At 61.8% G+C, this 56,875-nt stretch carries 55 protein-coding genes and 3 pseudogenes; 21 read left to right on the top strand and 37 right to left on the bottom strand.

The genetic code is table 11. The features are described from left to right. Positions 1-70: 70 nt before the first annotated feature. From ASG57_RS22745 to ASG57_RS22720, 7 genes and pseudogenes are all read left to right on the top strand, one after another. Entirely contained in the window at positions 71-646 is a 576-nt protein-coding gene (locus tag ASG57_RS22745; RefSeq protein ID WP_230646699.1) for a MarR family winged helix-turn-helix transcriptional regulator, read from the top strand. A 455-nt stretch (positions 647-1,101) separates the two neighbouring features. Next, positions 1,102-1,230, top strand: a complete 129-nt coding sequence (locus ASG57_RS39710) for a hypothetical protein (RefSeq protein ID WP_283805288.1) — start codon at positions 1,102-1,104, stop codon at positions 1,228-1,230. 324 nt (positions 1,231-1,554) lie between these two features. Further along, positions 1,555-2,174 (top strand): annotated as a pseudogene (locus tag ASG57_RS22740) (transposase); the annotation flags it as partial. Positions 2,175-2,443: 269 nt separating this feature from the next. Continuing rightward, positions 2,444-3,889 (top strand): glycogen synthase GlgA, encoded by a 1,446-nt coding sequence (glgA, locus tag ASG57_RS22735; RefSeq protein ID WP_035698636.1) that lies wholly within the window; start codon positions 2,444-2,446, stop codon positions 3,887-3,889. Positions 3,890-3,924: 35 nt separating this feature from the next. Beyond that, positions 3,925-5,970 (top strand): copper resistance system multicopper oxidase, encoded by a 2,046-nt coding sequence (locus tag ASG57_RS22730; protein WP_063997017.1) that lies wholly within the window; start codon positions 3,925-3,927, stop codon positions 5,968-5,970. A 9-nt stretch (positions 5,971-5,979) separates the two neighbouring features. Continuing rightward, positions 5,980-6,765 (top strand): copper resistance protein B, encoded by a 786-nt coding sequence (locus tag ASG57_RS22725; RefSeq protein ID WP_057197564.1) that lies wholly within the window; start codon positions 5,980-5,982, stop codon positions 6,763-6,765. A 292-nt stretch (positions 6,766-7,057) separates the two neighbouring features. Further along, positions 7,058-8,239, top strand: coding sequence for an acyltransferase family protein (locus ASG57_RS22720; protein WP_024342048.1), 1,182 nt, complete (start codon positions 7,058-7,060; stop codon positions 8,237-8,239). 780 nt (positions 8,240-9,019) lie between these two features. On the opposite strand, the gene ASG57_RS22715 is transcribed toward ASG57_RS22720, so the two are convergent. From ASG57_RS22715 to ASG57_RS22680, 9 genes and pseudogenes are all read right to left on the bottom strand, one after another. Continuing rightward, on the bottom strand, positions 9,020-9,493 hold the full coding sequence (locus ASG57_RS22715) for a c-type cytochrome (protein WP_230646700.1): 474 nt from the start codon (positions 9,491-9,493) through the stop codon (positions 9,020-9,022). A 131-nt stretch (positions 9,494-9,624) separates the two neighbouring features. Then, positions 9,625-11,628, bottom strand: a complete 2,004-nt coding sequence (locus ASG57_RS39315; RefSeq protein WP_230646701.1) for a glycoside hydrolase family 15 protein — start codon at positions 11,626-11,628, stop codon at positions 9,625-9,627. 103 nt (positions 11,629-11,731) lie between these two features. After that, positions 11,732-12,010: pseudogene (locus ASG57_RS39705) on the bottom strand (glycoside hydrolase family 15 protein); the annotation flags it as partial. A 172-nt stretch (positions 12,011-12,182) separates the two neighbouring features. After that, the gene (locus ASG57_RS36975; RefSeq protein ID WP_230646702.1) at positions 12,183-12,773 is read right to left on the bottom strand and encodes an RNA polymerase sigma factor; all 591 of its coding nucleotides are present in this window, start codon (positions 12,771-12,773) and stop codon (positions 12,183-12,185) included. Between the two features lie 121 nt (positions 12,774-12,894). Further along, positions 12,895-13,200: a copper-binding protein gene (locus ASG57_RS22700; RefSeq protein WP_024342051.1), complete on the bottom strand. Its 306-nt coding sequence runs from the start codon at positions 13,198-13,200 to the stop codon at positions 12,895-12,897. A gap of 26 nt (positions 13,201-13,226) precedes the next feature. Next, complete coding sequence (locus ASG57_RS22695; protein ID WP_024342052.1) at positions 13,227-13,718, bottom strand: cupredoxin domain-containing protein; 492 nt, start codon at positions 13,716-13,718, stop codon at positions 13,227-13,229. A gap of 35 nt (positions 13,719-13,753) precedes the next feature. After that, on the bottom strand, positions 13,754-15,136 hold the full coding sequence (locus ASG57_RS22690; protein ID WP_024342053.1) for a multicopper oxidase family protein: 1,383 nt from the start codon (positions 15,134-15,136) through the stop codon (positions 13,754-13,756). 10 nt (positions 15,137-15,146) lie between these two features. Then, positions 15,147-16,595: a TolC family protein gene (locus tag ASG57_RS22685; protein WP_057197575.1), complete on the bottom strand. Its 1,449-nt coding sequence runs from the start codon at positions 16,593-16,595 to the stop codon at positions 15,147-15,149. 9 nt (positions 16,596-16,604) lie between these two features. Continuing rightward, positions 16,605-16,901, bottom strand: coding sequence for a hypothetical protein (locus ASG57_RS22680; RefSeq protein WP_024342055.1), 297 nt, complete (start codon positions 16,899-16,901; stop codon positions 16,605-16,607). Between the two features lie 238 nt (positions 16,902-17,139). On the opposite strand from ASG57_RS22680, the gene ASG57_RS22675 reads away from it, so the two are divergent. Next, positions 17,140-17,475 (top strand): hypothetical protein, encoded by a 336-nt coding sequence (locus ASG57_RS22675; RefSeq protein ID WP_057197562.1) that lies wholly within the window; start codon positions 17,140-17,142, stop codon positions 17,473-17,475. Positions 17,476-17,842: 367 nt separating this feature from the next. Here ASG57_RS22675 and ASG57_RS38025 read toward each other — a convergent pair whose 3' ends face one another. From ASG57_RS38025 to ASG57_RS22640, 6 genes are all read right to left on the bottom strand, one after another. Beyond that, on the bottom strand, positions 17,843-18,106 hold the full coding sequence (locus ASG57_RS38025; RefSeq protein ID WP_155248807.1) for a hypothetical protein: 264 nt from the start codon (positions 18,104-18,106) through the stop codon (positions 17,843-17,845). Positions 18,107-18,327: 221 nt separating this feature from the next. Next, positions 18,328-18,807 carry a DUF411 domain-containing protein gene (locus ASG57_RS22660; RefSeq protein WP_028146037.1) on the bottom strand — a complete coding sequence of 160 codons (480 nt, stop codon included), beginning with the start codon at positions 18,805-18,807 and terminating at the stop codon, positions 18,328-18,330. Positions 18,808-18,818: 11 nt separating this feature from the next. Then, entirely contained in the window at positions 18,819-19,595 is a 777-nt protein-coding gene (locus ASG57_RS22655) for a cytochrome c3 family protein (RefSeq protein WP_024343372.1), read from the bottom strand. Continuing rightward, positions 19,592-20,296, bottom strand: coding sequence for an iron reductase (locus ASG57_RS22650; RefSeq protein ID WP_024343373.1), 705 nt, complete (start codon positions 20,294-20,296; stop codon positions 19,592-19,594). Before ASG57_RS22650 ends, ASG57_RS22655 begins: the two co-directional genes overlap by 4 nt. A gap of 1 nt (position 20,297) precedes the next feature. After that, a complete protein-coding gene (locus ASG57_RS22645) occupies positions 20,298-22,361 on the bottom strand; it encodes a 2Fe-2S iron-sulfur cluster-binding protein (protein WP_082529027.1) in 2,064 nt (687 codons plus the stop codon). 25 nt (positions 22,362-22,386) lie between these two features. Then, positions 22,387-23,109 (bottom strand): Spy/CpxP family protein refolding chaperone, encoded by a 723-nt coding sequence (locus ASG57_RS22640; protein WP_057197557.1) that lies wholly within the window; start codon positions 23,107-23,109, stop codon positions 22,387-22,389. 223 nt (positions 23,110-23,332) lie between these two features. On the opposite strand from ASG57_RS22640, the gene ASG57_RS22635 reads away from it, so the two are divergent. Further along, positions 23,333-25,087 carry a DUF3141 domain-containing protein gene (locus ASG57_RS22635; protein WP_024343376.1) on the top strand — a complete coding sequence of 585 codons (1,755 nt, stop codon included), beginning with the start codon at positions 23,333-23,335 and terminating at the stop codon, positions 25,085-25,087. Between the two features lie 8 nt (positions 25,088-25,095). Here ASG57_RS22635 and ASG57_RS22630 read toward each other — a convergent pair whose 3' ends face one another. The 6 genes from ASG57_RS22630 to ASG57_RS22605 all read right to left on the bottom strand — a co-directional run bounded on the left by ASG57_RS22630 (position 25,096) and on the right by ASG57_RS22605 (position 29,052). Then, on the bottom strand, positions 25,096-25,509 hold the full coding sequence (locus ASG57_RS22630) for a DUF1622 domain-containing protein (protein ID WP_024343377.1): 414 nt from the start codon (positions 25,507-25,509) through the stop codon (positions 25,096-25,098). Positions 25,510-25,559: 50 nt separating this feature from the next. Then, on the bottom strand, positions 25,560-26,816 hold the full coding sequence (locus ASG57_RS22625; RefSeq protein WP_028146034.1) for an OpgC domain-containing protein: 1,257 nt from the start codon (positions 26,814-26,816) through the stop codon (positions 25,560-25,562). Positions 26,817-26,828: 12 nt separating this feature from the next. Continuing rightward, positions 26,829-27,482 carry a YqaA family protein gene (locus ASG57_RS22620; protein WP_162250072.1) on the bottom strand — a complete coding sequence of 218 codons (654 nt, stop codon included), beginning with the start codon at positions 27,480-27,482 and terminating at the stop codon, positions 26,829-26,831. A 303-nt stretch (positions 27,483-27,785) separates the two neighbouring features. Continuing rightward, complete coding sequence (locus tag ASG57_RS22615) at positions 27,786-28,127, bottom strand: hypothetical protein (protein ID WP_028146033.1); 342 nt, start codon at positions 28,125-28,127, stop codon at positions 27,786-27,788. Positions 28,128-28,508: 381 nt separating this feature from the next. Next, positions 28,509-28,703: a hypothetical protein gene (locus tag ASG57_RS22610; protein ID WP_156402779.1), complete on the bottom strand. Its 195-nt coding sequence runs from the start codon at positions 28,701-28,703 to the stop codon at positions 28,509-28,511. Between the two features lie 130 nt (positions 28,704-28,833). Continuing rightward, the gene (locus ASG57_RS22605; protein ID WP_024343382.1) at positions 28,834-29,052 is read right to left on the bottom strand and encodes a hypothetical protein; all 219 of its coding nucleotides are present in this window, start codon (positions 29,050-29,052) and stop codon (positions 28,834-28,836) included. A gap of 346 nt (positions 29,053-29,398) precedes the next feature. On the opposite strand from ASG57_RS22605, the gene ASG57_RS36970 reads away from it, so the two are divergent. After that, a complete protein-coding gene (locus ASG57_RS36970; RefSeq protein WP_061022322.1) occupies positions 29,399-29,650 on the top strand; it encodes a hypothetical protein in 252 nt (83 codons plus the stop codon). A gap of 47 nt (positions 29,651-29,697) precedes the next feature. Here ASG57_RS36970 and ASG57_RS40080 read toward each other — a convergent pair whose 3' ends face one another. Together ASG57_RS40080 and ASG57_RS22600 are read right to left on the bottom strand one after the other, a co-directional pair. Then, entirely contained in the window at positions 29,698-29,955 is a 258-nt protein-coding gene (locus ASG57_RS40080) for an MBL fold metallo-hydrolase RNA specificity domain-containing protein (RefSeq protein WP_502690810.1), read from the bottom strand. Further along, positions 29,952-30,923: an MBL fold metallo-hydrolase gene (locus ASG57_RS22600; RefSeq protein ID WP_502690809.1), complete on the bottom strand. Its 972-nt coding sequence runs from the start codon at positions 30,921-30,923 to the stop codon at positions 29,952-29,954. The genes ASG57_RS40080 and ASG57_RS22600 overlap by 4 nt, the downstream gene beginning before the upstream one ends. A 318-nt stretch (positions 30,924-31,241) precedes the next feature. Between ASG57_RS22600 and ASG57_RS22595 the strand changes: the two genes are divergently transcribed. Continuing rightward, the gene (locus tag ASG57_RS22595) at positions 31,242-32,078 is read left to right on the top strand and encodes an LOG family protein (protein ID WP_024343384.1); all 837 of its coding nucleotides are present in this window, start codon (positions 31,242-31,244) and stop codon (positions 32,076-32,078) included. 56 nt (positions 32,079-32,134) lie between these two features. On the opposite strand, the gene ASG57_RS39305 is transcribed toward ASG57_RS22595, so the two are convergent. From ASG57_RS39305 to ASG57_RS22540, 12 genes are all read right to left on the bottom strand, one after another. After that, positions 32,135-32,296 carry a hypothetical protein gene (locus tag ASG57_RS39305; protein ID WP_230646703.1) on the bottom strand — a complete coding sequence of 54 codons (162 nt, stop codon included), beginning with the start codon at positions 32,294-32,296 and terminating at the stop codon, positions 32,135-32,137. Continuing rightward, positions 32,296-32,622 (bottom strand): hypothetical protein, encoded by a 327-nt coding sequence (locus tag ASG57_RS22590; RefSeq protein WP_230646704.1) that lies wholly within the window; start codon positions 32,620-32,622, stop codon positions 32,296-32,298. Before ASG57_RS22590 ends, ASG57_RS39305 begins: the two co-directional genes overlap by 1 nt. 13 nt (positions 32,623-32,635) lie before the next feature. Continuing rightward, the gene (locus tag ASG57_RS22585; protein ID WP_029674795.1) at positions 32,636-33,313 is read right to left on the bottom strand and encodes a methyltransferase family protein; all 678 of its coding nucleotides are present in this window, start codon (positions 33,311-33,313) and stop codon (positions 32,636-32,638) included. Next, a complete protein-coding gene (locus tag ASG57_RS22580) occupies positions 33,313-33,567 on the bottom strand; it encodes a DUF2933 domain-containing protein (protein WP_024343386.1) in 255 nt (84 codons plus the stop codon). Before ASG57_RS22580 ends, ASG57_RS22585 begins: the two co-directional genes overlap by 1 nt. A 557-nt stretch (positions 33,568-34,124) precedes the next feature. After that, positions 34,125-34,766: an NrsF family protein gene (locus ASG57_RS22575; protein ID WP_057197554.1), complete on the bottom strand. Its 642-nt coding sequence runs from the start codon at positions 34,764-34,766 to the stop codon at positions 34,125-34,127. Continuing rightward, a complete protein-coding gene (locus ASG57_RS22570) occupies positions 34,763-35,320 on the bottom strand; it encodes a sigma-70 family RNA polymerase sigma factor (protein WP_057197552.1) in 558 nt (185 codons plus the stop codon). The genes ASG57_RS22575 and ASG57_RS22570 overlap by 4 nt, the downstream gene beginning before the upstream one ends. 48 nt (positions 35,321-35,368) lie before the next feature. Next, complete coding sequence (locus ASG57_RS22565) at positions 35,369-36,724, bottom strand: TolC family outer membrane protein (RefSeq protein WP_057197550.1); 1,356 nt, start codon at positions 36,722-36,724, stop codon at positions 35,369-35,371. Positions 36,725-36,850: 126 nt separating this feature from the next. Then, a complete protein-coding gene (locus ASG57_RS22560) occupies positions 36,851-40,051 on the bottom strand; it encodes an efflux RND transporter permease subunit (protein ID WP_082529026.1) in 3,201 nt (1,066 codons plus the stop codon). After that, entirely contained in the window at positions 40,048-41,481 is a 1,434-nt protein-coding gene (locus ASG57_RS22555) for an efflux RND transporter periplasmic adaptor subunit (RefSeq protein WP_057197572.1), read from the bottom strand. The genes ASG57_RS22560 and ASG57_RS22555 overlap by 4 nt, the downstream gene beginning before the upstream one ends. A 79-nt stretch (positions 41,482-41,560) precedes the next feature. Then, positions 41,561-41,956, bottom strand: coding sequence for a FixH family protein (locus ASG57_RS22550; protein ID WP_024343390.1), 396 nt, complete (start codon positions 41,954-41,956; stop codon positions 41,561-41,563). 104 nt (positions 41,957-42,060) lie between these two features. Then, on the bottom strand, positions 42,061-42,426 hold the full coding sequence (locus ASG57_RS22545) for a hypothetical protein (RefSeq protein WP_024343391.1): 366 nt from the start codon (positions 42,424-42,426) through the stop codon (positions 42,061-42,063). 128 nt (positions 42,427-42,554) lie between these two features. Further along, positions 42,555-42,830, bottom strand: coding sequence for a metal-sensitive transcriptional regulator (locus ASG57_RS22540; RefSeq protein WP_057197547.1), 276 nt, complete (start codon positions 42,828-42,830; stop codon positions 42,555-42,557). Positions 42,831-42,880: 50 nt separating this feature from the next. Between ASG57_RS22540 and ASG57_RS22535 the strand changes: the two are divergent. Then, positions 42,881-45,270: pseudogene (locus ASG57_RS22535) on the top strand (heavy metal translocating P-type ATPase); the annotation flags it as partial. A 636-nt stretch (positions 45,271-45,906) separates the two neighbouring features. Beyond that, a complete protein-coding gene (locus ASG57_RS22530) occupies positions 45,907-46,098 on the top strand; it encodes a hypothetical protein (RefSeq protein ID WP_024343395.1) in 192 nt (63 codons plus the stop codon). A 231-nt stretch (positions 46,099-46,329) separates the two neighbouring features. Here the strand turns inward: ASG57_RS22530 and ASG57_RS22525 are convergent, their stop codons facing one another. Next, complete coding sequence (locus ASG57_RS22525; protein WP_502690808.1) at positions 46,330-47,520, bottom strand: type II restriction enzyme NmeDI-related protein; 1,191 nt, start codon at positions 47,518-47,520, stop codon at positions 46,330-46,332. 184 nt (positions 47,521-47,704) lie between these two features. Here ASG57_RS22525 and ASG57_RS22520 point away from each other — a divergent pair, with 184 nt between their 5' ends. Beyond that, positions 47,705-49,570, top strand: coding sequence for a multicopper oxidase domain-containing protein (locus ASG57_RS22520; protein WP_057197545.1), 1,866 nt, complete (start codon positions 47,705-47,707; stop codon positions 49,568-49,570). A 236-nt stretch (positions 49,571-49,806) separates the two neighbouring features. Here the strand turns inward: ASG57_RS22520 and ASG57_RS22515 are convergent, their stop codons facing one another. Continuing rightward, on the bottom strand, positions 49,807-50,079 hold the full coding sequence (locus tag ASG57_RS22515) for a helix-turn-helix domain-containing protein (protein WP_080655021.1): 273 nt from the start codon (positions 50,077-50,079) through the stop codon (positions 49,807-49,809). Positions 50,080-50,201: 122 nt separating this feature from the next. On the opposite strand from ASG57_RS22515, the gene ASG57_RS22510 reads away from it, so the two are divergent. The 7 genes from ASG57_RS22510 (at position 50,202) to ASG57_RS38415 (ending at position 56,644) form a co-directional block, all read left to right on the top strand. Next, complete coding sequence (locus tag ASG57_RS22510) at positions 50,202-50,516, top strand: HNH endonuclease (protein ID WP_063828498.1); 315 nt, start codon at positions 50,202-50,204, stop codon at positions 50,514-50,516. Continuing rightward, a complete protein-coding gene (locus ASG57_RS22505; protein ID WP_024343399.1) occupies positions 50,516-51,091 on the top strand; it encodes a hypothetical protein in 576 nt (191 codons plus the stop codon). Before ASG57_RS22510 ends, ASG57_RS22505 begins: the two co-directional genes overlap by 1 nt. 212 nt (positions 51,092-51,303) lie before the next feature. Next, a complete protein-coding gene (locus ASG57_RS22500) occupies positions 51,304-51,753 on the top strand; it encodes a hypothetical protein (RefSeq protein WP_057197544.1) in 450 nt (149 codons plus the stop codon). Next, complete coding sequence (locus ASG57_RS22495; RefSeq protein WP_057197542.1) at positions 51,750-52,508, top strand: metallophosphoesterase; 759 nt, start codon at positions 51,750-51,752, stop codon at positions 52,506-52,508. Before ASG57_RS22500 ends, ASG57_RS22495 begins: the two co-directional genes overlap by 4 nt. Then, positions 52,505-54,844: an AAA family ATPase gene (locus ASG57_RS22490; RefSeq protein WP_057197540.1), complete on the top strand. Its 2,340-nt coding sequence runs from the start codon at positions 52,505-52,507 to the stop codon at positions 54,842-54,844. The genes ASG57_RS22495 and ASG57_RS22490 overlap by 4 nt, the downstream gene beginning before the upstream one ends. An 11-nt stretch (positions 54,845-54,855) precedes the next feature. Then, a complete protein-coding gene (locus ASG57_RS22485; protein WP_057197539.1) occupies positions 54,856-55,773 on the top strand; it encodes a 3'-5' exonuclease in 918 nt (305 codons plus the stop codon). A gap of 367 nt (positions 55,774-56,140) precedes the next feature. Further along, a complete protein-coding gene (locus ASG57_RS38415; RefSeq protein ID WP_057197537.1) occupies positions 56,141-56,644 on the top strand; it encodes a hypothetical protein in 504 nt (167 codons plus the stop codon). Positions 56,645-56,875: the final 231 nt, after the last annotated feature.

Genomic DNA, 56,875 nt, shown 5'->3' with positions numbered 1-56,875 from the left:
TTGACAGTGAAGGCGGAGATCGCTCGTCGTTTTCGAAGTCCGCCTGCTGCATCGTCGGAGGGCCGCTGGATTGGCCGGGTTGCGCTCGGGCGCACGTTGTGACGCGGCCAGGGATGATGGCGAATCCCCTTTCCAGCATGGCGGAAAGCCCAGCACCGTGCAAATGAAGGCGTCCGGCAAGAGGAAGCAGGACACCATTCAGCGCTTCGCCTGGGAGATCAATTCGATCAGCGTGCACCTGCAGGAAATCCATTATCTTTGGGCGAAGTCGCTCAGCATCAGCGTCCCGCAATGGAGGATGATTGCAGCCTTGTATGACCTCGACCGCGGTGCCGGGGTGCCAGTCAACGCAGTTTCCAAAATGCTGCATGTTGATCCGTCATTTGTCACGACCCAATCGAAACTGCTCGAGAAAAGGGGATTCGTGCAGCGAAAGCCTTCGCCAGAAGACCGTCGGATAGTGCGGATGTCGCTGACGGACATGACCCGCAAGCATTTAGCAACTTTGGCGCTTCGGCAGGAACGCCTGAACGAGTATATCTCCGCTGAATTCGGTGCGCGCAAGCTGGATGATCTGATCGACGACCTCGCCGCCCTTAAGAGGCGATTGGAAAGGGCCTGCGTGAAATTCGCCGCTGATCTTTAGATCCATCGGGCAACCGCCTGTGATGTGATTTCTAGGCGCGCGTGAGCGGCGGCGGCTTCGACGCACCGCTCAAAGCTCCTCCTCACCCAGGCCTGGTACCTTGGGCAAATCCCATGTGTGATCCAGATACAATGTCCCGGGGGCCTCGCCGAACACGCCGACGACACGCCAGCACCTCAGTCGTGACCTTCATTTGCCTCCTCGATGGAGATCACCCACCGTAGCATCGCGGCGCCGCCGGAATGATCATCAATGCAGACTTGGACGAACTCCCAACCAGCGCCGGGGCTCCTGTTCGGAGTACTGGGGTCGCTGGTGATACGGGTCCTACAGGCTGGAAACGCCCGTGCTTCTTGATGTCGATTTGGGGATGATCTCGCTTGGGCGCTCCCGTTCATGGCGGCTCCGGCTCGGCCGGGCTAACGTCCCGTATCCGGTTCAATTCCAGGCGGCGAATGACGGGGCTGACGGTGGCGGGTGACACCTCGACCTCGGCCGCGATCTGCTTCCTGGTGTGGCGCTGCCGGCGTAAGGCCTCGATGGCGATGCACGTGGCTGGCGGGGTTTGGCTCGGCGATGAATGAGGTCGCGACCCTCGGTCGAGCACCCATTCACACCTTCTGCGCCGAGCCGCTGGACCATTTGGCAACCGTTTTGGCCGTCATATTGAACAGCTAAGCCGCACTCGCCAGTCGTGGTCGAGTAGCTCAGCCATTCGGCTTTCGCCCTCACAGATCCGGGCAGGCGGCTTTCCCGCATCCGATTCTTCCTGAGGGTAACCCGCGACATGTCCGCGCCTGCGCCCAGTGCGAGTGATGCGTGGAGTTGGCAGCCGGAAGCGTTCCGTCAGGGTCTCGAACTCCGGCCAGCTCATGCGTCAGCTCTTCTGGCTGCGCCGTCTCAGACAACGCGATGGCCGGCGCGAGGTTCTCGGCACGGATATTGGTCCGAGACGTTCTGGACGGCGTTCCTACGCAAGCGCGGCCTGCGCTGCGTCAAGCTCGTCGTCTCTGACGCGCATGAAGGGATCAAGGCTACGGTCGCAAAGGTTCTCAAGGCCTCCTGTCAGCGCTGCCCCCTGCACTTATGCGCGACGCTCTGGCGCATGCCGGCAAGAGTGGGCGGCGCGTCGTCGCCGCCTTCATCGCCACCGCCTATACCCAGGACGACACCGACGCGGCACGGACGCAATGGCGGCGCATCGCCGATCAGCTGCGCCCCAAAGTGCCCAAGCTCGCGGTCTTCCTCGATGAGGCCGAGACCGACGCGCTGGGCTACATGAGCTTTCCCGCCGCGCATCGGGCCAAACTGTACTCGACCAATCCGCTCGAACGCCTCAACGGTCAGGTCAAGCGGCGAACCGAAGCGGTCGGCATCTCCCCAACGAAGACGCCATCACCCGCTTGGTCGGCGCCATCCTGCTCGAGCAGAACGACGAGTGGGCCGTTCAGCGCGGTCGCGACATGACGCAGGAAACCATCGCCCGTTGGGCGATGATCCCGCCGTCAGCTTCCCGGCAGTCGCCAGCCGACCGATCCGGCCAATGCCAGCGAATGCGGTGACCCGCGCTCAGCTACATCACGCCAAGGGACACGACCCGCTCGGTTTCTTCTTCCGAATCCACCTGCGAAGAAGACCTGAATGCTTGATGCATATCAAACGATCCATACCAAATTCTGTTCAGCATCGGGCGCGACCTGGAAGCGCTGGCGTTCAAAACGAAACGAGCTTGGCGTTGCACCCGTAATAATTTGACGAGGTAGACGTCTATGTATTGGGAGCATCTGCGGGGATCGCATGCGCGTCACAGTCAACAGTTCGCGAAAGCGGATTTTGTTCGTTAGTTCCGAGTTCGGCGACTATGCAAAAGTTGGGGGGCTCGGGGACGTTTCCGCCGCTCTACCACGTGCTCTCAAGCGATTTCACGACGTCAGGGTGCTCGTTCCTGGCTACAGCGAGCTGCTCCAAGCGGCTCCGCAGCTGCGGATCGTTGGACGACTTGACGCTTTCGCCGGCCTTCCTTACTGCGAAATCGGCCAGTTCGAGACGATCGATGGCCTGACGGTATATGCACTTGTCTGTCCCAGCCTCTACGAACGCGATGGAACGCCTTACTGCGATCCAAGTGGTGCAGATTGGAAAGACAACGACATCCGGTTCGGGCGCCTCGCGTCGGCGGCCGCCGAGATCGCTATTGGCGGCGCCGATCCGGGATGGCGTCCCGATCTCATCCATGTGAACGACTGGACCTCGGCGCTTGCGCCGGCCTACCTCGCTTGGCGCGGGTGCTCCATTCCAAGCATCTTGACGATCCATAATGCCGCCTATGCCGGCGTCTTCGATCGGGAACGACTGGGACCACTCGGCGTGCCGGAGAGCGCCTTTACGGTCGACGGCATGGAATTCTATGGCCGGGCGTCCTTTCTGAAGGCTGGGATTTCCTATTGCTCGCACGTGACGACCGTGAGCTCCACTTATGCGGACGAGATCACGAGACCAGAGTTCGGTTGCGGTCTCGACGGCGTTCTGAGGCTCAAAGCCGAGGACGGTCGGCTTACCGGCATCGTCAATGGGATCGACCGGAGCTGGGACCCCCGACGCGATCCGCACCTGGATAGACCTTTCGAAATCGGCGATTGGGGTAGCCGACAGGCGAACGCCAAGGCCCTGCGCAAGGCATTCGGTCTGGCCGTTTCTGAAGGACCGTTGTTCGCCGTCATCTCCCGGCTCGTTCATCAGAAGGGCGTCGATCTCACGATCCAGGCCACGGAGAGCATCGTCCGGCAGGGCGGACAGATCGTCGTCGCAGGTCGCGGAGATCCGGGTCTGGAATCCGAACTCGCGAAGCTTGCCGTGAAGTACCGCGGCAAGGTGGGCGTCAAAATCGGTTATGAAGACGGGCTGGCCCGCCGCATGTATGCCGGAAGCGATTTCCTACTGATGCCGTCGCGATTCGAGCCTTGCGGCCTCACGCAGATGTACGCGCAGCGCTTCGGGTCGCTTCCGATCGCCCATCAAACCGGAGGTTTGGCCGACACCATCCAGGACGGCGTGACCGGTTTTCTCTTTCAGGACGCGTCGTTGGCGCCGATGCTCAACGCGATCTATCGGTCCTTCGACGTGTTCAGCTCAGCCAGGCGACTCGGCGCCATGCGGCGGGCAGCCATGAAGCGACATTTCGGCTGGCAACGATCAGCGAAGAAATACACCGAAGTCTACGAGCATGCCGCGCGCAGCCACTGAAGGCCGTGGCTCGGGACGATAGCGAGGGGGATCGCATGAGACGGGAATTCCGGGATACGTTATTGCCGATCACGGTCGCCGTCTGGCTGGCGTGTTCGATTGCAGCTCCGGCCTACGCAGGTGCGTACGATCTCGTGCTCGAGCGGCATGCGGTCAACATCACGGGGCGCAACACCGAGGCACTTCTGATCAACGGACAGCTGCCTGGCCCCGTTCTCCGGTTCAGGGAAGGCGAGAGCGTGGTGATCAACGTGACCAACCGCCTCGACGAAAACGCCTCCATCCATTGGCACGGTTTGATCGTCCCGCCCGAGATGGACGGGGTGCCCGGTATCTCCCCAGGCTATGGCGACGGCATACCGCCGGGCCAGACCTTCACCTATCGTTTCAAGTTAAAGCAATCCGGCACCTACTGGTATCACAGTCATTCTTCCGGAGAGCAGGAGCAGTTGGGCATCTACGGTCCTATGATCGTCGAACCTCGCGACCACGAGCCGTTTAGGTACGACCGCGACTACATCATCATGCTGTCGGACTGGAGCGACGACGCGAAAAGCGTCATCAAGAACCTGAAGGCCGACAGCAGCTGGTACAATTTCAACAGGCGCACGCTGGTGAGCCTCTTCCAGGAGCTGAACAAGGCGCCTTCCGAGGAGGCTCGCCGGGCCATCATCAACGACCGTATCGCGTGGTCGCTGATGCGGATGGACCCTACCGACATCTCGGACGTGTCGGCCTATACCTTCCTGGTCAACGGCCGGACACCGGAGCAGAACTTCACCGCTCTCTTTAGACCGGGCGAGCGCATCCGTCTGCGCTTCATCAACGGATCCGCGATGACGTATTTCGACGTGCGGATTCCCGGACTGAAGATGAGGGTCGTTCAGGCCGACGGCAACAACGTTCAGCCGGTCGTGGTGGATGAATTCCGGATCGCCAACGCCGAAACCTACGACGTGATCGTGCAGCCCACCGAAGACCGGGCCTACACGATCGTCGGAGAGTCGCTCGACCGCACGGGCTTCGCTCGCACCACGCTCGCGACCAGACCCCGAATGGTCGGCGAACTGCCGCCCCATCGCCTACGGCCCCTCGTTTCGATGGCGGAGATGGGCATGAATCTCGGCCCGAAGGGCGGCGACCGCGGAACTCCGCATCCGGAGCGGGACATGCCGGGCCATGTCGCGCCCGAGGATCCTGTCGCAATGGCGATCGGGATGGGCGACACGAGCGGAATGTCGGGCGAGGGCAGCTCCAAGATGCCCGGAATGCAACACGGCGGTGGGACGAAGCAGCCGATGTCCGGAATGTCGATGACGCCGAAACAGTCGAAGCAGCCGCCGAAACCGACCCCACGCAGCAAGAGCCCGGGCATGCCCGGAGTGGACCACGGAAAGATGCCCGGCATGAGCGACGCTCTCCCCGAGAGGTCGGATTCATTTGCCCAAATGCAACAGGCGCCAGGCCATACCGCCATGCCTGGAATGGGTGGTGGCCGCCGGTCCGCTCCGATCGTGCAGCCCGAGCGCGTTCAGGAAGGACCGCAGGCGTACGTCCTCCAAGGGGGCGAAGACATGGAGAGCGTTCCGCTGGCGGGCGGACATGGAGCGCCCGACCCGCTCCTGAACGATACGGGAGCACCTGTAGGCACAAAAGTCCTTTCGTATCGCGATCTCAGGGCGCTCCGCCCTTATCCCTACAAGCCGTACGACCGCATCGTCGAGATGCGCCTGACGGGCAACATGCAAAGATACTTCTGGTCGATCAACGGCCGAAAGTTCAGCGAAGCGGAGCCGATCGTGCTGCGATACGGCGAACGCGTCCGATTCCGCATCATCAACGAGACGATGATGAATCACCCGATGCACATACACGGGACATGGTTGCTGCCCGACGTCGGCAACGGCGCTCGCAATCCCAAGAAGCATACCGTCAACGTCAAGCCCGGCAGCACCGTAGATGTGGACGTGCCGGCCGACGCCGAGGGTCCTTGGGCATTCCATTGCCACCAGCTCTATCACATGGAAACCGGCATGATGCGCAAGATCGAAGTCGTCAGACAGACGGCTTCGGTTCGATAGGAGGCGAACATGACAGGGACCTCTCGCCTTGCGAGGCTCGCGATTTGCATTCTTGCAAGCGTTTGCCTGGGTACCGCTCGAGGCCAGACTGCGCCGCCCTATGTCGAGGAAACGCAATGGTGGAATCTGCGCAGGCCAGGGCCAGGGAACTTCCCCGATCAGCAGGCCTTCAGCGCCCTGCGCTTCGACAAGCTCGAATGGGTCGGCCCTGAGATGAGCAGGAGCGCGCGCTGGGACATGGAGACTTTCGTCGGAACCGACTACGACAAACTGTTCTTCAAGTCGGAAGGCCTCTACGACGGAAAGACCAGGACCACCGAGGAAGGCCAACTGCAAGTGCTCTACTCGCGACTGATCAGCTATTACTTCGACGCTCAGTTCGGCGTCCGGCAGGACTTCTCGAAGAAGTCGCATCGAACCTATGCGGTGATCGGCATCGAAGGGCTCGCACCCGGCTTCATCGAAATCGACGCCGCCGCGTACGTCAGTCAGAAAGGGGAAGTTTCGGCCCAGGTGACGGCATTCCACGACCTGCTGATCACGAATCGGCTGATCCTGCAACCGCGCATCGACGTCAAGTTTCAGATGCAGTCGGTACCCGACCTGGAGCTCGGTGCCGGCCTCACCGATTTCGAGCTAGGTGCGCGTTTGCGCTACGAGTTCACGCGCAACTTTGCGCCCTATGTCGGTGTGAATTGGGATCGCAAGGTCGGCCAGACGGCGACCATCGCCAAGAATAACAGGGAGTCCGTATCTGCCGTATCCTTTGTCGCGGGTGCGCGGCTGTTTTGGTAGCATCGGTGAGCGCATCTTGTTCGACCACCCGATCGGCCCCCTATCGAGATCAGCAGTCGCAGCTCGATTCGGCAGAGCTTTGCACTCGATCGCGGCGAGGGCTTGTTTCGAAACCTTCAACGAAGAGCTCCGGTGGCGGACGCCGTGATGGATGGGCGTGCCGCAGCGCTCGCAAGCAATCGGAGCGGGCTGATTTGTTGAGCCACAGTTTGAGGAACGCCGAATTGGCCCTGGCGCCGCCCCACGGGACAGCGCGGGAACTTGTTGAGCATCATCGGTCGGCACCCAATAAATGACAACGATCTCGCAATCGGTCGTATCCGAGAATATCGAAGCCGCACCAAGCATCGCACGCAACGCCGCGGTCGACCGCGCGCGCACATTCTTGATGCTGGTCGTGCTCCTGCATCACGCCATTATTCCGTATACTTATTTCGGCCATACCGACCCCGAGGGGTGGATCGGCTTCGACATGATGGTGCTCGCCAATGACAGCTTCTTCATGGCGATGTTCTTCTTTCTATCGGGGCTGTTTGTCTGGCCCAGCCTGGCTCACAAGAAGCCGGGGGTCTTTTTGTGCGATCGTTTGCTCCGGCTAGGACTTCCCTTCGCAATCGCTACTCTCACCATCATTCCGCTCGCCTATTACGCGATCGAACTGCGGCAGTCGCCGAACACCAATCTTGCCGTGTTCTGGTGGAAGATGGTCACGGTGGGTCCGTGGCCGAGCGGACCCGTCTGGTTTGTCTGGGTTTTGTTGGCGCTAGATCTTACCGCCTTCCTTTTCTATCGATTCACGCCTCTCCTCCTCGATCCAATCAACCGGATCTCGCTAAGCAGCCACTCGCGGCCGGCCATATTCTTCCTGTTCCTGCTTCTCGCCACCGCGCTCCTGTACGTTCCGGCACGGGTCTATTTCGGCGCGGGTCGTTGGTTCGAGTTCGGCCCCTTTTCGCTACAGGCGAGCCGCGTACTGCTCTATCCGACGTACTTCTTCGTCGGCGCGGGCGTGGGTATGGCGAATTTCGATCGCGGCCTGCTCGGTACGGATGGACATCTAGCCAAAAGCCGCTGGCATTGGGTGGTCGTCGCCCTGCTTTCCTATTGCCTGCTGTGGATGCTGATTTACGTCAAGCGCGAGATGCTCGGCAATCCGGTATGGCTGCCGAACTGGTATGAAGCGAGCTACGGATTGTTCTTTGTCGCCTTCAGCGCGGCCACTATGCTTGCCATTCTCGGCTATTTTCTGAGGTTCAACCGATCTGGCTTCACCCTGCTCGATACTATCCGAACAGATGGCTACGGCATGTTTCTAGTGCACTATCCGATCGCGCTCTGGATTCAATACTGGCTGTATGATTTCGACGCACCCGCCTTTACCAAAGCGCTGATAACGTTCGTGCTCACCGTTCTGTTCAGCTGGGGCGCGGCGGCGGCATTGCGTGCTATCCCGGGCGCTGCGCGGGTACTGTAGCCATCCCGCTTTCGATGCCTGGCCGCCCTGGTCGGAAGGGACTTTGGCCCGAGCCTCGAAGCGCGGCGCCCCGCCGTGTCGCAATGTTAGCGTTTCTTCGTCGCCGTTGATCTCGATGGAAGAGCTTGCCCGGCGTTTCGCCGATCGATGAGGCTGGCGCTACACGAAGCGAGTTGCTCGGGTACGCGGTCGCTGTCATGCTGATTTCACCTATCCGGGCGCTAATCGCCTTTGGTGCCGCCTCACACTCGCAAGACCACGGTAGGTGGGGCGGCGATGCTGCAGCTTACGCGGTGGTTTAGACAGAACCGCATTGAAGGGCATTCTTGAATCCGTTCGGTGGGCGCCGATTGCCAGTCCCGAAAGTCATTGACAAACCGTTTTCTGACGACGCGCCCGCGCGACGAAATGGATCATCATGAGATCGATAAGCTCCTTGTCGATCGGACAGGCGAGCCGAAACATCGGCAGTGGGACGCAAGCGTCAAGAGCTGGTCAGTTCGAGGGAAATACCGCCCCTGGGGCCACGGATCCGGCGGGAAGGCCGGCGCTGCGCAAATTGCCCGCGTTTGCCTGAAAGGAAGAGGCTTGATGCCACCGGAGAGGTAGCGATGTCGAAGGTAAGGTGCGAGATTATACGCTCTCGCTCGGCAGGCTCGGCGCGGATTATCGCACAGGCGATCTCGAGCACGATAAATAAGGGCGGCGACCGTTCTCACGGACGCTTCGCCGCACAATTTGAATCGCCCGCGCGACGTTCCGCTTTTCCGATGGATATTCCTACATGCGACGCGGTTTATACCGGATGCCGTTTGCGATCTGGAGCTCTCGAACGTAGCGCACAATCGCCGCAACCTGATCCTCACGGGCCTGCGGTTGCGGCGGCATATTGCCGTAACGCCAGTGATGTTGCCTTACGCCAAACTTGGCCGCTGCAAAGAAGGCGTGATCGGCGTGGTGTCCCGGATTGTAGATGTCGTGAACGAGCGGAGGCCCGGTATCCGTGCCCGAGGCACGGATACCATGACAAATCGCACAATTCGCTTCGTACAGAACCTTGCCCGTCGCGGCCAACGACGACAGTTCCGGCTCAGCGACCTCCGCGGAGAGCGATCGCGGTGCGGGTCCAGAGGAGAATGTCATCCAGAACAGAGCCGCTGCCGCGAACACTGCCACAGCGCCCAGGAAGAATCGGCCGTAGCCGCCACCGGTCGGGTACTTGCTTTTGTTCGAGTCCGCCATGAACTTCTCCACCTACGGGTCCAGAAAATCGACGAGCCATCGGCTTGCAGCGCAATTCGTCGGCGATCGCCGGCGGCTGGCTCGCGATCATGAAACCGCGATGACCGGACGCGCCGGTGCCGTACCTGGCAGCTTACGCGCCGCTATGAGACTGGCTCGCGGGGCGCAGGCGGCTCGATCGCAACCGAGAAATTTCGTCCGATCCACTCTCCGGTATTCCATCGGATCGTGAATTCCAGCTGCTGCCCGGCCTTCAGCCCGGCCGTATCGAGCCTCGCCGCGAAGAAGCCGAGACCCGTGTCCTTGGCCGGCACTTCATCCACCAGGCGCCAGCCATCTATCCCGACGCGAATGGCCGCCTCGTCCCTCGATGCGACGACCAGTTCCGCCCCCTCGCGGATGCTTCCGATCTGGGCGTGCGGCCACCAGAATGCGCTGCGGGCGAGAGGTCGAATGCCCTGATACCGATTCCAGACCAAGTGCGGCCGGTCGAACGGCTGGCCTAGTGCGCGCGACATCAGGAGCTTGACGAACTCGGCATGCGCCCAGGCCAAGGGCATCGCCGAGCCGGTCGGTCGCCCCGGAGCAAGACGACGTTGGGGAATGGGGGCGGCATCCCAGACCTGCTCGGGAATCATGCCGCCGGGACTGGCGCACGACGCCATGGTACGCAGGAAAGGCAGAGCGTCGCGGCCGGCGGTCAATTCGATATGTCCCCGCTCACCGGTCAGCAACGGCCAGGGTCGTCCGCAACCGGTCCCGTCGTAGGGACCACCGTTCTCGTGTTCACCGTAGCCATCCTCGTTGTAACGTCGCCATACCGCTCCAGCCGGAGTTTCCACCTTCAACAGACGATCGATCACGGCAATCGTGGACTGGATCAGCGGGTCCCGCGGCCGGCGCAAGCCGAACCGGACCAACTGGAGAAAGTCGGTGCTGACCTGCTCTCGGGCGGCGAGTTGGAGACCATCGGCCCGATTGCGGATCGCGACGGGTTGGTCCATGGCAGCTTGGCCCGATCGTAGCACGCTGGGAGGCGCCGTTCGGATGTAATGGCTTGCAGCGCCGGCCCGGCGACCGATTTCCGTGGCTCGCGCGGAGGTCCACCGTTCGACGTTTTCGTTCCAGAAATCGGCGAGCTCCAGTGCCCAATCGGCCGCCTTCATGTTCAGAAAGGCGCTGCCGGAGACGAGGGCCGCGATGCAGACCGCAAGCGTGAACGGATTGATACCCGCGTTTTCCTCCCACCGGTCCTGGTCGGTGGCGGGCCCTTGACGCGCTACGAAGGCAAGGGCCCGGCCCACCATGTCCGCGACTTCGGTGCCCGCCAATGCGTTTCGTTCGGCAAGCGCGGCAGCCAGAAGTACCGGAAGGGCGGCCTCATCGAGCTGGACGCCGCGCCAGAACGAGCGCCCGTCCAGCCATTGGTTCTGATTCCAGTGTCCATCGGCGTTCTGCGTGGCGATCAGGTAACGAAGCGTGTCGCGCGCCTCGGCTTCGCCGCCGATCGCAAGCAATGCGGTGGCGCATTGGACGAGGTCCCGCGGCCACACCAGAAAGTAGCCGCCGCGCTCTTCCCCGCAGTCCCCCCACGGCACGCTGAGGCTCGCCACCATGGCTCCCGGGTAAGTCTTGTCCAGATGGCTGCGCAGCACGGCTTTCGACACCGCGAGCTGGTTGCGGAGATCGGCCGGCACGGCAAGCACGCAGTCGCAACGTTCGTCGCAGCACCGATGCCACCTCGCCCAATCGGACAATTGCCCGTCCAGCAGCCGATCGAATGGCTGCATCAGACTGGACAGCGCAAGCGTGGCGGCGGCTTCCACATTGCTGCCGAAGCCGAGCGCCAGCACGCAGCGTCTGCCGAGTTCGGCCATAAGAGCGACATTACCAGGTCCGGCCGACGGATATGACCACGTCATTGCGCCGTTGCGCGCAAAATCCTGCCAACCGTCGCTGAAGCCAACGTAACCGGCGCTCGCGCGCAGCACCGCATCCTTTTGGGCCTGATCGACGGCGACGAGTGCGAGGGAAAACGGCGCCCGATCGGCCCAAAGCACGGTTCGTTCGTTGTGCTTCGCGATGCCGGCTCGGTTGTTGTTTCCGCTCGCCCCGAGGTGCGGGGCAAGTAGGGCATATACCTGCATTTCCGGCGCGCTGCTCTCCAGCACGACCTCGACAAGCCAGCACGTCCCGGCGCGGATCGGGCGAGATCCTCAGGGTGAGACGATATCGGTCGTGCGGATGGACGATCTCATAGGCCGGCGTTCCGGATGCGAGCGACCGAAGCGAGTACTTGCCGCAGCGCTTCACCTCCGACCAGAAGCCTTTGCCGTCGGACACGACGAAACCGAGGTCCCTGATCTGCGGGAGATCGACGCGCGGCCAGTACACCTCGTTCAGAATGCCGTAGCCGATCGTGAACCAAAGACGCGCCGGCCCCAACGAACAGCCTACCGCGTCCTTCGCGCTGCTGGTCCAGGTAGGTGCGATGCCCGGCACCCCCGGAGCATCGTTTAGCTCGGACATGTTCGATTGGTCCTCTTGCCGGTCTGCGGCAAACAAGGCCTCGGTCTGGGCGAACCGTGTCATCAGCTTCATGGTCGCTCACCTGCTCCACGTCGCGGCATGCCGACTTCTGTCCGATTGTCCCGCAAGAGACCTCATGGCCACGAGCCCCCCGCCGGCGCCGGTTGGCGCGTCAGGAAGGGCCCCTTCCTCGGGCTTCGCCGCATCGGCACTCCAAAAAACTATCCTCACGACAAATCACGCATTTGTCTTCGAGGCGATCTTTCAGGGCCTGACGGGCGCGGAACAGTCGCACTGTGAGATTATTGACCGTCACACCGAGATCGGCTGCGACCGTTTCCCTCGGCTCGCCCGCAAGGTCTATTCGCCGAATGACCTCGGCGTGTTCCGTCTTCAGCAAAGGCAGATGAGCATACAAACATTCGCAGACCGCATTCTCAAAATCGGCGTCTTGATCCGCGGCAACGCGGTCGCTCAGTTCGGCGGGCAGCGGGACTTCCCTCGTCTTGTTCTTCGTGGTCTGACGATGGAAATCGGCGACCGTCGTGGCCAGAACCTTGCTGAGCCACCCGCGGACCGAATCCGCATCTCGAATGTCGGAAGAACGCTCAAGAGCCCTCAATACGAACGCCTGCAATACCTCTTCCGCGTCCGACGGCGAGCTGAAGCGCTTCTGCAGATAATTCCGTAGACGCTCGTAGCTTCCTACGATCGCCGCCCGAACCGCGCCGTCAGAAGCCGCGGATGGCCGTACTGCGCGCATCCTTGCCGGACTGGCTCCCATATTCCGCGACGACCTCATGACGCTTGTCTCGACACTATGCTGACGGGTTGCTCTTCGGCTCGCGGCGGGGCGCCTCTCGCGAGAGCGCCCCGCCGACGCTCTACCTCGACTTCTGAATCTTGGTGATCGTGATTCCGCCCGTCTGCCGCTCGGCCTCGAACTGAACCTTGTCTCCCACCTTGACCTGCTTGAGCATGGAGGGATCGGAGACCCGGAACACCATGGTCATCTCCTCCTCGTCCATGTTCAGGTTCTTGATGGGACCGTGCTTGAGCGTGATCTTGCCGGCGCTTTCGTCGACCTTCTTTACTTCCCCGGCAGCGAGGTTCCCTTGGGCGAAGGCGACGCTCGGAGCGACGGCGAGTGCGATGGCGAACAGCGCGGATTTGACAGCAGACTTCATCATTTTGATTTCCTCATTGATTTTGCGGCTTACTTCACGACGACCTTCCCGACCATGCCACCCTCACGGTGACCCGGGATAAGACACGCATATTCAAACTCGCCGGCCGTATCGAACTTCCAGAGGATTTCCCCCGTCTTCTTCGGTGCCAGCCGCTTGCCGTTCGGATCGTCGTGCTCCATGTCGGGATTCTTCTTCATCGCCTCGGCGTGCTTGAGATTCTCAGCCGTGGTCGCGAGGATAAATTCGTGGTCCAGCTCGCCGTTGTTGCGAAGCACGAACTTGACCTGCTCGCCCTTCTTCACGTCGACTTTTTCCGGAACGAACACCATTTTGCCGTCGGTCTCGTTCATCGTGACCTGAACGACTCGGGCGGGCTTCTTTGGATCTCCCGGTTCACCCGCGGAATACGTCTCATCCTTGTTGTGGTGCCCTCCTTGATGGTGGCCAGGATCAGCCCATGTCACGGTCGAAAGGGACCAAGCCATCGCGGCAGCGGCGAGCGCGCTGGTGTAGTTCATCTCGTATCTTCCTTTCCTCGATTGCAGTCTCACGATCATGCTCCCTTCATCTTCATGCCTTTCATTCCCTTAGTTCCCTTCGCTCCCTTGCGCTCCCCCGCATTCGGCTGAGTGTCCTGGCGCGGCGGCTCCGCAGCAGGTGTTTCGATCTCATAAGCAACCGTTCCCTTCGGAAACCTGTAAGGCCCCGGATCGCTGTAATCGTCGCGACCTAGTCCCTCGCGGATCTTCATCACGGTGAACATGCCGCCCATTTCGATCGGGCCGAATTGCCCCGAGCCCGTCATCATCGGCAGCGTGTTGTCCGGCAGCGGCATCTCCATTTCGCCCATCGCCATGCCGGTCGAACCCATCGCCATCGAGTCCGGCGCCAGCCGCTTCACCGCCTTGGCGATGTCCTTCTTCGAGACCCCGATCAAGGTTCTGAGGTCGTGCCCCATCGCATTCATCGTGTGATGCGATTTGTGACAGTGAAACGCCCAGTCACCCGGATTGTCGGCCAACACGTCGAAGGCACGGATCGCTCCGACCGGAACGTCGATCGTAGTCTCTGGCCACTGCGCGCTCTCCGGCACCCAGCCGCCGTCCGTGCCGCTGACCGAAAAGCTATGCCCGTGGAGATGGATCGGGTGATTGGTCATCGTCAGATTGCCGATCCGCACGCGGACGCGGTCGCCCAGTCTTACGGGCAGCGGATCGATGCCGGGAAAGACGCGCGCGTTCCAGGACCACATGTTGAAGTTGGTCATCTCCGTGACCTTCGGCAGGTAGGTCCCCGGATCCATGTCATAACTGCTCATCACGAAGACAAAGTCGCGATCGACGGGACGAAAGCCGGGGTCCTTGGGATGCACCACGAACATTCCCATCATTCCCATCGCCATCTGGACCATTTCGTCCGCGTGGGGGTGGTACATGAAGGTGCCGCTGTGCTTGACTTGGAATTCGTAGACGAAGGTCTTGCCCGGATTGATGTGAGGCTGCGTCAGGCCACCGACGCCGTCCATGCCGCTAGGCAGGATCATGCCGTGCCAGTGGACGGTGGTGTACTCCGGCAGCTTGTTGGTGACGAAGATGCGCACCTTGTCACCTTCGACCGCCTCGATCGTGGGGCCCGGCGTTTGTCCGTTGTAGCCCCACAGGTGGGCCTTCATGCCTTCGGCGAATTCGCGCACCACGGGTTCGGCAACCAGATGGAATTCCTTCCAATCGCCGTTCATGCGCCAAGGCAGGGACCAGCCGTTGAGAGTGACCACCGGCCGATATTCGGGTCCGCTGCTCGGGTGCAGCGGCGGCTGGGTGGCCACCTTGTCCATGGTAGGCGCTTCGGGAATGCCCGCGGCCTGAACCCGTCCAGAAACGAGGCTGGCGCTCGCAAGCGCGGTCGCGGTACCGAGAAAACTTCGTCGAGACAACATTTCCATCTCCTTATCCGCCGCTCGCCAATGAGTTGGTCGGTGAACGGCTCTCCTGTTGACTATCGGCACGGCCTCCGCCGTTGACTGCCGTCTGCAGCTCCGACTGCGCCAGCCAGAAATCGCGTCTGGCGTCGATCGACGCGCGCTGGGCCGCAATCCGCAGCTTCGCTTCCGCCAGCAACGCGAACACGTCGATCTGCATGCTGCCGTAGCGCAGTTGAGCTTCATCCGAGATGATGTTGCGCAGCGGCACGACCTCACGCTGGTAGTGACCGGCGATATCGTAGCTCGAGCGATAGACGCGATATGCGTCGCGCGCCTCCGAGCGCACGTTGACGGCCTTTTCCGTCAGCCTGTTGAAGGCAATGTTGTAGCTTTCCGTCGCCTGACGGACGCGGACCTCGCCCCCGTCGAATATCGGGACCTGAAACTGAAGGTCGAAGCCGCGTTCGCGGAACGGCGGGCTTTCGGGGTCTTTGGTCTTTCGATAGATCCCCGCGAGATCGAGCAAGGTGACGAAGCGGGTCGCCTCGGTCAGGTTCAGAGCCTTCGCCAGAACTTCCAGCTCGATGCGGGCTATCTGAAGATCGATGCGGTGGCTGACGGCCTCCACTTCGATGTTGGGCAGCGACTTCGGGGCGCGCGGCAGAGACGGCAGCGCTTTGGGAAGCTTGAAGTCGAGCCGGCCATCCCATACGCCGAGCAGTCTTGCGAGGCGCTCCCGCAAGGACGTTGCCTGCTGCCGCACGGACGCGAGATCGGCCGTGATCTCCGCGTAGAAGACCTGCTCGCGCGCCTGATCGAGTTTGTTCATCGAACCGCTGTGGCCGAGCTTTTCCGCGAGCTGAGCGATCGTCTCGGCCGTGGTCTTCGTCTCCGTCAGAAGTACGACCAGCTCGTTGGCGCCGACCGCCTGGTAGTACGCCCGTCTCACGTCGGCAGCGAGGCGCAGCGTCTCCAAGGCTGCCCGCAGCTGGGCTTCGCGAAATCGTCGTCGCGCGATGTCGGAACGAAAGGGAAGCGTTGCCAGTGCAAGGATGTCGCCGACGACCTGACGTTCGAGTTCGTATCCGCCGTTTCCGGAGATCCGGGAAATGGAAAAGGTCGGGTTCGGAGGCAGGCTCTGCTCGATCGCGTCCGCTTCAGCCAACGCGAGTTCGCTGTAGGCGGCCTGAAGTCCACGGTTGTTCAGCAGCGCGATCTGCACCGCGGTGTCGACCGTCAGGGTTCGGCGCAGGAGCTGGGCGATCAGCGTATTGGCCAGATCGTCATCGTCGGCCGATCGGATCGCGATCACATCTTTCCTTATGGTGTTCGCCGCGACGTCCGCGACGCCGGACATCCCGGCATCGGGAGAGAAGGCGGCACAACCGCCGAGCAGGACCGAGACCGACAGCGCAAGGATGCCTGTTCTCGAAGCGGTCGTGAGCGAAATCGTGTTTCGAGCCGTGAGCGTCATGTCCATCCCCTACCGCTCGTTCTTCGGCGTGGGCGCCACGCGCTGATTCTGTTCGCGCCATCCGGCCGGCGAGATCGGGCGCAGGCTGACGTAGGGGGCGACCGTGGGCCTGTATCCGACCCGCCGGACCTTTACTCCCGGATCTGCGGGATCGGCACCCACCAAAGGCACGGTCGTCGAACAGCCGGCAAGAAACGGGCCGACCAGAACAATCAGAATCGTGCGCCGGATGACCGCGCGTCTGGATCCCGTTCTCGTGAATGCATTGAATGCGGCGGCGTCGTTCGCCGCCATTTGCGCCAGCATGTAAATCCCCTGAAAAGCACCGACGTACGAGTACTCGCGCCCCAAGCCGGAGCGCGGCAGCCCATCAATTCACGTGCTTTCAGGCTATCGGGGGTCGGTACAGCGGACCCAGCGCTCTGCCGGCAAGAACCAAATCCGGCCGGGCGTCGCACCGCGACGGCAGAGGTGCGAACTGCAGGAGCGAAGGCCCTTGAGGGGACACGGCGTTAAGGCACAGCACCGACCCGCAGCAATTGCCATGCTGGTCGGGGCGGTCCTGGTCAGCATGACCCGCCGCGGGCGAGGTCCCATCATGCGAGTGAACCGCGACCTTGGCATCGCCGTGACTGTGCTTATGCCCGTCATGGCTATGCTGGTGGTCGTGGCTGTGCTGATGCTTCTGGGCGTGCTCATGAGCCGGCAGGGTTTCGTGGGCGCGCTGAGCCACTACTTCGGCGAGGCCGGCCGGAAACGGCGCGGCGATGGACGGCGTCAACGACCCGAGCAGATACGTGATGGCGACGAGCCACCCCCACCATCTGCGCGCAGGCTTTCTGAAGCCAATCATCCCATTTACCGCCATTCCGAAGACTAAAATATAGCCACTGTTGGGCACGACGCCAATAGAAGAAACGCCCGGTCAACTACCCTTTTGGGCGCTCAACGAGCCCGCTTTGCCTTCCGTCGCGGAACCACCATCGGCTTGGCGTCGGGGCCGGCCCCAGGATACGCGTATGAAGGGGGCAGGATTTCGATCGCCTGCCCTGGGCTACTTCGAGCCTCGTTAGGCCAGTAGCGCCGGTCGGAGATGGTCACGCCCGCCTGGGCGTCGAACGTGGAGATTGAGGCGAGCACCGGGACCAGAAGACATAGGAGTCTTGTCCTCGTCGACATGCCTCGCCTCAAGCTCTCAGCGCAGCGGGTGCTCATGTTCAATTTTATCATAGGAGCGAACGGGCTCGTCATTGTTGATCGAGGTCAAACGTGTGCCGCGGGCCGCAGGTGCCCCCGGCATCCGGCCTGTTATCGTCGCCGCTGATCACACTGCCACGCAGGGCGCCTTCATCGGGCGACGCTGCCGACAGTTCGCTGCGATCAAGCATGTGGCCGGCCGCCGACGAGCTCGCGCCAGGGTTTTCGGGACTTCCAGAGGCAGGCTTGGGAAGCTTGGGAGCAAACTGCCGGTTCGTAAACAGGTAGTAGCCGTCCCGGGCGAAAGCCGTCATCGCGGACTTTCCCCGCAGACACGGCTGACGCGCGTTCCTGCCCTTCAAGATGCGCACGAAGCGCCAACCCGGGCTCAGCAGCAGATTTGGAATCGGATTGTAGGTCGGCACGACCGCGTAGAACTCGCGCGCGAATGTGCTTGCAAGGAGCACATAGGCCGGCTCGTTTGCGCGGTTGCGCCGGCTCGGACATCCCGGGTTCTTGCTGCCCATCATCGTTTTCAGCCGACTTCGTCGGAGCCGATGAACTCCATGTAGGTGCGGCGTCCGTGCGGGCCGAACAAAACGACCGAATACTTCTGAGGTTTGCCGCTCATGCCCGGAGATCCCTGGGGCATCCCGGGCACTGCGATGCCCGCGGCCTCGGGTCGTTCAGCAAGCAGCCTGTTTATCGCGGCCACAGGCACATGCCCTTCCACGACGTAGCCTACGATTTCAGCCGTATGACAGGCAGCCAGGTCCGAGGGGACGCCCAGACGGTTGCGGATCGCGTTCAGACCGCTCGTTTCTTCAACCTTGACGGAGAACCCCGCCTCGTCGAGGTGCTTCGCCCAAGCGCCGCAGCAGCCGCAGCTGGGGTCCTTGTGGACCAAGACGGCCGCGGCCGCGCGGAGCGGAAGGGGCGCCAGCGCGATCCCTAGAATGCAACCGCAAACCATCCGGCGTGAAAGTCGAAGCTTCGCAGACGAATTTGGCGTCATGTCCCTATCCCTCAATGGTGTTTGAACCAACCGATATCCTTTATGTCGTTGAAAGAATCGGTGCGGTGACAAAGAAAGCACTGGTTTACACGCGCATGGTGTTGCCCCGTGATCATCTGGTCCATCATCACGAAGTGGTGCATGTAGTGGCTCGGCGGCGCCTGGTGGCATTGCGCACATTCCTTGGAGGTGGGCGAAGGATGGAGGAACTTCGCAATTCTCCATGTATCGATTGCGTGACAGCTCGCGCATTCGCGCCCGAACAGTCCGCGGTGCGGTTCTCGATTGCTGTGACAGCTGACACAGTCGAGGCTGGCCTTCTCCGCTTCGTCGGAATTCGGTACGCGCAGGAATTTCTTCAGATCGGCGACCATCTGTCCCGTGATTGCGCGCGCAGACGTGTTTGCTTCATGTGGAAACGCCCCAATGCGCAATAGCGCGGCGTGATCCATCCTCGTCGGCCGCACGCCGCCCGCATGCTCGAGATGGCAGCCGCGGCACTCCTTGCTCGTCGCGTGGAATGCCGTCGCTTGCTTCCCGAGATCCGCAGCGGCCGTCGTGTGACAGGCGACACAGGCCGCGGCTTCAACGCCTTTGGTCGGCGTATGACAACTTTCGCATTTATTGGATAGGAAGGCATGCTTCTCCGAGAGCGGCCCGGGAAGCACTGCGTCCGTCCAACCCGAGACAGCCATAGAACCATCCCTGTACAATCCGGCGGATACCGCCGCCACGCCCGCGATGGCAAGCGTCGCGAAGATCGCGTAGATGAGCGCCCGAACGCTCACGTGAGCCACCGAAGCCCGTAATAGACCTCGCCTGCGATATGGAGCGCCAACAGCGCGTACATCGCGATCGCCGCAAGCACGTGGAATCCGATCCACTGCGTGAAGACCTTCTTGACGGCCTCTTGGGATCCGATCGCATACTCGAGATCCGAAATGCCCTCGACGAGCTGCAGGATCGGCACTTCCTGCAGCGCTGAAGCACTCGTGGGAGGATCGTCGTCAGCGGATGCTTCGCGCGCGGACAGGATGAGCGCGGTCCGGTCGTAGGTAGACCGCAACGTTGCAAGGCGAGACTGCCGCTCCCGTATTTCGGCGGCGGTCTGCGGCAAGTAGTACCGCCCCACGAATCCGGTGACGACAACAACCAGCAGGCTGGCTACGAGCGCGATTCCAAGCGGGCTTTGATATTTGTGTCCGGTATGCAGGAGCGCGAGAAACGATGCCGCAATGCCGGCGTAGACGTGAAAACCAAGTAGCGCGCGCATCGAGACGACGCTGGTGACGATGGTCTTGAAGTTTCGGCCGTACTTCGCGAGTGGATAGACGAGGAGGAGAAGCATCAGGCCGGCGGCCGACGCGCCGAGAGCAAATCCAGCGAGGCTTCCGGCGAACCTCTCATCGGAATGAAGCAAGAATGCCGGAATCAGCAACAGCAGGCTGGCGAGGACGACATCGACGATCAGCCGCTCTCTGTCACCCATCTCAGGCCTCGACGACCAGGTTTCCGATGGATTTCGCCTGGCAAGCCAGGATCATGCCCTTGGCTCTGTCCTCCTCGGTGAGCGCATCCTGGACTTCCATCGTGACGCTGCCTTCCAGCAGGTGCGTCTTGCAGATGCCGCAGATGCCCGCGCGGCAGGAATAGTCGATCGGCACGCCGACAGACTCGGCGACTTCGAGCACGCTCTTGTCCGGAGGCAACTGCGCGACCTTGCCTGATCTGGCGAAGCGGACGGACGCCGTGGCCGGACCGATGGCTGCGGCGCCACCGTTCTCGGATTTCGTGCTCTCGGTGACGGTCCTGCCGGGAGGCGGAACGGCCCCGAGCGCGGGGCCGAACGCCTCAGTCTTGATCTGTTCGGACGGGACTCCAAGCTCGCCGAGGGTCTTCTTGATCGCCTGCATCATTCCGGGAGGGCCGCACAGATGCACACGGCGTCGGGCCAGATCGGGGACGGCCCGCGTCAGGAAATCGGCCGTGATCTGGCCCTCGCTTCCCATCCACGACGTGCCGGCCGCGCGCGCCATAGTGGCTGCGACGTGGAGATTGTTCATCCGCCGCTGCAGGTATTCCAGGTCGTCCCTGAAGATGAACTGTTCGGTCGTCTGCGCACCGTACACCAGGTGGACTTGGCCCGGCCAAGCGATGTCGAACAGATACCTTATCGCAGCCATCAACGGCGTGATACCGACCCCCCCGCCGATCAACACGACGCTGTCGGCCTCCTTTCCACTGAAAGTGAAGGCGCCGGAGGGAGCCATCACGTCGAGCAGGTCTCCTTCTTTGATCTTGTCGTGCATGTAGTCGGAGAAGACTCCGCCGTCCTCGCGCTTGATGGTGGTCTCGACGTAAGCCGTCTGGGCGGCGGATGACGCGATAGTGTAGGATCGCCTGACGGTCTTCCCGTCGATCTGGGCGGAGTAGGTCAGAAACTGGCCGGGAAGAAACGTGAAAGGAATCGAGCCGCCTTCCGGATCCCGGAGACGAAACGTCTTCACGCTCGGAGTTTCCTTGAAGATTGCGCAGACCTTGAGTTTGCCTTTCCAGAGCTGCCCCGGCGTCGTCGAACCGCCGGTTGCGCGCATCGTCGAAACCGTCGCAGTTCCTTCCGGAGAGTCGCTGCGCGTAAACGATGGCTTGACCGCAGGGCCATCGCTCGACCCGCCCTGCCGCTGAAACGCCGGCGAGGCAACCGGTGGCGTCGGTGCGAGCGCCGGCGCCTTTGTCAGCCTATCGACCAGAGCGTTGGCTCGGCGCATTCGCGCCACATAGACCGCAAGCATCCCCGACGAGAAGGCCGCGAGCAGTCCCATCGTTACGACATGAAACCAGGAAATGCCCAGGACTCCCTCGGCAGTGAAGGTCGCCGGCGGCGGCAGGAGATTCATCTGCGCCTTGAACCAATTTTGCGCGATCTGCTGCGGAGATTTTCCTTCGCTCAACGAACGCAGCACGGTCACGCCGCTTTGCACCTGATCGAGAGACCCGCGAATTCGACCGGAAGCCTGATCGGCGGCGGCGATGTCGCCTCCCGCCATGGCATGGCGCAGGTCCGCTTCCGCGGCAGAAAGACCATCGATTCCGGAGTTGATGCGGGCACGGGCCTCGGATTCAAGGTCGCGCCGCCGCTCAGCGGAGAGGGCGGGCATTTCCATCAACGATGGATAGAACTCCTTGCGTGGGCGGCCCATCATCTCGCCCATAATCCCGGTTTCGCCCATCATGCCCGGATTGGAGCCGCTCGACGAAGGTGCCGGCGAGCCGCCACTTGGAGCTGCCGGACTGTTCGATTGAGGAGCGCTCGCGCCTCCGGAGCCGGGAGCGCCGGGATGATGCGCCGAGTGATTGTCCTCGGCCTGCGCCAACCGCAAATCGGCCGGCCATCCGAACTCCGCATCGAGACGCTTGGGGCTATCGCGATCCCGTAGCTGCTCTGCCGAGAGCTGCGCGGTTGCAGCGATGGAGGCCCCTGCGAGAAATAGGGTGCAGAGGCCCGCCACCCAAAGACCACCGCGATTTCGAAACACCAGCTCGAATATCGACATGGCCTCTGCCTTCACGAAGAGGTCGTCAGAACGTCGCGATTAAAGGCAGCAGGATGGCATCAGCCGTCTGCTTCTGCCCGTCGCTAAGGGTCCCGTACAACCGAGCGAATGCAGAGCGCGCCGATTTGATCGCTTCCAAGCGCTCACCCAAATGATGCTCGTAGCGGTCAAGGCGCTCGGGGCCGGCCGCTTTGTCATCCATCACCAGCAGCTTGCGCGCTTCCAGCAGGTGCTGACGGCTGGAGCGCAGCGCGTCCGCCAGAACGTTCCAATCGGCCGTCTGCTTGTCGGTGATCTGCAACTCGGTCTTGAGGAACGCGATGCGCCCCTCCAGTCGCTCGGTGACGTCGGCGGGGCCGCTCGCGCTTGCACCGGCACCGGAACCCATGCCGTTCATCTGCTGATTCATGCGGCCATGCATTCGCTCCATCATTTGCATCATCGGCATCATGTTGGAGTCGCGCGGCTGACAGCCGGCGCCCTGACAGTCCTGCATCTGACCCGGCATGGGCATCTTCATCTTGTCGTCCATGCGACCGCCGCCAGTGCTCTGCGACTGGCTGCCGGGCTGCCCCATGTTCCCCATGTTGTTCGCGGTGCCGCTGGACGAATCGGGTTTCTTCTTCATCTCGTCCATCATGGCAAGCTGCGCGCGTTCCGCCGCCACAAGCTTGCCCGCCGGCGACCCAGCAGCCAGGCCCAGGACGGCAACCGCCGTTATCGCAACGAACCTCTTGATATTATCCATGGCCTATCTCCTATCGTGACGCTGATGGATGCCCCCAGCTTGCCTGCCAACTCAGGACCGGATCAAGCTGAGCCAGATCAACAGCGCAAGTCGAGCCAGACGGCAGATTGGGCGCACCAATTAATATAGACGGAGAGTCCGCTGAAAAATTACAGTGGTCTCGCGCCGCCAGTTTCGCTACCAGCTTCCTCTTCCGACAGCGGTGAGGCATGAGGCAGGCCCAATGCAAGCTTCCACCTGCACGCAATGCGTGCCGCAAGAAACCAATCGTGACGGTCGTGCTGACGGCGGCTTCGAAGAGGCACGCGACCGCCTCCTGAACCCGGCAACGGATCAGGGCGCATTATGGGCATACAGTCGCGATTTTTGGGAACGTTCGATCCTCTTCTGGGACACGCTTCGACAACGAGCCGACGATCTGATCGAGCATGAGCGCCGGGGGCTGCCGCCTCTCCTGGACTTCCGCTTCGAGACGATTCTCGACGCGCGCCAGTTCGAGCGTCCGGTCAATTACGTCTTGCTGCGCATCCTACCCGAGCACGAATCTGCCAGCGGTCCAGGCAGCGAGAAGAAGCCGCCGATATTGATCCTGGACCCGCGGGCGGGACATGGGCCGGGCATCGGCGGATTCAAGCAGGACTCCGAAGTGGGCATCGCCCTCGCCAACGGCAATCCGGTCTATTTCGTCTCGTTTTTTCCGCAACCTTGTCATGGACAAACCCTCGCCGATGTGTTGCACGCGCTCCGGCGCTTCGTGGAAGCCGTAGCCCACCGCCACCCAGATCGACCGCCTATCCTTTACGGCAATTGTCAGGCCGGTTGGGCGGTCACCCTGCTTTCGGCGGATTGCAGTGGCCTCGTCGGTCCGGCGGTACTCAACGGGTCGCCCCTCTCCTATTGGTCGGGAGAAGCAGGGATCAACCCCATGCGCCTCGCCGCCGGGTTCAACGGGGGAGCCTGGCTTGTACACCTCGTGTCCGATCTCAGCGACGGCCGGTTCGATGGCGCCTGGCTCGCCCAGAACTTCGAGAATCTCAAGCCCGAGGCACAGTGGGAGAAATACGCCGATCTGTTCACGCATATCGATCGGGAACGCGAACGCTTTCTGGACTTCGAGCGCTGGTGGGGGAGCTTCTTCTTCCTCAGCCGTGAGGAAATCCTGGCGATCGTCGAGAACCTGTTCATCGGCAATCAGCTCGAGGGCGGCCGCTTCCGAATCTGTGAACACTGCTTCGCCGACCTTCGCCGCATCAGCAACCCGCTCGTGATATTTGCCTCCTACGGCGACAACATCACGCCGCCGCACCAGGCGCTCGGCTGGATTCCCGTCGTGTACAAGACCACGGAACAGCTGATCCAGGCTGGCCAACGCATCGTCTATTTGACGAACCCCCACGTAGGCCATTTGGGAATTTTCGTCTCTGCTAAGATTGCCCAACGCGAGCACCGGGCCATTCTTGCCAGCCTCTCGGAAATCGAAGGGCTGGCACCGGGCCTATACGAGATGAAGATCGAAGAGGCAGACTCTTCGGGCGCGTCCAATCTGCCTTTTGCGGTTCGGTTCGAATCCCGACGTGTCGAAGAGCTCAAATTCCTGCCGCCGGATCCTGCTTTCGAGCGAATTAGGGATTTTTCGGAGGCGGCTGAAGCCATCTACAGGACCTTGTTCAGTCCCTTCGTCCAGGCCACCTCGAATCCCTTGACGGCGGAAGCAGCCAAATGGTTTCACCCGATGCGGATGAGCCGTTATCTGCTCTCGTCATCCTTTTCGCCGTGGCTCCGCGGACTCCCGGAACTTGCCAGCTCGATCCGCGATACCCATGTCCCGCTTGCAGGAGACAATCCGTACCTTGGCGCCGAACGGACGTTCATCGGCCTGACCGCCTCGCTGATCGAGGCGACCCGAATAAATCGCGACGCCGCGCTGGAACGCATGTTCGAGTTCCTGTACGGCCGTACGTCCTCTCGCGGGGTCTGATCGCCCGTTTAGAGTTCGGCGCGATCAGCCTCGTCGGCAAGCGACGTGCGCCGCTGCCAAGGCAACCGGCCCTCGATTTCAATCTGAAGCGAGAAGCTCAAGAAGGTGCGGATCACGATAATAAGGGCAAGGATTCCCAGTCGATCGAATGACGGCACTATCGCGACCATACCGATGATATCGGCGGCAATCAGGAACTCCAACCCGAGCAAAATGCCTCGACCGAGGTTCGCCCGATAAGAGCGAAATGCATCGGCAAATCCCCCGTGCCGCAATTCGCGAAGCGACCAGACGGTTGCGGCTACCACGCCGCAGACGATCACCACCACACCGAGCAGTTCGATGGCCGACGCGGTCCAGTGAAGTCCGTGCAGAATCGCGCCTTGCGTTTGCTCGTTGAAGATCCGCTCCGAGGTTATCATCCGCGTCCACCATACGCTCCCCCACCCGACGGACGATCTTGGTCCGTCGGCTAGATTTGCGGCTCGCCACCTGCGCCTGCCGGCGTCGATCTATTTCCCCCGGAAGACAAACTCTTGTCGAGCTGCTTCGACCAAGTGCGATAGTAAGCGATGATCGTCAGGATGCACAGGCCGGCGGCGCCGACCAGGAGCTGGACCAAAATCCCCTTCGAACCGAATTCCAGCACAAAATGGACCACGAAAGAAAGAAAGAGACCCACGCAAAAGACCGGCAACGATTGCTGGCCGCACCTGATCAGCGGCTTGAAGATGGGCCACTGCAATCCGGGCCAGTCGATGGGAATGAGAGCGACGACGATGAATACCAGGCTGGCCAAATGGATCACTCGGTAAGGCGCGAGATTGGTCTTGTCGTTGGGGATGAACATTTCATCGATCGAATCGGGAATGAGCTGTCGTAGCTCCGGAATCCGCTCCGCCAGGGTGATCACGAGAGCAAACAGCAAGACGCCGGCACTAAGCGCATAGAGAATCCGAAAACGGAGCAGCCTTCGACTGGCCTCGGCGCCCCCGAGCGCGAGCCAGGCTCCAAGAACGAAGAGCAACTGCCAGGCATAGGGATTGAAGTACCACACTCCCGCAGGATAGGATTGGAAGTTCCAGCCGTAGTGGCGAGCGGCCAGGTATAGCCCGATCGATCCGACCACGACGGCGTTGCGCCATCGCAGCATGAACCAAAGTACGATCGGGAATGCCGCCATCAACACGATGTAGAGTGGCAGGACGTCGAGATTGAGCGGCTTGAATTTCAGCGCCAATCCCTGCGAAAGCGTCTCGACGGGAAAATTCATAAGGTGCGCGACGTTGAATTGATCCATAAGATGCGGATCATCGAACCTGTGCGAAAGGTAATGCACCGAAGTGAGGTAAAACAAGAAAAGCAGCAAATGGGCGGCATAGAGTTGCCACACTCGGCGTAACAGCCTCGTCGCTCCGACTACAAAGCCGCGATCCATCATAATCTTACCGAATACGAGGGTCGCGGTGTATCCGGAGATCAACACGAACAGGTCGGCTCCATCGCTGAAGCCGTAGTTCCGGGTGGTGAACCAGGCGAGCGCCGAGTCCGGGATGTGACCCAGGAAGATCAGCCAGTTCGCCAGTCCGCGAAATAGATCGAGGCGGAGATCGCGCTGAGACTTCGGCAGCACAGATCTCACGGTGATCGTGTCCCAAAGCCGCTCTCGTACGAAGATCGCTATCTTCAGCGTCCGGCCGGTCCCGCGGCCAGTCGTTTCGTGAGGCAAGCCTGCTCCCCTTCATTCCTGATGATGGGTTTCCGCGCCACCGGCAGGGGTGACGAAAGTTCGTATCTTACGGCTCGTTGTCATACGGGCAACCATCAGGCTTCGCACTCGATAAGGAACGCGGTGGGCGCGCGAACCGCGTTGGGTGAGGAAGCGCAGGGCCTCGGGAAAGCGAACGGCTAGATATGCATATGCCAAGTACTTGATGATCTTCCCGGCAAGAATGGCGACGAAGACGTCAGCGGTCTGCAGTCGATAGATTCCAGCTACCGCGAGCATCGGCACTTTGGGAACGGGCAGCGGCAAGGCCATCATTGCGAATATGGCGAGGATACCGTATTTCGACAGCCAATCCGTCGCCTGCGACCAAGCTTGCGAGTCCGCAAGCTCGGGGTAACGCGCAAGCAATATGCTCCAGCCGAAATGGTGAAAGGTGAGGTACAGGCCGAGGGACGCGGTCGCGCTTCCGACGGCCGCCATCAAGGCGATCATCGTCCATCGGCGTCGGCAGGCCAGGGACGCCACGACTACCAACCACTCCACGGGAACGCTCATCGTCAGCGTGGAAAGGAAGGCGATCGCTCCAACCAACGGCGGAAACGAGCTGCGCTCGGCCTGACCGAGGACTATCTCGAAGAATTTGTGCGTCGTGGCGTGACCGATCATTGGCTCTCCGTTGCCCGCCATTCGCAGCCGTTCTCACTGTCGTTCTGTCTTGAAAGCCTCAGTCGACCCGCCGAGATCGATCGGTGTAGGTTCGCCATTTTCTGGTTCGAAACTCGCCCAATGGTCGACCTGCACCGGCCTTCAAGGCGCATCATCGTCTTATGATCGTCGAGGCGATGATAGCAGTTCGATCCATCTTCGAACTCTGTTGCCGCTTGAGGGAAGTCTCCCTGTGGCGACAACAGAGTGTGCCCGACAGTCCGGGGCTATTCTGATCTGTCGGGCAACCGTTCCCTTGGTAGACTACTTGGAGCCAGTCGACGGCGCAGCGGAAGGATTCGCGCCGGTGGTCCCGGTAGAATCTCTCGACGGAGCTGAGCCGTCCTGCTTCATTCCCGACCCCATCCGACCATGGTCGCCTTCCATTCCTTTTCGGTGCATTTGGTCCCCCATCTTGCCCATCCCATCCCGCATCATCTCGTGGCCCATGCCGGACCTCGGCTGAGTGGACGGATTCTGTTGCGGGGCATTCTGCTGATTCTGATTGTCCGGCGTCTGCTGCTGGGCAGACGCAGCCCCGGACACGCCCAAGATCGCTGCGAGCGCGATAGCTGCCGCAAGCCTTCCTTGACTGATGAACTTCATCGTGATCTCCAATTCGTGATTTTTGGCGGCCAGTTTCGGCACTGGTGTCGGGACGCTATGGCCGCTCGCCGAGCTCACATTGACCAATGTCAAATGGAAGCCGTGCGGCCAAGCAATCTTTTTGCGTCAGTTCGGTGTAATAGATCGAGGCGCCCGTCGTCACTAATTGGTAGCTGTTAGTTTTCCAGCTTTCAACAGCGGGGGACCTCGATAGCAACTGCAGCCGGCATTGAAAGAAGGGCCGATCGCCCAGGCCGTTGACCATCGGATTGTGGCGGAGTCGGTTGGAGCCGAGCGCGCCTCTCCCGCATGTGCCAAAACCGAAGGCCTCGACCGGCTCCTGTTAGCTCTGCCTTCTCGCCCATTCCACGACGTCAACGTTCATTGGTGGCTGCAAGCCGAAAGTAGGCGCTCCTTCCAGAAACGACCGGACCTGGCGAAGACGTTGTATCCGACCCATCGGTGTCGCTTCATGCGGTCGAGCAGGCGAAGATCGTCGAGCCTGACGAACCTCCGGACGGCAGGATCGAACACCATCAGCGAAAGCGAGTTCTCTTCCATGAGATAGCGCGACACGGAATGCTTCCTATCGGAGCCAGGCACGGTTTCGAGCTTCTCGTGACTTGTCCCCGCGCCTCGCCGGCTGCACCTGCGATCGCGGCGTGACGGCAACGGAAGCGATTCCCATTAAGCTCAGCATTCCGATTCAGACGTTCACGTTCAAGCCACCCACCTCGATCGCAAGCGCGTGTTGCGCGCCGAAGGGCTTGCTCGAGGCGAGGACCGACCAGTATCCGAAGTTTGCGCAGCAATCGACGAACTCATACCTCTCATCGCGCCCGCAGTGCGGGAGAGCGTTGATCTCTTCTTCGTAGTCGTAGCTGCGGTTGAGGAGCCTACTCCAGTAGGCATCGCAGAACGGCATAGCGAATGTCGCGTCCTCATTTCAGGCGCGCGACGATTTCGCGGTGCGCGTTGACCGAACCGATTAGGCGACAGCCCAAGCCGTAACCGCGGTGGCCGAAGGATCCTACTCTGTTAGTTGTTGGTGACCCGAACTGACTCAAAAATAAATCTAATGAGCCTGTAAGAAATCCGAGGCTCGCGCGTCGCGAATCGCTGCCCCCAATTTGTGCATTGCAGACTGCTTCGATGGGAGCGACTCTTGATCTGGCTCAACTGTTCCGCTCGAGGTTCAGCTTGATTGTTTCTGAATCAGACATCTGGTTTGATTGCCATTGAAAGAACTTCGTCGAAACAGGAGAAAGAAAATGAACGCCCGCAAGTTGTTTTTGGCCGCAACCATTGCCTCCTTCGTTACGCTGCCGGCAATCGCGCAGACCGCCCCTTCCCCGAGCGATGGCGGACATCACTATTCAGGTGGACCAAGGGCCGAGCCGCACCACATGGGAAAGAAAGAGAGTACGGCCCCGAAGAAGAAGTCCTCCGGCGGCAGCCATCACTATGGCGGCGGACCCAAGTCCGATTTGCCGCATCATATCGGGCCTAAGAAGGATCAATGATCGGAGCGCGGTGATCCACGAACTGGCTTGTGGGATCACTGCTTCGTTCAACCGAGTCTCCTGAGTTCGTTCAGGCAGGATGCAGGTCCATCCCGTTCCTTCGCGATGCGAGTCTGCAGCGCCCGGGCGGCTCGCGGCTCGCCATGAGTAACGAACGTCCTCCTCGGCGCTGCCCCGGCGCTCTTGAGCCATTCGATTGTTTCGTCGGCATCCGCGTGTGCAGAAAGGGCATCGATGTTGCGAACCTCGGCGGCGACCGGGACATCCTCGCCGTGGATCCGGATCGTCCTTGCACCTGATATCATCGCCGCCCCTCGCGTCCCCTCGGCCTGATAGCCTGCAAGACCGTACTCTTCTGATCCGACGCGAAGCGTTTCAGATGATGGAGCACCCGGCCGCCGGTCGCCATTCCGCTCGCGGAAATAATGACCTTCGGAACTGGGCTGTCGCTCAGGCGCTTCGAATCCTCGACGGAACGGATATAAGTCGCGACAGCGCACGTTCTCTTGCATTCCTCGTGCGACAACTTTTGATCGGACCTGAATTTGCAGAAGATTTCGCTCGCATCGACGGCCATCGGACTGTCGAGGAAGATCGGCACGTTGCGCAGGCCACCGGCCAATTTGATGCGTGCGAAGTAGTAAAGCAGCGCCTGAACGCGGCCAACCGCAAACGCCGGAATGACCACCGTGCCGCCGCGTTTCGCCGTCGTGCCGACGATCTCCTCGATCGTACGTTGAGGATCGATCTTCGGGTGCGAGCGGTCGCCATAGGTCGATTCGACGACGAGGTAATCGGTTTTTGCCAACGGCTCGGGCTGCAGCATGATCGGATCGTCGTGCCGACCAAGGTCGCCGGAAAATGCGATCGAGGTTCGCTCCCACCCGATCTCAATCCAGGAAGCCCCCAGGATGTGGCCGGCGCGTCGGAGCACCAGATTTGCGCCGCCCGGCAGGCTGTGGTCATCGTGAAAAGATGTTGGCTTCAGCAGACGCAGGGCCGCTTCGGCATCCTTTACCGTGTAGAGCGGAAGAGCAGGCTTATGTTTGGAGAAGCCGCGCTTGTTGGCAAATCGCGCATCCTGCTCCTGCAGATGCCCAGAGTCGCGCAGCAGCACCTCGCATAGGGCGGCTGTCGCTTCGGAACAGATGATCGCTCCGGCGAATCCCTGCTTCACCAGAAGGGGAAGCCCGCCGGAATGATCGAGATGGGCGTGGGTTAGGACGACAGCGGAGATGCCGGCCGGCTGGACCGGGAATCTCTCCCAATTCATCTAGCGAAGAGACCGACCGCCTTGAAAGAGACCGCAATCGATGAGAATCCGATGGGACGGGGATTCGAGAAGATATTTGGAGCCCGTAACCGTCCCCGCCCCCCCAAGAAAGACAACTTCAAACTCATTCAGTCCCTCTGAATTGCGGACCAGACCGTTCGCTCCGCTGGCGAGTGGCCGAACGGAGATCGGAAGATCGGAGGCTTCGGCAACCGGTCAAGCAGAAGCTAGATTTCGGTTGCGCTTTATTGATCTAGTGAGACAGTGTAGTTGGCAGAAGGAATAGTAAAGGCGATATATTTTGATGCGGAAGTTGTAATGGACGACACCCCACAGACGTCCAAGGAGACCTTTCGTCCCTCGAACATCGAGCAACTGGACTCGCCCGCCTACACTTTAGCTGCCCTCGATCAAGGCTTTCTGCTTGGCGATTCCATGCGTGGGGTACGATTCCTGCTGGAGTACGCAAAGGCCGAGGAATGCCTGAGATCGTGGGGCGTCCGATCCACTATCGTCGTTTTCGGGTCGGCACGAGTTCGGGAGGATGGGCCTGAATCGCACTCCCGATGGTATCGGGAAGCACGCGCGTTCGCGCGCTTGGCCTCCGAACGCGGTGGCGCCCTGACTTCGAACGGCGGCCTTCGAGACAACGTCATCGCGACCGGCGGTGGCCCGGGAATCATGGAAGCTGCAAACCGAGGAGCCGGCGACGCGGGAGCGCCTTCCATCGGCTTCAACATCACGCTTCCGGAGGAGCAACAACCAAACCCTTACTCCACGCCAGCGCTGACCTTTCAATTCCACTATTTCGCAATGCGGAAAATGCACTTGGCCATGCGCGCCAATGCGCTCGTTGCGTTCCCGGGAGGCTTCGGGACTTTCGACGAGTTGTTCGAAATCCTGACGCTGCGGCAGACGAAGAAGGCGCCGGCCATTCCGATCGTTCTGTTTGACGAACAATACTGGCGGTCTGCCGTCAACTTCGAGGCGCTGATCGACAGCGGCACGATCGATCGATCCGACTGCGATCTCTTCCGGTTCGCGGAAACGTCGGAAGATATTTGGTCCGAACTACTTTCGTGCGGTCTCGGCGCACCCGGTCTCTCCTGTCCGGCCTCGCAATTCAGCCGCACTACGTCCTCGAACGCGAGTTAGACCTCTCACTCTATCCGCAACATGTCTGAATGAGCGTGACAGACGTCCGCTTGCCGTTATCGCGCTCGGCGCTGGTGCTTCGAACCGGCCGGCTCGGCCGCCTTCGGAGAAACGACGGCTTCTCGGACGAACATGACAATGCTCACCCCCCAAACGAGGGCGATGCCGAGCAGAACCCACTTGAAATCGGAATGGATCATGAAGTTGACGGCGGCCATCAACCCGATCGAAGCCCGCCGGCGACCCCGGCGCCGACCGCAGCTACAGCGCGATGGTCTCGGAAGGACGTCAACGCCAGGGTGAGCGCGAGCATTCCCGTAGCCGTCACGTAGCCGCCCATCACGCGGAAGACATGGGTGGGCCATGATGTCAGTCTGGGCCCGATCAACTGCAATTCGATCGAAGTAAGGCTCATGTACCGGATGTCGTCCGGCAGCAGGGGAGGCCGAAGGAGGAGGAAGTAGACGCCGACCCCGATCAACAGGATACCGGAGGCCGCCAACAGCATCGAGGACAGACGCCAGCGATACGATGCGTCGCGCATCGTGGCAGCCGGATCAACCGTGACGATAGGTGCGGCCGGTCGAGCCCTGCCCGAGAATTCGGCTCAGGCGCGGTATGAAGCCTGGGACTTCCGCAGCGTATTTCGTATAGGCCTCGCCGAACTCCGACTCGGCGTCCAACTCCTCGTTTCTCGCGAGCTTCACGTACATGATCGTCAGCACCGGAAACATTGCGAGCGTGAGAATTGTCGGCCACTGCAACAGGAAGCCGAACATGACGAGGATGAAGCCGACATATTGCGGATGGCGCACATAGCTGTAGGGACCGGCCGTGGCGAGACTGCGCGTCTGCTGCGCGTCGTACAACACCTTCCAGGCGGCGGAGATCAGAATGAACCCGGCGGCGATGAAGATGAAGCTCAGGATGTGGAACGGTCCGGCGTGCGGATTGGCCTTCCAACCGAACACCATCTCGAGCAGATGACCGGCGTCGTGCGAGAACCAGTCCACGTCAGGAAACCGCGACTGCAGCCAGCCCGAGAGGAAGTAAATGGTGAGCGGGAAGCCGTACATCTCCACGAATAGCGCCACCAGAAACGCACTGAATGCGCCGAACGAACGCCAGTCCCGGGAGGTCTGCGGCTTGAAGAAGCTGTATGCGAACAGGATGAAGACCGCGGAGTTGACGATGACAAGGCTCCAGAGGCCGTAAGCGGGCGTAGAATCATGCATCACACGCTCCTTGGATCGTTCTGTTGATTGTCGGCGTGATGATGCCTGTGTCCGTGATGCATGAACAAATGCATCAGCGGGCAGGCGAGGATTGGGAGCCAGACAAGCAATCCGAGCACGTGCGCTCTATGCTCAGTGAACAGCAGGGCACCTGCGATGATCAGAAATCCGATCAGAACCAGCCCGGCACGCGATTTGAGCGACAAACCCTCAGGCGCATGTCCTTGGTGACCGGAACGATCTTGCACCGACATCGTGAACTCCTGCTACCCAATAGTAAGTAAACAACTTGCCGAAACCTTCTTCTTGATCGAGATCAAGCAGATCGGACCGGAAACGCCCGCAAACAAGGCGCTTGCGGCGACCGCTGCCTAAGCACGTTGCTCGATGCGCTCGCCGACTGACAGGGCGTCGACTTGGTCTAGTTCTGTATCATCGGGGACTTCGGGCCTCCCTGATATCTCCAAACCCGCCTGCTCGAATCAACAGGTGGCGCGAAGTAGTGGCCCGGTGTCGCGGGAACCGAGCCGAACGCAGAGCTCCAGCCACCTTGTGGGTTCGACATCACTTGCGCGCCCCGCCTGGCCTCGTTTGGCCAATACCGCCGATCCGAAATCGTGGCCCCTGCAAAGGCACTCGCCGACACTGCAACCAACGGCAGCACCAGCAACATAGTTCTGAAGGTCTGCTTGAACATGACCCGGCTCCTGCTCACTTGAAGGAAGGATTTGAGGCCCTCTCATCGATGAGTTCGGAAGAAATCGCCGTTCGGTTACAGGGCTCACGCCGACGTGAAAACGGTTCAGTCACGCTACCAACGCAGCAACCTGGGGCCCAGCATCGCCCCTGCCAGGGTGCAGAGCACAATCGTCCCGCCGTACCAGATTGCGACAAATGGCAAGGAATCGTCGGTGCAATGAAGCGCGTAACCCATGGCGCTGATGCCGCCCGAAACAAGACCCGCAAAGGCACCTGTCCGGACGAGATTGGTCGGCGCCGCCGTTCGCACCGCCGCGATAACGACGGTGAAAGGTACGATCGCGATGATCGGGATCGAGATAATGCACTCTAGCCACTCGTCACCCATGACCATCTTGGCCCAATGCGTACTGGGCGCCAGCCCGAGGCTGATTGCGGCAAGCAACAAGATGCCTGCGAATGGGAGGACGGCCCACCCCGAAGAGGACCTACGTTCTCCGCCCGGCCGCGCCAGGCGCATCAGGTAGGCCGATGCCAACACGACGATTCCGACCGCGAACACAATCTTCAGGAGCACGGAAACGACGGCGTGACCGGTCGTCAGATCGGACCGGGTACCCAGGCCGACCAATATGCCGCCCAACGTCAGAACCGTTGCGGCCGCAAGGGCGAGGCCCACTGTCCGACCGACCGATCGGCGATCGACCGGCTCGACGTGGGCACTGAGTGCCGCGATCAAATCATCCGTCTTCATGATCTCGCTTCCCGGGCAATCAGCGCGGCCAGGGTTTTTAGCCCGCGGTGAATATTCACCTTAATCCCGGATTCCGAAAGTCCGCACCGCTGCGCCGCTTCGGCGATGCTCAACCCGTCGAGTTTCACGGCTTCCATGGAACATTTGACGTTTGGCGGCAGCCGTCGCAAGAGCCGCCCGACGTCGTAGGAACTCTCCGCACCGACATGTTCGTCCGATGCCATGGCCTCGTCAGCCTCATCCAGAGGCACATCGGCCAACGACGCGCGGGTCCGACGCAGAAAGTCGATCAATTTGTGGCGCGCGATCGCATGGACCCATGGTGTCAGCAGGTCGGTGGCGTCGTAGGTATGTCTCTTGATGTGAATGGCCAAGACCGCTTCCTGAACTAGGTCTTCGGCCTCCGACGCGCTACGGCCAGTGCTTGCGAGTTTTCTTTTGTAGTACGCACGTAATCGCCTGCTCAGCGCTTCAAGCAATGCCCGATGCGAAGCCGCATCGCCGTCCAGGCTTGCGAGCATGAGTTTCTTCAGATCCGCTTCCGAGGTCGTCATGTTCGCGGTCCCGACTACCTCTCTCGATCAGGGAAGATCTCGATGAACTTATTGTCCTGCAGGCGTCCGCAAACCATGCCAGGCATCCCGGACTTGGTAGTAGTGGACCTCTGGCAGATAGTCGGGCGTGTTCAACCCGAGCGTCTTCACGTCGAGGCGCCCTACGGCGCCGAGGAGCGTGTAGGATGCGATCACGCGGTCGCGCTGAGCGAGGATCAGCCGAGCTCGGGCATTGGTCAGATCCTGCAGGGCGTTGAGTACGTCGACCGTCGTGCGCTGTCCTGCCTGCGCCTCCCGCTGCACCCCCAATAGTGCCACGTTCGCGGCACGCACCTCGGATTCTGCGGCAGTGACCGCGACTTTTGCTCCTTCATTGGCGACCCAAGCGCCGGTTGCCGCAGTGCGCGTCTGATTGCGCACCTGCTCCAGGACTAGCCGGCTTTGCGAAGTGACCTCCTTGGCCTGGCGGGTCTGGGCGGCGGCCATGCCTGCATCGTAGAGGGGAACGCCGACCTGGCCCAAAACCGAAGTCTGATCCATGCGCGAAGTCGCGAGGGTAGGATCATTCTGCACGGCGCGGCTGACGCTGGCCTGCACGGAAACGGTCGGAAGCAGCCCGCTTTCCGCCACTGCGATCGAAGATTGGGCGACATCCACATCGAACTGCGCGGCAAGGACGGCCGGGTTCTCTTGACGCGCCACATTCGTCGCATCCGCAAGAGTAGGCGGCGAGAACCGGTCCGCCGGCGTCGCCGCCACGAGCTGCGCGGGAGGCCCGCCCACCACTTGGGTGTAGGTCGCCTTGCTCACGGCAAGGGCCACTTCTGCGGCGTTGAGGTCGGCAAGGCCGCAGTTCAGGCGCGCTTCGGCCTGGGCCGCGTCGGTGGGCGTGACGTCGCCGGCATTGAGACGACTGCGAGTGTTGGAGAGCGTCTGCCGTAGGAAGGCGATATTGGCGCGCTGCGCGTCGACCAGCGCTCCATTGGCAAGTACGTTCATGTACACGGTGACGGCATTGAGCAGGGTCCCCTGCCCTACGTTGCGCAGGGCTTCGCGGCCGGACCTGACCTGCGCCTCCGCCACCCGGACATTGTTGGCGGTCTTGAAGCCGTTGAACAGCGTCTGGGTCACCGTGAGCCCAACGGTCCACGGCTTTAGCGTGACCGTCTGGACGACGTTGTCCGGCAACAGGTTGCGAACCTGCTGCAGGCCGGCGCTCAGGCTTGCCACAATCTGCGGGCGATAGCCCGACAACGCCTGCGGCACGTTTTCGTCGGTCGCCCGTTGGCGCGCCCGTGCCGCGCTCAGCTGCGGATTTGACTGATAGGCTTTCACTATGGCTTCCACGAGGGTCTCCGCCCTGGCGGGCGCTCCGCCGTGAAGCAACAACACCGACCCGAACATGGGTCCGGCCCACCTCCCGACGATCGAACCAGAAGCATCGACTCTCGGTCCGTACTTAGCCATCTCTTCCTCGTCCTTCGCGAAGCGTCGCACACGGATGTGCTCACAGCTGGCCCCTCTTCCGGCTCATTGGGCCGGCTCCATAATGCGCGGCCTCTTTGCAGGCGCTTCTTGATGTGCGGGAGACTGTGGATCGCGGTCGCCTCGATGGGACGTCGAAGGCAACCGGAAGCCCTTGATCAGTCCGAAGATCGCCGGAATGACGATGAGCGTCAGCAGCGTGGAGGAGACCATTCCGCCGATCATCGGCACAGCGATGCGCTGCATGATTTCGGATCCGGTACCCGAACTCCACATGATGGGCAGGAGGCCGGCCATGATGGCAACCACCGTCATCATCTTGGGCCGGACCCGCTCGACGGCGCCTTGCATGATGGCGTCGTAAAGATCGCTTCGCGTCAGCGCGCGACCTTCCGCCTTTATCCGCTCGCTCGTTTCCGCCAACGCGTGGTCGAGATAGATCAGCATCACCACGCCGGTCTCGGCGGCGACGCCGGCGAGTGCGATGAACCCTACCGCGACGGCGACCGACATGTTGAAGCCGAGCCACCACATCATCCAGAGGCCGCCGACCAGCGCGAAGGGCAGCGAGAGCATGACGATCAAGGTCTCCGTAATCGACCTGAAGTTCAGGTAGAGCAGCAGGAAGATGATCGTGAGCGTGACCGGTACCACGATCTTCAGACGCGCAGCGGCGCGCTGCAGGTACTCGTACTGGCCGCTCCAGACGACATAGTAACCCGCCGGAAACTGTATGCTCTCGCTGACCGCTCGCTGTGCGTCGGCGACGTAGCTCCCGATGTCCCTGTCCCGGATGTCGACATAGATGTAGGTCGCGAGCTGTCCGTTCTCGGTACGGATCGAAGTCGGCCCGCGGGCGGGTTCGACCTTCGCCACTTCGCCAAGCGGAACGGCGCCGCCGGCCGGCATCGGCACCAGGATATCGCTCGTGATGGCCTTGGGATTGTCCCGGAGATCGCGCGGGTAGCGCATGTTCACCGTGAACCGCTGCCGGCCCTCGACGGTCGTGGTGACCGTCTGACCTCCCAATGCGGCCGCGATGGTGTCCTGGACGTCCTGGATCAGGACGCCGTAACGGGCGAGCGCCTCCCGGTCCGGAGCGATCTCGAGATAGTACCCGCCGATGCCCCGCTCGGCATAGGCCGATGATGTACCGGGGACTGTCTTGATGACCCGTTCGATCTGCTTTGCCAACCGATCGATCTCCACGAGATCCGTGCCCATGACCTTGATGCCGATCGGCGTGCGGATGCCTGTCGACAGCATGTCGATGCGTGCCTTGATCGGCATGGTCCAAGCATTGGAGACGCCCGGAAATTGCAGCGCCTTGTCCATCTCCGCGATCAAAGTGTCGATCGTCATTCCGGGACGCCATTGCGCTTTCGGCTTGAGGTTGACGACCGTTTCGAACATTTCGGTCGGGGCCGGATCGGTGGCGGTCGCGGCCCGCCCCGCCTTGCCGTAGACGGAAGCGACCTCCGGGAAGGATTTGATAATGCGATCCTGCATCTGCATCAGTTCCGCCGCCTTGGTCACCGAGATGCCGGGCAGGGTCGTGGGCATATAGAGCAGCGTGCCCTCGTTCAGCGTCGGCATGAACTCGGTTCCAAGCTGTCGGGCCGGCCAGATCGTGACCGCGAGGACCGTCACGGAGGCGAGGATGACTAGGGTCTTTGCGCGCAGCACCCCCTTGATGACGGGGCGATATACCCAGATCAGGAAGCGATTAATGAAATTCTTGTGTTCGGGAACGATCTTCCCGCGCACGAAGACCACCATCAGCGCCGGGACCAACGTCACCGAAAGCAGAGCTGCGGCGGCCATCGCGAAGGTCTTCGTGTACGCCAGCGGGCTGAACAGCCGCCCCTCCTGCGATTCCAGCGTGAAGATCGGCATGAACGAAACGGTGATGATCAAGAGGCTGAAGAACAATGCGGGGCCCACTTCGGAGGCCGCCTCGATCAGGATTTGAACGCGCGATTGCCCCGGCTTCGCCCGCTCCAGGTGCTTGTGCGCGTTCTCGATCATGACGATGGCGGCATCCACCATGGCGCCGATCGCAATCGCAATACCGCCGAGGCTCATGATGTTCGACCCGAGCCCCAGCAGTTTCATGGCTCCGAACGCCATCAGCACGCCCACTGGCAGCATCAGGATCGCGACCAGCGCGCTGCGCACGTGCAGCAGGAAGACGATGCAGACGAGCGCCACGACGATGCTCTCCTCGAGAAGTGTTTGCTTCAGCGTGTCGATGGCGGCGTAGATCAGGTTGGAGCGGTCGTAGACCGGGACGATCTCGACCGATTTCGGCAGACTGCTCGCAATCTCCTTGAATCGCTTCTTGACGTTCTCGATGACGCTGAGCGCATTGACGCCAAAGCGCTGCAGCACGATGCCGCTTGCGACCTCCCCCTCGCCGTTCAATTCGGCGATACCCCGTCTTTCGTCCGGGCCGAGCTCGACTCGCGCGACGTCACGCAGCAACACGGGCGTGCCGTTGTTCGTCTTCAGCACGATGTTGCCGAGATCGTTGATGCTCTTGATGTAGCCCCTGCCCCGGATCACGTACTCGAACTCCGCGAGTTCGACCGTCCGGCCGCCGACGTCCGCGTTCGATGCGCGGATGGCGTCCCGGATCTTCTGCATGCTGATTCCGCGGTCGCGCATGCGCTGCGGGTCAAGGACCACGTTGTACTGTTTGACGAAACCGCCGATGCTCGCGACCTCGGCCACTCCTTCGGCCTTGGCCAGCGCGAATCTCAGATTCCAGTCCTGGATCGTGCGCGTGTCCGCCAGATTCAATTCCTTCGAGATGACGGCGTATTGGTAGACCCAGCCGACGCCCGTGGCATCCGGCCCGATGCTCGGCGTGACGCCCGCCGGCAACCTGGACGTCGCGCTATTCAGGAATTCCATGACGCGCGAGCGGGCCCAGTAGATGTCGGTTCCGTCTTCGAAGATCACGTACACGAAGGACACGCCGAAGAACGAGAAACCGCGCACCACCTTGGATTTCGGCACGGTCAGCATGGCCGTCGTCAAGGGATATGTAACTTGGTCCTCGATCACCTGCGGCGCCTGGCCGGGATATTCCGTGTAGACGATGACCTGCGTGTCGGAGAGATCCGGAATCGCATCGAGTGGCAGATGCACTAGTGCGTAGAGGCCAGCGGCGGCCGCAAAACCGGTGCCGAACAGCACCAGCAGTAGATTGCGTGCGGACCAGGCGATGATGCGAGCGATCATTTGTGCTCTCCCGTCGAGTGGGCGGCGCCGGTGACGGAAGGATTGGGCGCAGCCTCCGCGAAGCCTTTGAGCGCCGCCTTCAGGTTGCTTTCGGCATCGATCAAGAAATTGGCCGCGGTGACCACCGCCTCGCCATCCGCAAGGCCCTCCCGCACCTCGATGTAACCGCCGCCGCGCCGGCCAAGCTTGACTTCGCGCGGCTCGTAGCGTCCTTCGCCCTTGTCGACGAGAACGGCCTGCCGGCTGCCAGTGTCGAGCACCGAACTGTCAGGGACCGCCAATTCGGATTTGGAGTCCGCGGTGTCGATGTCTGCATCGACGTACATATCCGGCAGCAGCGCCACATCCGGGTTGGCGAGTTCGATTCGGACACGCGCCGTCCGAGTTTCGCGGTTAACCTGCGGATAGACGACGGCGATCCTGCCGCTGAAGGTGCGAGTCGGATAGCTGCGGGCGCGAACCGTGACCGGCTGACCCACTGCGATGTTGCCAAGATCGCGTTCGGCGACGTCGACCAGGGCCCAGACCACCGAGATATCGGCAATCCGGAACAGTACGTCGCCCGGATTGGCTCTCATGCCTTCGATGGCGTTGCGTTCAAGCACGATTCCGTCGCGCGGCGCCGACCATTGCACGGTGACGGGCGCGACGTGGGACTTCTCCATGTCCGCGATGACCTGCTCGGGAACGTCGAGATTGATCAGCCGCTGCCGCGAGCCGCGGCCGTAGGCCTCAATCCCGCCGGTGGTCTTGGAAGTGATCGTCGAGAAATACTCCGCGGCGGCGGACGCCACAGCCGAACTGTAGATCTGCATCAGCGGCTGGCCTGCCTTCACGCGCGTACCGGTGGTCACGTCGGCGACCTTCTGCACGAAGCTTACGGCGCGCATTGCGATGACCGAGACGCGGCGTTCATCCAGTTGGATCGTACCGGGCGACTTGACCAAGATCCGGATCGAACGGCGCTCGACGGGCTCGGACTTCACGCCCGTCCTCTGGATCTTGCCGGGCGAGAGCTTGACCGACCCGTCCTCCTGATCGTCCCCTTCGTAGACGGGAACGTAGTCCATCCCCATCGGGTCCTTCTTGGGGACCGGCGAGGTATCCGGCAGGCCCATCGGATTGCGATAGTACAGGATCCTGCGGGAGGAATCCGCCTGTTGCCGCTTCGGCTTCGCGGACTCGGTCGAGGGCTCGTCCTCATCGTAGACCGGCAGGTAATCGCGTCCCTGCTGATCCTTTTTCGGAACGGCCGACCAGAGGGGGGCCCCAGCGGGGTCGCGGTAGTACAGCGGTGTCTTGTCCGCGGCCGCGGCAGCGTCGGTCAAGCGGGCGTGAACGGGCCAGAAAGATCGTTCCACCGACCAGTAGCCGGTCAGTCCGATTCCGGCGCCGAGCGCGATGATTGTAAGCAAGCGCGAGGTGTTCATGGTGTGCACCAGGGCGCGCCCTACAGCGCGCATATATGGGTTTGAGAATGCCGGGCGTTCCCTGAGAACGCCCGCAGGCTCACTTGTTAGCCTTGACGATGACCTTGCCGTTGATGGTCTCAGACTCGCCCTGGACCTTTGCGGAGAGCGTGACCTGATAGCGACCCGCCATCGGAAGATCCGTCTTGAAGGCGTACACGCCGGACTCGCTGGACGGCAGCGGAGCCACCGGGGATTCCATTTCGGCCATTCCGTCGGGCGCCATGTCCACGCGCGTCCTGAAGATCACGGCGTCGGAGACCGGTTTCCCGGTCGTCTTGTTGGTCAAGCGGACCGCGACGGTGACGTCGTCGCCCTTCTTCATCTCCGCATTGACGGGCTCGAACACGTAGTCGCCTGCCCCCGCCGACGCAGCCGTGGCGACGAGAGTGACGACGACGGTCAGTGCGGCAGCACTGCTGAATTTGGAAGTCATGATTTTCTCCTCGATGGGTCTGTCTCGACCGCGGCTCCGAAGGAGCACACACGGCAGTCGTCATCGCGCGCGGGCACGTGCTACGCGCGTCGAACCGGGTGAGATCAGACCCGAGGAGGTCGGAAGGGAGGGCTCGCTCCGCGCACGGGAACGAACTGGTCCGCAGGGATGGCGACTTTGCTCTCGGCTGCGGGCACGAAGCGGAAGCCGATGCTTCGGACGTCGCCCAGCGCGACGAATCCGCCCGCGCAGCAGAAACCCATGCTGCAGTTATGGCCGGCGGCGTGAAAGGGGGCGCCGTTCATGTCGTCCGGGCAACAGTCCATCGACATGTCGGCCGAGGTGCCCATCTGCATTCCGGACTGCGCATCGTCGGCCATCACGCCGAAGCCGGCCGCGGACGCGCCGACCGGCAACAACGCCAAGGAGGCGGCGATCGCGAATGCCAGAATGGTACGGACGAGCCGCATCGCGCTTTGTCTACCTATACTTGTCCCGCTTACCGCACCGGTCCGGCGCGGTAGCAGTTTCCTTCCATAACATAGTCCTGCTCCGAGCGGCGTCTTTGATCCTCGTCAAGCATTCGTGACCGCCTTCTTCACCTGTCCGCCCGCCCGACCACTTCCATCAGTTCCGCGATCTTGCGCCGCTGGTCGGCCTTATCCCCGCTACGAATAGCGTGTTCCACGCAATGGGCCACGTGATCCTTGAGGATTTCTTCCTCGACGCGGCGGAGCGCGACTCTGACCGCCGAAATCTGCGTGACGATGTCGATGCAGTACCGGTCCTCGTCCACCATCTTCGCGAGTCCGCGGACTTGGCCTTCGATGCGGTTCAGGCGTTTCTGAGAGGAAGCCTTGATGTCGGTCCTCATGGGCCGTATATACCCCCCTAGGGTACCTTCCGCAAGAGATGGAGCACATAATGTCTAAGGATGCCCCAAATTCCGAAAAGGCGCGCGGAAGCTGCTGCGAACACTCTCACTCCACCTCGCGCGAGCCCCACGTTCACCATGACCATGGCTCCGGGCACGGCACCGCGGTCGACCCCGTCTGCGGAATGACCGTGGATCCGGCGACGGCCTCCCATAAGGTCGAGCATGGCGGCCGGACCTTCTATTTCTGCTCTGATCGTTGCAGGACCAAATTCGCGGAAGCGCCGGCAAAATACGTTCACGGCAAGGTGCAGCATGAACCCCGAGCCGACGTACCCGAAGGTACGGTCTACACCTGTCCAATGCATCCGCAGATCCGGCAGATCGGGCCTGGCAATTGTCCGATATGCGGCATGGCGCTCGAACCGGAATTCGCAACAGCGGACGCGGGACCAAATCCCGAGCTGGTCGATATGACCCGCCGATTTTGGGTGGGTCTCGCGCTCTCCGTCCCGGTCGTGATCCTCGAGATGGGCGCTCACTTGGTCGGAGCTCATCGCTGGATTGATCAGGCGTTCTCGAACTGGATCCAGCTGGCTCTTGCGACACCCGTGGTGCTTTGGGCCGGCTGGCCGTTCTTCGTCCGCGGTTGGCAGTCGGTGCTGACGCGCAATCTGAACATGTTCACCCTGATCGCGATGGGTACCGGCGTCGCCTGGATCTACAGCGTCGTCGCGACGGTTCTGCCAGCCGCGTTTCCTTCCACTTTCCGCGGCCACGACGGCGCGGTCGCGGTCTACTTCGAGGCGGCTGCCGTCATCACGGTCCTGGTGCTTCTGGGGCAGGTGCTCGAATTGCGCGCGCGCGAGGCGACCTCCGGGGCGATCAAGGCACTGCTGGATCTCGCGCCGAAAACCGCGCGACGCATCCGTGCGGACGGCGCCGACGAGGAGGTGCAGATCGCGGTGCTGCAGCCGCAGGACCGCCTGCGCGTCCGTCCCGGCGAAAAAGTACCCGTGGACGGCGAGATCATCGAGGGTCGCTCGACGAGTCGATGGTCACCGGAGAGTCCATGCCGGTCAGTAAGGAGGTCGGCAGCAAGGTCATCGCAGGCACCCTGAACCGGTCCGGCGGCTTCGTCATGCGTGCCGAGAAGGTCGGTAGCGACACGATGCTGTCCCAGATCGTGCAAATGGTCGCGCAGGCGCAGCGGTCCCGCGCTCCCATCCAGCGCCTCGCCGACCAGGTCGCGGGGTGGTTCGTTCCGGCGGTCATCGTGGTCGCGATCGCAGCTTTCGCCGCCTGGGCTGTTTACGGGCCCGAGCCGCGCTTCGCTTTCGGGCTGGTGGCGGCGGTCAGCGTTCTCATCATCGCCTGCCCGTGCGCGCTCGGCCTCGCGACGCCGATGTCGATCATGGTGGGCGTCGGACGCGGAGCACATGCGGGCGTGCTCATCAAGAACGCCGAGGCGCTTGAGCGCATGGAGAGAGTCGATACGCTCGTAGTCGACAAGACCGGCACACTGACGGAAGGCAAGCCCAAGGTCGTCGCGGTAGTCCCGACGAACGGGTACTCGGAGTCGGACGTGCTTCGGCTCGCCGCCAGCGTCGAGCGCGCCAGCGAGCATCCATTGGCGGATGCGATCGTTAATGCAGCCAGGGAGCGCGATATACTGACTACCGACGTGCAGGACTTCGACTCGCCGGTCGGCAAGGGCGCGCTCGGAACCGTCGAGGGCAAGAAGGTGCTCCTCGGGAACGCGACGTTCCTGAGCTCGGAAGGCGTCGATACGTCCTCCCTCGAATCCGAAGCCGAACGTCAGCGGGGCGAAGGCGCGACCGTCATCAACATGGCGGTCGACGGCACGCTCGTCGGCATCTTGGCCATCGCCGACCCGGTGAAGCAGTCCACGCCCGAGGCGCTGCGCGAGCTCGCCGCCGAAGGGGTCAGGGTGATCATGCTGACGGGCGACAACCGTACGACGGCCCGGGCCGTCGCTCGGAGGCTTGGTATCGCGGACGTCGAAGCCGAGGTTCTGCCCGACCAGAAGAGTGCGGTCGTCGCGAAGCTACACGAGCAAGGTCGAATAGTCGCGATGGCTGGCGATGGCGTCAATGACGCGCCGGCGTTGGCGGCCGCCGAAGTCGGTATCGCGATGGGGACCGGAACGGACGTAGCGATGGAGAGTGCCGGTGTGACGCTACTCAAGGGGGATCTCACGGGTATCGTACGGGCGCGGCGACTGTCGCGCGCAACGATGCGCAACATCCGCCAGAACTTGTTCTTTGCCTTCGCCTACAACGCGGCCGGCATTCCGATCGCCGCCGGGCTGCTCTACCCGACCTTCGGCTTGTTGCTGTCGCCGATCGTCGCCGCGGCCGCAATGGCGCTGTCGTCCGTCAGCGTGGTCGGCAACGCGCTGCGGCTACGAACAGTGCGGTCTGACGCGCGCGAAATCGCCGGCCATCGTCGCTGGCCATCGGAATTCGCGTCAAGGCGACGATGTGATCGACGAATCGGCAGCCCGCTTCGCGTTTCCATCGGGGACGCCGTGCGCGAGCAACCTGGACTCCGAAAGGCTTCCAAGAAGCTCGACCTTGGCGTCGTTGAGCGCTCCGCAGGCTGCCTGTACGGCTTTGACGGCTTCGAGTTGATCGCCGAGGTGCACGTACCAGACTTCCTGTGCGTGCTTCCCATCGCGGACTTCGGGCCAGGTCACGAGGATCGTGTAGCCGGCCGCCGCTATCTCGAAATCGCGAATGTCGGGTCCGGATTGCTCTGACGACATCTGCTGTTCTCCCCAAAGCAACAATCGTTTGTAAAGCTGGACCACCCCCAGAGGTTCCTGAGCTCCCACACGGCTCTTGCCGCTGCAGCCCTCCGGTCCGCGCGGTGTCGCTACCTATAGAGCTTTGGCTGTGCGCGTCGCACCTGCCGGAGGGTCAATAGATCGGCTATCCGGATTATCGTGTTGGAAACGTGGTGATCCAGCGGTCGTGCAACTCGGATTGTCGTCTGGTATTCTCTGACGTGGCGCAGCCGCCTTCTCCCGCTTCGTGTGCTCGAGGATCTAGTTATGCCAAAGCCGGTTCAAATTGACGCCGACCTGTACGCACGCGCGGCCGCAGCGGCATCGCGCGAAGGAAAACAGGTTGAGACTTACATAAATGAGCTAATCCGATTGCAGATCACAGATGTGGAGAGAATGCACCAGATTGTTAGGGCGCTCGATGAGATAGCAATCGAAGACGATGCCAAGGGGGCGTGATTCTCGGCGGAAATCTACACGGTTAAACGGATCAGGCTCGTGAGCACTCCAACACGACAGTCCGGATAGCCAATAGATCTTCGGCGGTTGCGAGAACCTGATGCCGTGGCAGTAGCCGCGCCGGACGCCGTGACGTCGTACACACGCGCCGTTCAGAGCAGGCGCGCGATCGCCTGAATGCCCTTCATTCCTGTCCCGAACCGGGCGATCGCTTCCTTGTTGCACTCCAGTTCACCGTAAGGCAAGAAACGCACCTTGAGGTCCGCTACGCGACTGAAGGCGGGGTCGACGAAGCTGGCTGCGCACCTCGTCCTCCCTGCCGTCCGGAGCGACCAGAAACAGTCCGCCCGTCGCGTGCAAATCGCTGCTCAGCGCGAGATCGAGCATACGAACGATGCCGGAGTAGATCGACGTCGTGTGCTCGACCTCGAAAGCCGCGGCAACACAATCGCTCGCGGAGTCTATCCAAAGGACGTCGATGAGCCGGATCGATTCTGCGCCGGCGGCGTTTTCGATGGATGAGGGTAGACGGTCGAGGCAGCCGGCCGCCAACATCGCACCGTTATACGGGCGTCCTCGATCGTTCGAAGCGATCCAGATCCGATAGCCGAGCGCCAAGCCCAAGTCGCGGAGCCAAGCTTGGACTTCCGTATGGGTAAGATCGTTCTCGCGCGCGGCAGCGATGGGACCTTCGAGCCGTTTCGCGGTCTCTCGCGCCTTCGAGAGCTCGGATAGCCACGCGTCTCTTGCGGTGTCGCCACTGCCGACGGGAGGCGCACTGAAGCGTCCGGTACCGACATCGAACAGAAATCCTGCGATTGCGCCGAGATCGTTGGAGAGGAGATCGCGATAGCTGCGGTTCAGCTCCAGGATGCCCCGTCGCATCCCAAGATACTGATCCCAGCGACCGAGTTTCACCTTGGCGCCCGTGATCGCATTGAAGCCGTTGACGATCGCTGTATTGAACGGCGGCATCAGGGTCGGGTGCAGGAAGTACAGGAGATTGGCGACAGCGGGCCCGAGACCCTTGATGGACAGGCGATCGATGGACTCGATTCCTTCGACCAGCTCCTGCTCGGTGCTGCAGCAGGAACAGTGATGCAGGAGTCTGCCGAACGCTCGCTGATTCTCGGGATTCTCGTAAATGTCGGGGATCCGAAGCTTCGGCTTCCACAGGAAGGCGTGATCGGCACCTTTGAAGATCTGCCTCTGCTCCGCGATCGATCCCACGATCGTTTCGAGGGAAGAGCCCTTGTAGACGTTGCCGAACGTTCCTGCTTCGATCTCCTCGACTACCTGAGCAATGCCGCGACGAATGGACCGGAAATTCTTGAGCCGCTCGTCCCACAAGAACCATGTGCGATAGGTCGATCCTGAGTCCTCGCGCCATCGTTCAATCAACACGCGCAGCAGATCAGTCAAACTCAGCCTCCCCTCATCATGTGCATTTCCCGCCCAGATTTTGGCACACGTCAACGCGCCGTGCGACGGCTGGGGTCGCGAATATTACAGCCAGGCACCGGAATCTCACTCTGCCAGATCGTCATCAAACCGGAACAAAGGCCCCGCGCGACTGTTGCGTGACAAACAACCGGTTGGAGCGGCCGTGATTGCCCTGCCTTACGACTATTTCCTGATTGCGTGGTTTGCAATCGCGCTGATCTCGACGGCCTATGTGGCCTATGACCAGTTCGCTGGCAATCCTGAGCCGACCGTGATGAAGTGGGCTTTCATCCTGGTCACGCTGTACATGGGACCAGTGGGTCTCCTGCTCTACGTGCTTGCCGACAAAGAGCCGCGGCCTGGAGAGCACGAGCGGTTCACCTCCCCACTTTGGAAGCAGGGGGTCGGCAGCACCATCCACTGCGTCGCCGGAGACGCTACCGGCATCATCCTGGCTGCGGCGACGACCGCCCTGCTTGGGTTACCGATGTGGATCGATCTCGTCGTAGAATACCTAGCGGGATTCTCGTTTGGTCTCCTAATATTCCAGTCCCTCTTCATGATGCGCATGATGGGCGGCTCGTATTGGCAGAACGTCAAGATGAGCTTCATGCCGGAATTCATCAGCATGAACGCCATGATGGCCGGAATGGCCCCGACAATGAGCCTCCTGATGATGGGGCGTGACATGCGGGCGATGGACCCCCTTGAACTGGTGTTCTGGGGCGTGATGTCGTTGGGGGTGATGGTCGGATTCACCGCGGCCTATCCGTTCAACGTGTGGATGGTCGGTGCCGGCATCAAACACGGACTGATGACGGAAAGGCGCACCGGAAGCTCGCAAGCCAGCGAGCACGACAAAAAGGGGCAGCGGCACGCGAGCCATGGCGGCGGTAATGGACACGGTGGCGGGCACGGGATGAAGAGCCAGGCGACGGGGCCTCAGCTTGCTGCCATGGCTGGCGTCACGGGTTTTATACTCATGACCGGCATGATCTGGCCTGGCTTTTACGTCAATCTGCGGCTCAGTGCGCGGGACGTCGAGGGAGCGATCATGCCGCCAGGCATGATCAATACGTTCGATCTTCCGGGCGCCGCGATGCGGGAAATGGCAGCGGTGAAGCCGCGACAGGTTAGCTATGTAGCGCCGATTACCGCACGCGGCGACCAAGTGCTGCAGCCGCGCGTCGAAGGTGGCGTGAAGGTTTTCGAGATCGAAGTGTCCGCAATCCGCTGGAATATACTACCAGACGTGAGCGTTGACGCTTACGCATACAATCGTCAAATTCCCGGTCCGCGCCTGGTATTGACCGAAGGCGATCATGTCAGGATCAACTTTCACAACGCCCTGCCCGAGAGCACGACCGTTCATTGGCACGGATTGATCGTGCCCAACGAGATGGATGGCCCGGCAAAGGTGACGCAACAGCCGATTCCGCCCGGTGGTTCCTACACCTACGAGTATACGGTCGGACAGCACGGGACGTACTTCTACCACAGCCATGACCATCCCGACCGTCAGCAGGCGCTGGGCCTATACGGCGCGCTGATCATCGCGCCGAAGGATCCGGCGGCGGAATTGAACGCCGATCTCGACTACACGATTCAGCTCCAGGAATGGCTGAAACGCGAGTGGCTTACCTATCCCGCGATGCTGATGGAGGGCGCCCTCCCCAATTACTTCACCATCAACGGGAAAGCCTTCCCCGCGACAGACGTCGTGCCGATGAAGGTGGGGCAGGCCATAAAGCTGCGGTTCATTGGGACCCACAACAATTTCGTTCATCCGATGCACGTGCACGGCGGGCCTTTCGAGGTCGTCGCGGTGGACGGCATCACTCTCGCCGAACGCGCACGCTATCAGGCGGATACAGTCAACGTGGGCCCGGGACAAAGATACGACGTGATCTGGACCGCTCGCAAACCCGGGAAATGGCTGGTGCATTGCCATATTCCACACCACACGGCCAACAACAACGTCGAGCAAGACGGCGGAGGCGGACTGATGTTGGTCCTGAACGTTCAATGATCAGCGGTAGAATCGGCTTGTCTTAGCGGATGAGCTCTCCCCGACCACACATCGACGACGGATCGAATCCGTTAGGCGCGGCAAACGATTTCGCTCCAGCCGGTTAGCGATTCGAGCCCCCGTCGAACTGCTGAAGTTCGCCGAGATCGCTCAATTGCCGACCTCCCTGTTCTCAAGCCAGCGTCGTTGACGCCGAGGGGCGCTTGCCACCGCTGCAGCAAGCGCCGAAGCGCGCGTCAACCAGGGCTCTTCTTCCGTACCCCTTCGCCCGACGTCTCGCTTGGAAACATGAACTCTATGCCTGCCTTCTCGAAGGCGTCCCTGATCGCTTTCAGGGCCTTCCTGCGGCGAAGATCCTTCAGAGAGAAATCGGTCTCCCCCTCCAGCTTCGAAATCGTCCTTTGTTTCAGGCCGGCCCGTTCGGCCACCTCGGCCTGATCGAGACCCAGCAGGCCTCTTGCCGCGCGGATGAGCGCAGGCGTCAGCATCTCGTCCGTCTCCGTTGTCATCCGCCCGATTCGCCCCTTCAGTTCCAGTTAAGGTTAACACAGAGATCGGGCTACGGCAGCACGAATGTTGTTGCCAGTTCGGGCTTTTATGCTATGGTAGCACGAATTCAACGGAGCTATCGATGCACTACGCAAGTTACATGGGAAGCGACGCATGGCGGCGGAATCCCGCGCGCCTGAAGGCGCTGTCCGACGCCGATGGACACTGCCGCCTGTGCCACGCTGACGGAAGTCTGGAAGTTCATCACTCGACCTACAAGCGTCTCGGACGCGAACGCGACAATGATCTGATCGCGCTGTGCTCCGACTGCCATCGCGACGTGACGAGCATCCTGCGCGAGCGTCGTTATGCGGCGGTCAAGCCGAAGCGCGCGGACGTCGAGCGCCTTCACGACGCCCGCATTCTCCTCGGCGATCCGACCGCGGGAGGCTACTGATGCAGCGCGAGACCATCCGTTTCCGCATCGTCGGCACCAAACGCCTGCTGATGCACTGCGGGCGTCTGGCGGATCCGCTCGATCCGATCACGCAGGATCTGGCGCGGCTCACCTCGAAGAGGCCGAAGACGATCGCCGACCACAAGATGATCAGCAAGGTGGAGTGGTTCGGAAGCCTCTGGCTGCATGACGGAGCGCCTTGCCTTCCGGCCGAAGCGCTCCTGGCGTGCGCGATCGGCGGTGCGAAGGTGCTGAAGCGCGGCCCCCAGGCCGCCGCCGGCCTCGCGATCGAGGAGGATGCCGTCCTCGTCTACGACGGCCCCACCGACGTCGACGAGCTTTGGGAGAACGGCGACTTCCTCTTCCGCTGCGGAGTGAAGGTCGGAGCGAACGCGAAGACCATGCGCACCCGCCCGTGCTTCAAGGATTGGTCCGCCGAATTCACGGCGAGCTACCTTCCCTCCGTCATCGACCGCGAGCACGTGATCCAGGCGCTCGCGCAGGCGGGTGTGCGTCGCGGCCTGGGCGACTGGCGGCCGCAGAACGGCACGTTCGAAGTGAAGCAGATAGAATAGCGAGCTCCCGTGCTGGGGCGTGGTCCGGTGAGGCATGGCACGGCCCGGTCTGGCGAGGTGAGGTAGGGGTGAAACGACGGCGCTGGTCGTCGTTTCCAGGCCGTGGAGACGTCGGCTGAACCGACGTCTCCACAATCTCCAACAGATGAAGCTTCGGCCGCGCGACAGCTTCCGCGCGACGGCGGAGCATTGTCGTTACGAGGCAGAAAGAGATGAAGACCCACAAGACCAAGAAGGCTCCCGTCGGACGCGGTCGCCGGCGATGCGAGCCGCCACCGATTGGACCCCTGTTGTGGTGGCGCACCATTCGCGCGGACCACTTCAACGTGGCCGCCGCCGGGGCCCTGCGCGCTTCCATCGCAAACGTGTTCATCCCGGGTGAGCCGACGTGGCGCGACGCCGCCGACGGCGACGAAGCCGCCGCGGTTGGCCTAGCGCTTCGACTCCACAAGGGCACGAGCCCGGTCACGTACGATCTCGTCATGACGGCGCTCGCCGCCTGCGCCGCCGAGGATGGCGCGGCCGCGTGCCTTGCCATGGCGCACATGCTGCGCGGATTCCCGGGTGCCGGGCGGGCAGAGGCGCGAATCGCAACGAGCTGGCTCGTGCGCAGCTTCATGAAGACCACGTCCTCCGAAGAAGAGACGGGGAGCGGTCGATGATCGCGCAAATCATGTCCGACCTGCACCTCGGCCCCGGTTCGGAAGCTCCCCCGCCGCTCGTCGACGGCGTCGAGCTCGTCGTGGTTGCCGGCGACACCTGCGAAGGGCTGGTCAAAGCCGTCGAGTCGCTCCGAGCCGCATACCCCGACGTGGACATCGCGATGGTGGCGGGAAATCACGAGTTTTACGGCCGTGTCTTCAAAGAGGAGCTCGAAGCCGGGCGGAAGCGTGCCCAAGAGCTCGGAGTGCATCTGCTGGAAAACGACACCGCGACTTTCGGTCGTCTCCGCATCGTCGGTGCGACGCTCTGGACCGACTACCGGTTGTTCGGTCCGGACCTGCAGCAGGCGGCGATGCGCGCCGCCTACGATCAGATGCGCGACCACAAAAGGATCCGCTGGAACCGCGAGCCGTGGCAACGATTCCGCCCGCAGGAAGCGCTGTCCTTGCACGCGCGCACGCGGAATTTCTTAGAGGCCGAATTGGCGCGACGTCATGATGGTCCGACGATGCTGCTCGCCCACCATGGAACGACTTGGGAGGCCCTCGATCCGATCAACGAGCGCTCCCTCCTCGCGGCCGCGTACGTTTCCGACCTCCGGTTGACAGCGAGCGCCGATTTCGTCGTCACCGGGCACACTCACCGGCCCATGAATTTTCGGCGAGAGCGTACGCACTTCATCTCCAATCCGCGCGGCTACCGCGACGAAGGCGTGCGGTTCGACCCTTCTCTCGTTATCGAGATCCTGCCGTGACCCAGCCGATCTACACAGCTCTCGAGAGCTTTCCCGATCATCCACCTTCCGGAAGCCGAGCTTCTGGCGATCGTCGCCAGCGCGCCGTCGAGGCCGACGACGTACCGACGTCCGCCATGGGCGCCCTGGAACTGGAGACCTACCGGAAGTGCTGGCTCGCCTCGTCCCGCTTCCGCCGCCACAACACGGAAGTCGCCGCCGAACGCGAACGTGAGCGCGCGATCGGCTTGGCAGAAAAGGAAGCCCGCGCCGCGATCGAGAAGGCGATGCGAACAGGCAAGGGTTTCCCGCGCTCTGCGTCGAGGAGCGGGCATTCGTCATCGTCTCGAAGCTCGATCGAGGACGTCGACGACGATCAGGACGAGTCCCTGCGGCGAATCTCCGACGCCGAGCGCTATCCTCCCAACGGGGGCTTGGTAGCGGCGCGTCTCTTGTTCTCCCGGATATTCGACCGCCGGCCCGCGCTGCTTGATGCGCTACGCAGCGGCGCTCCCGCCATCCTCATCGACGTCGGCGACGCCCTGATGCTCGATCGCGTCGCAATGGTCTGGCGGAGCATCCTCTTCGAAAGCACGACACGGTTCATGGATCTCGCTCGGGACCCCGTGAAGCGTCGCGAGGATCTGGATGCCTTGTACCTGGTCGTCAAAGAGCCTCCGAAAAGCACATCCAAAATCTCCCTCGACACGACGGCGCTGTCGATGCTGGCGTTCGCGCTCCCGCTCATCGCAATCTCGCCCCTGGCCCGGTCGCATCTTCCCGAAGCCGTGAACGCGGCGGCCACCGATCGCATCGACTTTCCTCCGCTGGATGCAACAACGATCGTGCGAACGATCCGCATCGTCACGGGCAAGACTTGCCCGCAAGCGATCGCGGATGGAACCTTGACCCATACGTCCATCGCCGACCTCGATATCGCGGTGCGCTTCGACCGCACTCCGCAGGAATGCCTGGCAGAACTTCGTCGCCTGAACGTGGCGAAGATCGCGAAGAAGAAATCGCGCGAACTGACGCTTTCCCAACTGCACGGCCTCGGCGAAGCACGCGAATGGGCGGAAGAGGCCATCTCGGATATCGAGGCCTGGAAACGCGGCGAAATTTCCTGGAGCGCCGTTCCGTCCGGCGTGGCGCTCAACGGACCCGCCGGCTGCGGTAAAACCACCTTCGCCGCCGTTTTTGCGGCGTCCGCCGGACTGAACTTCGTCAGTGCCACTTTGGCCAAGTGGCAGTCCAGCGGCGAGGCGCATCTCGGTCATCTCTTGCGCGCGATGCGTCAGGATTTCGAAGCCGCTCGTGCGCGGGCCCCCTCGTGCCTCTTCATCGACGAGATCGACAGCTTCCCGGACCGGGCCGGGGTCACCCATTCGCATCGCGACTATGTCATCGAGGTCGTAAATGCGCTCCTTGCGGAGATCGACGGAATCGCCGGTCGAGAGGGCGTCGTGATCATGGGCGCGAGCAACGACATCGGACGTTGCGATCCGGCTCTCCTGCGCGCGGGTCGCCTGGAGCGAATCGTCCAGATCGGTCTTCCGGATATCCCCGAATTGGAAAAGATGTTCCGGGTACGTCTGGGCGCGGATCTCGTCGACGAGGATATTTTGCCCATCGCCGAACTCGCCGCCGGGATGACGGGAGCCGACGTCGAGCGTGTGGTCAAGGACGCGCGCCGCGCAGCGCGCAGGGATGGTGGTCGCTCGCTTGTTTTCGACGATCTGCAGAAGGCGTTGGTCGAAGACGACGACCGGCCCCATGAGCTGCGTTGGCGCACCTGTGTCCACGAAGCAGCGCACATCCTGGTCGACGTCATCCATTTCGGTCCTCAGAACGTGTTCGCCAGGGTCGCCAAGATGCAAGGGCGCTTCGGCATGTCCGCGCGCCGCAACAACGGCTATTCGAGCGGCACGACTGAGGAGTATCGGAAGCGGCTCGAGGTAATTCTTGCCGGACGCACCGCTGAGCAGTTGATCTGCGGTTCGGCCTCGCACGGTGCCGGCGGAGTGCCCGGCTCGGACCTGGACAGCGCCACCGGCCTCGCATGCGCGATGGTGGGAAGCTTTGGCTTGGCCGGCCCGACCCCACTCACCTATCTAGGACCGGCACGCGATGCCGGCACGTTCCTCGCCTTCGCCGAAATCCGGACAGCGGTGAACCACGAACTATCCGAGGCGGCTCGTTCGTGTGCCCTCCTATTGAAGGAGAATCGTTCCGTGCTCGAGGCGATCGCCCGGCGATTGGCGGCACACGGGCGCATCGATGGTGCTCAGGTCGCGACGTTGCTCGCCGAGGCACGCCGCGACGGCCTTCCCTCAGGGCGGGGCGGCGCGGAGCCGTGAGTGCAACACAGATGACGGTAGCTGCCGCTCGAATCCCCGCGGACGCGGCCGATCCCGAACGCTTGGCCGAACTCCTGGAGTCGACCGGCGATTATCGCGTTCTGCGTCGAATGCGGCCGCCCTCGTTTCCAGCCCCGAACGGCTGCCCTACGAAGCGCGCGATCTTCGTCGACGTCGAGACGACCGGTCTCGACAAGGTGAAGGATTCGGTCATCGAGCTCGCCATGCTGCCGTTCGATTATACTATCGACGGGACCATCGTGGGCGTCGGGGAGCCATTCAGCTCCCTGCAGGATCCGGGGTTTCCCCTTCCGGCGGAGATTACGGCCCTTACCGGAATCACGGACGAAATGGTGCACGGCGCCAGTATCGATCCGAGCGAGGTGACTGCCTTCGCAAACCAGGCGGTCCTGGCCATTTCCCACAATGCAGGCTTCGATCGCCCGTTTTGCGAACGCGAATGGCCCGTGTTTGCGGCGAAGCCATGGGCCTGTTCGCTTCACGAGGTCGATTGGTCCGCGGAAGGCTTCTCAGGCAAGAAGCTGTCCCAAATCGCGACCGGCTATGGATTTTTCTTCGACGCCCACCGCGCCCTCGACGATTGTCGCGCCGGTGTCGATATCCTGGCTCGGCGTCTCCCTCGGAGCGGTCGAACAGGGCTGGCCGCCTTGCTGGAATCAGCGCGTGCAGCCCGATGGCGAGTGTGGGCGGAGGGCGCGCCGTATACGTCTCGCGACATTCTGAAAGCGCGCCGCTACCGCTGGAGTTCGGGCGACGACGGTGGCCGTCGAGCGTGGTATCTGGAAGTCGGGGAAGACACGCTTGAAGGGGAACTAGAGTACCTCCGTCGCGAAATCTATGGCCGTGAGGCCGTGGAGATCGCTCGCCACCGGTTTACTGCCTTTGACCGGTATTCGATCCGCGGGTGAATGCATTACTTAGATCTCGTGGCGCTATCCAGATCGGAGACAACAAATTTCGCAGGAAGACATAACCCAGACTGTTGCTCGATGATTAGTGCAGCGCGTTCATAACGGTCTGGTTGCAGGTTCGAGTCCTGCCGAGCCCACAAGCGAAATTTTGCTTGTGCGGACACTTTGAGAACGACTCGGTTTCCGCTTTAAGAACGACTCGATTTCGTTTTGAGAACGACTCGACCGCAGATCATCCTGAAAAAACTTACGAATTTCGTCTCGGTTTTTTCGCCGATTCTGGAGCTCGACAAAAGCGAGGGGGGTCTTGGAGCGTTTTTCCGCGACTTCCACGTCCCGACACGCACCTCTTGAGGAACAAGCTATGAGGAAGTCGCCCACGAAGTTCGTATTCCATGAGCAGGAAGTCGCCGACGTCACGTTTCGTGCGATGGTGGAGTCCGGGCGCGTCATTCTTCACATGGTGAATTTGAGCGGCCGCGAGTCCAGTGTGGACCTCATTGGAGAGGCATTCGCCCTCCCCTGTCTTCGCTATTCCGAGAAAGGATGGCAGCGACGCGGAATGCCCTCAGGCCCGCCGGGCTGGGCGGTTTGCCACGACACCGCGCGAGAGCCCCAGATGTTTCTCGGTCACCTCCACAGCGACGATGTGCGGCTCCTCAGGCACGAATTCGGCCTGCACAGCCTAGAGTCCTTCGGTCGTCAGGTCGCGTTCAAGGATTCGATCGCTGGCCAAACTCTGAAGCAGATCATGCTCCATGATCCGATCCGCGCAGCGCTTTTCCGGAAGGCCGACGCATCCCTAGATAACTGGGCCGAACAGGTCGTTTCTGAGGAGCAAGCGCGCCCCTGTCGACGGGCGATATGACATGGGCCACTCGGCGACGGGCTGTGCGCCGATTGCCCCTGCAATACCTTGATCGCTAGCGCATTGCGGCGCCGTGCGCCGGCCGAATGTTCCCCCCGCGATACCTGCACGGCAACTGGCTGGACTATCTCAGTACGCGTCCGGTGACGGCCCCTGGTTAGGTCATCTTGAGTGGATGGCTGACCGCCGTTTATGCGGCCTGAGCGACGTTCTGAGGTCGCCAATTCCAGG

It is taken from the genome of Bradyrhizobium sp. Leaf396, from assembly GCF_001424605.1.
Lineage (GTDB): Bacteria > Pseudomonadota > Alphaproteobacteria > Rhizobiales > Xanthobacteraceae > Bradyrhizobium > Bradyrhizobium japonicum_C.
The sequence above is the reverse complement of the archived record's forward strand: the minus strand, read 5'-3'. Positions and strand labels throughout refer to the sequence as shown.

Bases quoted from the DNA above. Each gene is read 5' to 3' on its own strand.
- ASG57_RS22540 (WP_057197547.1), bottom strand. From the start codon at position 42,830: ATGAGGACCGACATCAAGGCTTCCTCTCAGAAACGCCTGAACCGCATC.
- ASG57_RS36975 (WP_230646702.1), bottom strand. From the start codon at position 12,773: ATGCGCGCAGTACGGCCATCCGCGGCTTCTGACGGCGCGGTTCGGGCG.
- ASG57_RS22545 (WP_024343391.1), bottom strand. From the start codon at position 42,426: ATGCGGCTCGTCCGTACCATTCTGGCATTCGCGATCGCCGCCTCCTTG.
- ASG57_RS22700 (WP_024342051.1), bottom strand. From the start codon at position 13,200: ATGATGAAGTCTGCTGTCAAATCCGCGCTGTTCGCCATCGCACTCGCC.
- ASG57_RS22615 (WP_028146033.1), bottom strand. From the start codon at position 28,127: ATGAAGTTCATCAGTCAAGGAAGGCTTGCGGCAGCTATCGCGCTCGCA.
- ASG57_RS38025 (WP_155248807.1), bottom strand. From the start codon at position 18,106: ATGACGGCTTTCGCCCGGGACGGCTACTACCTGTTTACGAACCGGCAG.
- ASG57_RS22515 (WP_080655021.1), bottom strand. From the start codon at position 50,079: ATGACAACGGAGACGGACGAGATGCTGACGCCTGCGCTCATCCGCGCG.
- ASG57_RS22600 (WP_502690809.1), bottom strand. From the start codon at position 30,923: ATGAATTGGGAGAGATTCCCGGTCCAGCCGGCCGGCATCTCCGCTGTC.
- ASG57_RS22560 (WP_082529026.1), bottom strand. From the start codon at position 40,051: ATGATCGCTCGCATCATCGCCTGGTCCGCACGCAATCTACTGCTGGTG.
- ASG57_RS22565 (WP_057197550.1), bottom strand. From the start codon at position 36,724: ATGTTCGGGTCGGTGTTGTTGCTTCACGGCGGAGCGCCCGCCAGGGCG.
- glgA (WP_035698636.1), top strand. From the start codon at position 2,444: ATGCGCGTCACAGTCAACAGTTCGCGAAAGCGGATTTTGTTCGTTAGT.
- ASG57_RS22570 (WP_057197552.1), bottom strand. From the start codon at position 35,320: ATGACGACCTCGGAAGCGGATCTGAAGAAACTCATGCTCGCAAGCCTG.
- ASG57_RS22725 (WP_057197564.1), top strand. From the start codon at position 5,980: ATGACAGGGACCTCTCGCCTTGCGAGGCTCGCGATTTGCATTCTTGCA.
- ASG57_RS22630 (WP_024343377.1), bottom strand. From the start codon at position 25,509: ATGATAACCTCGGAGCGGATCTTCAACGAGCAAACGCAAGGCGCGATT.
- ASG57_RS22550 (WP_024343390.1), bottom strand. From the start codon at position 41,956: ATGACTTCCAAATTCAGCAGTGCTGCCGCACTGACCGTCGTCGTCACT.
- ASG57_RS22580 (WP_024343386.1), bottom strand. From the start codon at position 33,567: ATGTCGGTGCAAGATCGTTCCGGTCACCAAGGACATGCGCCTGAGGGT.
- ASG57_RS22720 (WP_024342048.1), top strand. From the start codon at position 7,058: ATGACAACGATCTCGCAATCGGTCGTATCCGAGAATATCGAAGCCGCA.
- ASG57_RS22485 (WP_057197539.1), top strand. From the start codon at position 54,856: ATGACGGTAGCTGCCGCTCGAATCCCCGCGGACGCGGCCGATCCCGAA.
- ASG57_RS22620 (WP_162250072.1), bottom strand. From the start codon at position 27,482: ATGATCGGTCACGCCACGACGCACAAATTCTTCGAGATAGTCCTCGGT.
- ASG57_RS22660 (WP_028146037.1), bottom strand. From the start codon at position 18,807: ATGACGCCAAATTCGTCTGCGAAGCTTCGACTTTCACGCCGGATGGTT.
- ASG57_RS39305 (WP_230646703.1), bottom strand. From the start codon at position 32,296: ATGGCCGCCGTCAACTTCATGATCCATTCCGATTTCAAGTGGGTTCTG.
- ASG57_RS39710 (WP_283805288.1), top strand. From the start codon at position 1,102: ATGACGGGGCTGACGGTGGCGGGTGACACCTCGACCTCGGCCGCGATC.
- ASG57_RS22530 (WP_024343395.1), top strand. From the start codon at position 45,907: ATGCCAAAGCCGGTTCAAATTGACGCCGACCTGTACGCACGCGCGGCC.
- ASG57_RS22730 (WP_063997017.1), top strand. From the start codon at position 3,925: ATGAGACGGGAATTCCGGGATACGTTATTGCCGATCACGGTCGCCGTC.
- ASG57_RS22505 (WP_024343399.1), top strand. From the start codon at position 50,516: ATGCAGCGCGAGACCATCCGTTTCCGCATCGTCGGCACCAAACGCCTG.
- ASG57_RS22690 (WP_024342053.1), bottom strand. From the start codon at position 15,136: ATGTTGTCTCGACGAAGTTTTCTCGGTACCGCGACCGCGCTTGCGAGC.
- ASG57_RS22510 (WP_063828498.1), top strand. From the start codon at position 50,202: ATGCACTACGCAAGTTACATGGGAAGCGACGCATGGCGGCGGAATCCC.
- ASG57_RS22605 (WP_024343382.1), bottom strand. From the start codon at position 29,052: ATGCCGTTCTGCGATGCCTACTGGAGTAGGCTCCTCAACCGCAGCTAC.
- ASG57_RS40080 (WP_502690810.1), bottom strand. From the start codon at position 29,955: ATGATATCAGGTGCAAGGACGATCCGGATCCACGGCGAGGATGTCCCG.
- ASG57_RS22575 (WP_057197554.1), bottom strand. From the start codon at position 34,766: ATGAAGACGGATGATTTGATCGCGGCACTCAGTGCCCACGTCGAGCCG.
- ASG57_RS22640 (WP_057197557.1), bottom strand. From the start codon at position 23,109: ATGGATAATATCAAGAGGTTCGTTGCGATAACGGCGGTTGCCGTCCTG.
- ASG57_RS22680 (WP_024342055.1), bottom strand. From the start codon at position 16,901: ATGCTGGCGCAAATGGCGGCGAACGACGCCGCCGCATTCAATGCATTC.
- ASG57_RS22645 (WP_082529027.1), bottom strand. From the start codon at position 22,361: ATGTCGATATTCGAGCTGGTGTTTCGAAATCGCGGTGGTCTTTGGGTG.
- ASG57_RS22495 (WP_057197542.1), top strand. From the start codon at position 51,750: ATGATCGCGCAAATCATGTCCGACCTGCACCTCGGCCCCGGTTCGGAA.
- ASG57_RS22595 (WP_024343384.1), top strand. From the start codon at position 31,242: ATGGACGACACCCCACAGACGTCCAAGGAGACCTTTCGTCCCTCGAAC.
- ASG57_RS22675 (WP_057197562.1), top strand. From the start codon at position 17,140: ATGCTGGTCGGGGCGGTCCTGGTCAGCATGACCCGCCGCGGGCGAGGT.
- ASG57_RS22590 (WP_230646704.1), bottom strand. From the start codon at position 32,622: ATGCGCGACGCATCGTATCGCTGGCGTCTGTCCTCGATGCTGTTGGCG.
- ASG57_RS22585 (WP_029674795.1), bottom strand. From the start codon at position 33,313: ATGCATGATTCTACGCCCGCTTACGGCCTCTGGAGCCTTGTCATCGTC.
- ASG57_RS38415 (WP_057197537.1), top strand. From the start codon at position 56,141: ATGAGGAAGTCGCCCACGAAGTTCGTATTCCATGAGCAGGAAGTCGCC.
- ASG57_RS22685 (WP_057197575.1), bottom strand. From the start codon at position 16,595: ATGACGCTCACGGCTCGAAACACGATTTCGCTCACGACCGCTTCGAGA.
- ASG57_RS22555 (WP_057197572.1), bottom strand. From the start codon at position 41,481: ATGAACACCTCGCGCTTGCTTACAATCATCGCGCTCGGCGCCGGAATC.
- ASG57_RS36970 (WP_061022322.1), top strand. From the start codon at position 29,399: ATGAACGCCCGCAAGTTGTTTTTGGCCGCAACCATTGCCTCCTTCGTT.
- ASG57_RS22635 (WP_024343376.1), top strand. From the start codon at position 23,333: ATGCAAGCTTCCACCTGCACGCAATGCGTGCCGCAAGAAACCAATCGT.
- ASG57_RS22695 (WP_024342052.1), bottom strand. From the start codon at position 13,718: ATGAACTACACCAGCGCGCTCGCCGCTGCCGCGATGGCTTGGTCCCTT.
- ASG57_RS22650 (WP_024343373.1), bottom strand. From the start codon at position 20,296: ATGGGTGACAGAGAGCGGCTGATCGTCGATGTCGTCCTCGCCAGCCTG.
- ASG57_RS22500 (WP_057197544.1), top strand. From the start codon at position 51,304: ATGAAGACCCACAAGACCAAGAAGGCTCCCGTCGGACGCGGTCGCCGG.
- ASG57_RS39315 (WP_230646701.1), bottom strand. From the start codon at position 11,628: ATGCAGGTATATGCCCTACTTGCCCCGCACCTCGGGGCGAGCGGAAAC.